Below are 57671 nucleotides of genomic sequence, written 5' to 3'. Positions count from 1 at the left end.
TCTTTTCATTCCCTGTTACGCTGCAATGGAAACCCGAACAAAAAAACATTCCTTACAAATTGCAAATCCGTATTAACAGAGATAGTATTGATACTATCATCCATAATCAAAACTCCTTTTTGTTGACGGAGCAGCTGTTTAAGACTGACAGCAGCGCTGCGTTGCTTGCATGGAATGCTGTTCCATCTGATAGTAAATCAACCATAAGGCCTTTTCTTGCAATACTTCCTGCAGCGAATGATAAAGAAATAATTGAACAGCAGTTGAAACAATTACGAACTGCTTACAGTAAAGACCCTTCAATGCTTCGTTTATTGGAAAAAGATCTGTTTGAACGATGGATGGAAGTGTATCAGCTACGTTAAACAGTTTTTATTTTTTCAGTAAAAACAGTAATGGAATACTCAAACGCCTGCGCCAGGCATTTTCAGAATGATCTTCTCCGGTAAATTCTTTGCTCAACCAATTTGTAGCTGTGTAGCCCTTCACCTGCATGACTGCATCGGCTTGCAGTTGAAATGGTTTGTACAATGAATCAAGCCCAGCCGTTCCGTAGTCAAAGTAAATTTTGTGTGAAGATGGGTCAGGTAAATGTTTTTGAAGATAGCTGATGAAAGCACCAGGTATCGGGTTATTCGCTGTTTCAAATATTCCCGGCCAATGTGTACTTAAACAGGCAGCTCCGCCAAACACATCGGGATATTCGCAGATAGCATACATTGAAATCAATCCACCCATACTGGAACCTGCAATGAATGTATTGGCCCGATCAGTTTTTACAGAAAAATTTTTATCAATGAACGGCTTCAGTTCTGTAACAAGAAATTTAAGATAAGCATCCGATTGCACGGGTGCTGCAAACAAAACATAACCCTCCCCTCGGGTTGCTTTGTAAATCGAATCCTGTTGAGCTGTTGGTAAAGACAAAAAAGGTTTTTGCGGAAAATAATCCGCATGGCGCATAACACCTGTATTCCAAACTCCAACTACAATACAGTTTTTGATTTTTTTCCGTTTGAGTAAATTGGTCATGGTCTCATCCACACCCCATTCCTGTTTGTTCCATGTAACAGTTGAGTCGTAGAGCATTTGCCCATCGTGCATGTACAATACAGCATATTTTGTTTTTGGAGAATAACCAGGTGGCAGCCAAACATCCACATTTCTTGGCGCTACAAACGAAGAAGTGAAGCCAGTAATACGCTTTAATTCTCCGCTATTTACGGTTGGTTGCTGAGCATATGAACCAATGCATATGAGCAATAAAAGTAAAAGAGACGTTGCTTTTGCCATGAATAAATGTAAAAATTCCTGAGCAAAAACAGGCGGCGGGACAGGGAACTTAATAGGCTTAATTTGACTGGGCCAGCATTTCTGTGAGAATGCTCGAAATTTTCTCAAAATCGGCACTCTTATCCAGGAAATGTTCGGCTCCAAGATCCATGCATTTTTTCCGGTAGCTTTCAAACGCATGGTTGGTGATCATGATCACCCGGCAATCGCTGTTACTTTGTTTAATAAAATTGAGGATGTCGATCCCGCTTTTGCCTGGCAGATTGATATCCAACATCGCAATTTGCGGATTTAACTCGTTAATAAGAGCAGTTGCATCTTCATAATTAGTAGCTGTATGAAACGCTGCGGCATTAAAATCCTCCGAAAGGATGGAGAGCATCCGTTCAACATAGCTAACATTATCGTCAACAATGAGAATCAATGGTTTCAATGGCTATTAATTAAACAGCAATTTAACGAGGATAAAATGACGGGACTATAGGAGATTTCACTGTCCGACTGTAGAATTTCAACCTGTATCAGGTAGTATAACGACTACATCAATCAAATCAGCTTTTTCTCCAGCGCATACCTTGTGAGATCTGCATTTGATTTCATGCCCATTTTTTCGAGTACCCTTGAGCGGTAGGTACTAACTGTGGTTACACTCAATGCAAACTGGTTGGCAATTTCGCTAACAGCTTTGCCACTTGCCAGCATTTTAAATACATCAAATTCCCGGTCAGATAGTTTTTCGTGGAGTTGATCAGTGGTATCAACTTCAAAAGCTTTCGCCAGTTTCTCAGCTATAGTGGGAGTAATAAATTTTTTACCCAGCTGCACTGTCTGTATTGCCTTCACAATATCATCATGTATGGTTTCTTTCCCAAGATAACCGGCCGCACCTGCTTTTAATACACGCAAGGCATACTGATCTTCGGGATACATACTCATGATGAGCACCGGTAGTTTGGGGGCGATCTGTTTGATCTGCGAGAGCGCATCAAGCCCGCTGCGACCAGGCATACTGATGTCGCATATCACTACGTCCCATTCCTGCTGAATAATTTTATTCACAAGCGTTTCTGCATCGCCTGCCTCTCCAATTTCAGCCGAAGGATATTCTTCCAGCAGCAAAAGTCTGAGTCCTCTTCTTACTATAGCATGATCGTCTGCAATTAAAATTTTTTTCATAACGCCGTTTCGGGGTATTTAGGTTGCAATTAACTTAATGGCACCCGGACTTCCAATTTTGTTCCTTTAAGAGGCTGACTGTTGATGGTAAAAACGCCCTGCATCATAGCAGACCGTTCTTTCATCCCCAGCAAACCGAGCGTTTTTTTCCCGGTAACCGTTTTCATGTCGAAACCGTTGCCATTATCCTCAATGTACAAAATAAATTCATTGTTCTGATTTTTCAAATGTATATCTACCTGAGTTGCAGAAGCATGACGAATGATATTGGTGAGCGACTCCTGTAAAATACGGAACAAACCGGTTACATATTCATTTGGTAGAACAATTGGTGAATCAGGTTTCGACAGATTCACTTTTATTCCCGTTCGCTTTGTAAACATATCAACCTCCCATTCGATTGCTGCAATAAGCCCTATATCATCAAGCAAACTTGGCCGCAAATCTGTTGCAATTCGACGAACAGAAGAAACGGTTCCATCTAATATTTCCTGAAGTTCATCCATTTTTGTTGGCACAGCATCAATATCACCATTTTTAATTTTTTTCTTCATCCACGATATATCCATTTTCATGACTGTGAGCTGCTGTCCCAATTCATCATGAATTTCACGGGCAATATGTGCCCGTTCATCTTCACGCACTTTTTGCAGATAAGCTGTTAATCTTCGTATCTGTTGATATGATTCATTCAGATCTTCTTCTGCACGCTTCCGTTCAGTAATATCACGAATGATCGTGTTTGTTTGTTCTTCGCCGGAAGCATTTTTGAATTTCACGGATGTGATCTCGGCTAAAAATGTTGAGCCATCTTTCCTGAAATGACGCAACTCACCTTGTGCCTTACCGTAACGATTCCGGGCATCAAAGAACCTGGGCCAGTTCGGGTCAGTTTCATCCAGTATGGCGGTTCTGCCTCCGCTGCATATTTCTTCTTCTGTCATTCCGAAAATTTCAGTAGCTGCTTTATTGGCTGAAAAGATTTGTCCCTTCCCGTCCGTAAGTAAAATACCATCCATACTGTTTTCGAAAAAGAGGCGATACTTTTCTTCACTTGCATTTAACTCCAGCAATGCCTTTTTCCTGATTGTGATATCCCTGATATAAATCGAGAGACCTGAGTTTGATGGGTAGATGTTCAACTCAAACCATTTTTGAAACTGTGCCAGCCATGTTTCAAGATAAACATACTCTCTTGAAATAAACGTTTCTTTGATTGCTCTTTCAACTTCTCCTTCAGAGGTTGAAAAAAGATTGTACACAGAAGTATTCGTTAGCTTAGCAGAACTGATATTAAATAATAATTCAGCCCTTTTGTTTACATATACAACATTGTAATAATTGTCAATCCCAATGAACGCATCTGATATACGTTCAAAAACATCCCGCAACTCAGCTGTTTTTTCTTTTACCTGTATCTCCAGTTGACTGTTAAATTCCTTGAGTTGTTTTTCCAGCTGCTTACGTTCTGAAATATCCCGGTGTACAGCAACATAGCCTGTAATTTCCTGTTGCTGATTTTTTAGTACAGTAACAGATGCCTGAACGCTAATTGGCTGTTGCTGTTTGTTGAAAAAAACATACTCGGCATTATAGTAACCCCTGGTATTAAGATCAGCTAAAAGTTTTTCAGAAGTTTCGGGGTCGAATGTACTTTTCAGGAATGATCCTAAAGGTTTACCCATCACCTCTTCTTTTTTATAACCATATATCTCTTCTGCTCCTTTATTCCAGCTCATAATGTTGAGGTAGGAATCAGTTGACAAAATAGCATCGCTTGTTTGTTCCACAAGAGCAGCCAGGTAATTTTTCTCAGCAATAATTTCTTCCTGGCTTTGTTCACGCCGGTTCAGCAACAGCGTATTCACCCAAATAAGAGAGAGAAAAAAAAGAATCATGCTTGTAACAAACAATGCAGAACCGAATTCCAGATTGTACAACCCTGAACGTTGCCCCCATAAACGAAACAACCCGATCATCACAGGCAGAATAATTGCCGGTACAAACAATTTCCATGCAATATAACTGCCGCTGTATTTACTTGTTAACTGCTGCATAATTCCCGTACCCGGATATGCGAATAATGTTGCAATTGAAAGCAGAAAAAAACAAATACCTGAATTAAGTGCCATGGGTATAAAATTCTGCACTTCGTAAAACTCTTTTGCACCGAATATGTAACCAAGTATGGAAAAGAGTGCAACCATTAAAGTAAGAACAGTTGCGGCTTGCGCTGCAACCTGGAACACATGCCCGGGCTTATTAACAAGTAAAATACCGGCAGCCAATAAACTGAAGCCCAAAGCAGTGTTTGGTGCCATGGTGTTTACAAATCCATCAACGGTATCGTTACTTGTTTCGTTTACAAACAACAACTGATCGAGCGAGTAATCCCATCCGGCAAAAATTGCCACAAGCTTTGAAAAAGTAATCAGGAAAACGAATACAGTGACAGCATCGGCTAATTGCAGTTTATGTTTTTGATCTTTATGTTTTAACTTAAACCGAAGAGCTGTTACCAATGCTATAAAACATAGAGATGTTAGTGGGTTCATGGCTACCAATCCACTAATCGGATGTTTGAGCCACTCAACGGAAAACATCCAGCCGGCAAATGAAAGCAGGCTGATGACAAATATTACCGTTAACATGATCATTGATCTTTTGACCAGCCTTTGCTGCAAGTCAAGATCGGGTGCAAATCGACTCATTTACCTTTCTGTTTTCGTTTAACCATCTCCCCTCGTATTATTCAAACAGGTTTTATCAAAAATCAAGTACTTCATCCTGCAAAACAGGCACATGTACTTCTACTTTCATCCCCTTCGCAGGGTTGCGTTTAATTCTGAACGTACCTCCCATCATAACCGTACGCTCCTGCATACCTAATACACCTAATGTTTTCTTTCGGCCAATACTGGTTACATCAAATCCTTTCCCGTTATCAGAAATCGCCATTGTAACTACTTTATCTTCCACAAACAACTCAACCATCACTTCTGTTGCTTCTGAGTGCCGGGCTATATTGGTAATGCTTTCCTGGTAAATTCTGAAAAGACCCGTAGCAATTGCACGGGGAATTTCAATAGCTGACTCAAGTGTAAAGAATTCAGTTTTTATACCTGAACGTTTCCCAAACTCCATGAGATGCCATTCGATTGCAGCAGCCAAACCCAGATCATCAAGTAAAACGGGCCGCAGGTCAGATGAAATACGACGCACTGTATTTACTGTATCGTTCAGCATCTGTACAATCTCTGTCGCCTTCTCATTCAACTGTTGATTTTCGAGCTGCTTTATTTTTTTATTCAACCATGATACATCCATTTTTAAAACGGTCAACTGTTGCCCCAACTCGTCATGTATTTCACGGGCGATATGCGTACGTTCTTCTTCCCTTGCATTTTGCAGGTGTGATGTTAGTTTTCTGATAGCTTTGTATGAACTGTTCAATTCATCTTCTGCTTTCTTACGTTCAGTGATATCCCGAATGAATGCAAGGAATCTGCCATCAGACAAAAATTTTGCATTGATTTCAATATCCAGGATTGAACCATCTTTACGTTTTAGTTTACGTTCACTTCTTGCACCCTGTTCGCTTTTCATTTCTTCGAACCTGAACGGGTTTGTTTTGATCTCTTCAGGATCAGCAAGATCATAGATAGTGAGATTAGCTAATTCCTCCTCAGTGTATTTTGATAATTTAACAGCAGCTGAATTAACGATTACAAATTTGCCGGTATGGTCAGCAATAAATATTCCATCAGTTGCCTGCTCAACCAGCGTACGATATTTCTCTTCACTTTGCAACAACGCATCTTCAACTTTTTTACGCTCCGTAATATCCATCATGCTACCCATCATGCGCACGGGTTTACCTTCCTTATTCCGAACAATATAGGTACGGTCATAAATAGTAACTATTTCGCCTGAAGATTTCAGGAACCTGTATTCGGTGATCCATGTATTATCTGTTGATGCCAGCGCTTCATGTAAACTTTTCACCACCCAATCCCTGTCATCGGGATGCAAATGCATTTCCCAATCTTCAAAATTTGGAATTTCATTTTCCAGTGTGAGGCCATACATCATCTGGTGCATTTCATTTCCCCATGATACACCGGTTTCAAGATCGGTTTCCCATACAGCATCGTTTGTTGTTTTAGCAATAAGTTCAAAGCGCTCATTTGAATGAATGATTTTTTCCTCTGCAAGCTTACGCTCGGTAATATCCATCATACTGCCTGTCATAAGTATGGGTTCACCTTCTGTATTTCGGTTAATATAACAGCGATCAAAAATGTATCTGTAACCAATTCCCTTCCCTGCACGAAAACGATATTCAGATATAAACACGTTGGTATCAGATGCCAATGCATCATCCTGCATCTTAAGTATCCGGAAGCGGTCTTCGGGATGTATACGTGAAACCCATTCTGCTTTTACGGGTACAGGATCTTCCATTGTTAACCCGTATAATTGCTGATGCATCTCATTGCACCAAAGCGTATTGTTTTCAAGGTTCCATTCCCAAACAGCATCGTTGGTTGTACTCGTGATGCGTTGAAACCTACTGTTCGATTGCTTTAATTCTTTTTCTGCCTGAATGCGTTCTGTAACATCTCTCACATACGTACACAAAAAATAATCATCACCATTCTTAATTTCCCTGATCACAAGTTCAGCAATAAACTCATCGCCATTTGAACGCACTGCCGGCAAGATCATTATTTTATTTAGTACCGGGCTTTTGCCGGTTGCCTGGTAATTAGCAAAACCATTATGATGTTTGGAATGATAACGTTTGTGAATGACCAGTGATGAAAGTTTTTTGCCGATTGCTTCCTGCTCTTTCCAGCCAAAAATTTCCTCAGCCTGGGGATTCCAGGTAAAGATCACCTCATTCCTGTCTACACAAATAATAGCATCAAGTGCCGAGTCCATTATAAGCTTGCGGATATCTTCACTGCTGCGTAATTCTTCTTCCTTCTTTTTCCTTACAGTTACATCACGTGTTACACCTAATGCATGAATGATCTTTCCTTCTGCATTCAGGTATGGAACAATATTGATCTCGCACCAACGTCTTCTTCCTTTTAGTGTGATCATTTCAAACTCCATTAAGCCGGATTTACCTTCAAATGCATCTGCCACCATTTTTGCAGCCTGTGCCTGGTATGAAGTCTCCACAACAGCAAGTATTGATTTGCCTTTCACAGTTTCAAAGTCATCGATCTCAATCATTTCCATTCCGGCCTTATTAATTTCATACAACTCGCAATTACGGCCCATGAGTTTAATACATTCGGGATCGGTATTAAGAATAGTGCGTAAACGGTTTTCACTTTCAATAACAGCAAGTTCATTTTTCTTTCGCTCAATACTGTATTGAATACTGCGGTTAAGCATAGTATCATCAAACTCACCCTTTACCAGGTAATCCTGAGCACCTTTTTGCAATGCGTCCAACGCAAGTTGCAGATCGCTCAGGCCGCTGATAATGATAACAGGAGATGCAGGAAAAAGTTCTTTGATCTCAGCCAGTGCAGGCAAGCCGTAACTATCGGGCATAACAAGATCAAGAAAAATAAGTGAGGGTGATAATGAGGCTGCTTTCTCACGCAACTGTTCGAAGTTAGAAACGTTGATGATCTCGCCTACTTTTAAATCACCCGACTCAAGCACTTCTTTTAGTAAAAAGAAATCGCCCTCGTTATCCTCGATCACTAATATGGATTGTACCATCTGCATAACTTCAACATTCATGGCAACTCCAGGCATTTCTGGTTTAGCATTAAATTGGCGGGTGTTTATTGTTTAATTAATTAAAGCTCTCACTGCAACATGTATGTTTATTAAACCCATCCAGGAAAACAGCGTGAACACCACATTAAGAGCTTTAGCTTATGTTCATAGGAGGATGGTTTATTATGAAGAGATAACGGGGTTTTATTTATATCGATCGTTATTACCTCGCTCTTCTTTGTACAAAATAGTAATTTTCTATCCGTAATGGCTTTTTTGAAGTAAAAAAAACAACATCATCTGCTATTTCACGGAAATAGCTAATGGTTTTCACTAATGCCTGTTAAAGCAATTCAGCAAACAGGTTAAACACTTGAAGAAAAAATTAGCTATGTAGTCATTACTCTACAACACGACTGCATGATTTATTACCCTAAGATGGGGTTGCATTCTATTGCAGGTGGCAGGCAAAAACCGTCTCTTTGTACGATCAAAGCAATTAAAAGATTATTGAAAAACCTGAACAATAAATCGTGGCCAAAGGAAAATTTATTTTCCTGACGCCTCTGACACTACAACGGATCCAAACCTATGGAGTTTCGAAAGTTTTGATGATGATTAAGAATGATGATTGATGGTCCTTACCCCTGAAAACAAAGATTCCTGTTGCAAGGAAACGAACAAGCCCGGCTTTTGCTCTCATCAGCAGCCGGGTTTTTTTATTGGCACGATAAGTTAAACTCAACAAACAGCTCGCATCCTTTGCCGGGAGAGGTAATCATTTTTACTTCGCCCTTTTGCAACGCTGCCCTTGTGCGAATATTCATTAAACCAACTCCTTCCGTTTTTTGCTCAGGATCAAAACCAATTCCGTTATCCTTTACCCGCAACAAAATTTTATTATTACACTGCAGCAACTGAATTTCCATGGTTGATGCTTTGGCGTATTTTAAAATATTATTTACCTGCTCCTGTAATATGCGATAGATGGTTAATTTCAATTGCTCCGACATTACACTCTTATCAATAACACAAACTTCTTTCGATACAATAATTCCACTCCCTTCCTGCACAATATTGATGAGTGAGTTGATGGATTTTTCAAGATCTGCGTCCTGCATGGCAGGTGGTATTAACGCATGAGAAAGATGCCTGATTTCCTGTATGGCACTATGGATAAGTACATCCGATTCCTCGATAAATGATCTATACTCTGAACCTTTATCTTTTACCAGGCCAAGGTATAGTCTTGAACTTGCTAATATCTGGTTCACATTATCATGCAGTTCACGACCTATTTCTTCTCTTTCTTTTTCCTGTGCAATGATAACGGCCCTTGTAATTTCCTGCTCCATTCTTTGCCTTTCTTCTTCAAGCTTGCGTTCCAGTTTTATTTTCTCTGTTACGTTTGAGGCAATAGCCATAATAGCAGAGCGATTATTATACTCAATTTTGTTTGAAACGATCTGCATATACATTTCTTCACCATCCTTATTAATATGCTTCCATAACCTGCTTGTAGAAGTAAAAGACTCATTTTTGGCTTCGTTTGCAAACCTTGCAAAGTTCTTACGGTCCTCAGGTTTTCTAACATCCTGCATACTCATGTTTAAAAACTCGTTACGTGAGTAACCATAATTTTCAGAAGCGGTTTCATTTACTTCAAGAATACTAAAATCATCAAGGCACCAGATAAATATACTGGCAGGAATACTGTTGAAGAACAACCTGTATTTCTCTTCTGACTCTCTTAGCTGTGCCTCTGCCTTCTTACTTTCAGTAATGTCCTGTAGTGAACCAATTACCCTTATTACTTCACCCTGTTCATTTCGTACAGCATACCCTTTATCAACCACATAAATATATTCACCATCGCCCCGCAGAAAACGATACTCTTCTTCAAAATGAGTAGCAGATTTATCTTTTTCAAGTCTGCCAAGAATTTTCTCTTTCAGATCGCCCTCTTCGGGATGAATACGTGAATTCCAGAATACGTTGTCTTCGTTTCTCAATTCTGCCGGCAGTTTCAGTATTTTCACAAACTGTTCTTCATTACGATATACTTTGTTATTCAAAATATCCCAATCCCATACCATGTCATTGGTGGCCTTACTCACAAATTCGTAACGTTCATTGCTGAATCTTAACTCCAGTAATGTTTTTTTACGTTCAATACTGTAGAGGATCGTTTTCTCAAGAAGCTTTTCGTTAAACTCTCCTTTCATTAAAAAATCCTGTGCTCCCAATGAAATGGCATCTGTAGCAGTATTAAGATCATTAAGTCCTGATAAAATAACAACTGGTATGTTTTTAGCATATTTGTTTACCTGCAAAAAAGTATCTATGCCTTGTGAATCTGGTAAGGAAAGGTCAAGTAAAACAATATCAACCGGCTTCTGCTTCAATATTGTAATTGCATCTTTAACAGAAACTGCCTTTTCAGTTGCAGATATCTGCAAATATGTTTCAGCCAATAACTCGGAAATAAGAAATTGATCACCAGGATTATCATCCACCACAAGCACATGCAAACCGTTATATTTCATTGGTACCTGATTTTAAACTGTTCAACCAAAAATTCTGAATATTTCGTATCGCATCAAAGTAACTGCTGAGTTCTACCGGTTTCTGTAAATAATGATCGGCATTTGACTCTGCAATTTCCTGCAGATCACCTTCGTAACAGGAAGATGTGAAAATAACAACCGGCAGGTGTTTTAATTCGTCAGATGATTTGATAAACTTCAACACTTCCTTCCCATCAATTTTAGGAAGATTGATATCCAGTATCACAAGGTCGGGCATAACAACTTCGCTATAGGGTTGTTGACGGTTAAGGTAGCGTATAGCCTCTTCCCCATCAATAAGCGTAACAATATTATTCCTGATCTTCCAGTTTATAAACGCCTCCCTTGTGAGGAGAACATCCCCCTGGTTATCTTCCACCAACAGCACTTCTACTTCTTTCATAGGTTCGTTTTATTGTTCAGGCACCAGTTGTTTCTTAATTGTAAACCAAAAAGTACTTCCCTCACCAGGCACCGACTCAGCATAAATTTTTCCTCCATGCCTGTCAATGATCTTTTTGCAAATAGCCAGGCCTATACCTGTTCCTGAATACTCTGTCTTGTTATGCAACCGCTGGAAGATCACAAAGATTTTGTCGGCAAATTTTTCATCAAAGCCAATACCATTGTCTTTCACTGAAAATAACCACTCATCGTTCTGCTCTTTTGCTTTTATTTCGATTTCAGGTTGTTTAGCGCCTGAATACTTTAAAGCATTGGCAACAAGGTTTTGTAACAACTGCACCATTTGTGTTTTATCTGCCGCAGGCAAGAGTGGTAACACATCTGTTTTTATTACTGCATTTTTTTCTGCAACCTGTAAACTGAGATTTTGTAATACATCACCGATCACAAGCTCCATATTTACCGGCTCCAGCTGTTGTTTGCGTGTGGTAACACGTGAATAATCGAGCAGATCGTTAATAAGACGTTTCATACGCAATGAACCATCAACTGCAAAACGGATATACTCACGGCCTTTTTCATCAATTGAATCCTGGTATTTCTTTTCTAACAGTTGTAGAAAACTGCTTACCATTCTTAATGGCTCCTGCAGGTCATGCGAAGCAATGTATGCGAACCGTTCAAGTTCTGTGTTTGAAAGTTGTAATTGCGAAGCCCTTTCTTCAAGCTTACCATACAATTCTTTTAACTGCAGTTCTGATAGCTTTTGTTCGGTGATATCTTTTGTGGCACCAATCATACGAACAGGTTTACCATCCCTGTCTCTGAAAATATATCCTCTGTCGTAGATAAACGCAAACTCACCATTGCTTTTAAGAAACCGATATTCATCTTCCCAGAAATCCTGCTTCGGGTCACTAAATACCAATTTTCGTTTTTGTAAAACCTGTTCCAGATCATCCGGATGAACTTTTTTCATCCAGAACGAATCATCACTGTTAGCTTCTTTTTCATTATAGCCAAACATGATGTAAAATCCACTGCCGGCTCTTACCACTTTGTCAGTTTTAAGATCCCAGTCCCAAATCACATCATTGGTGGCCTTAGTTGCATATTCATAACGTTCATTACTAAGTTCGAGTTGAGCCAATGCCAGCTGCTCACTGGTAACATCCTTGGCAATACCATATACACCTGTTATTTCGCCATCAACAACTATTGGCATGTTGGTAATAAAGAGATGTTTTTGATGTCCTTTAAATGTAATTGCCCTTACTTCATAGGTTTGAGCCTCACCTTGCTGCACTTTTAAAAAATGACCCATTGTTTTTTCCAGATCATCGGGATGACAGAACGGAACAAATGTGGCAGCATGAATAATATCCTCACGTTTGCACTCCAATAATTTTTCCAGACCAGGATTGAAACTGGTAAAGTTGCCTTGCAGATCAAGCGAATAAACGGCATCCGGGTTTTGATCAAAGAGAGATTTATATTCCTGGCGGCTGATGGCAAGAGATTTTTCAATTTCTTTCAGATCAGTAATATCATTTACCGATCCCACAAGACGTATGCAAATTCCCTGGCTATCGTATATGGGCGTAACAGTTACAATACCTGTTTTAGTACCGGTTGGGTAAGCTGTTTCTTCAAGCCAAACCACCTGCTTTCCCGATTGTACCGCTTCTTTATATTTACTCAATACTAATGAAAGTGACGGTTCTGGAATTACTTCATGCACAGGTTTATTAAACAAGTCTTGCTGGTTTAACCCAATTGTACTAAGTCCAGCATTGTTCATTGATATAAAACGGAAGGCTTCGCCATTGTTCTCAACACCAAGCAGAAAAATAATACCTGCGGTTGAATTATAAATAAGATTCAGTTGCTCTTCGTTTACTTTTAGTGCGAGTGCTGCATTTTTTGAATCGGTTATGTCCTTTAATATACCAAACACACCGGTAATTTCTCCTTCAATTACAATAGGCATAAGACTGGCAGCAAGTGTTTTTCGCTTACCTGTTGCAGTTACTATTACAGTTTGAAAGCGTTGCGGGTTCCCTTTTTTTACTTCTCTAAAATATTCACGAACTGTGTCAATCTCTGCAACATCAATTAAACTGTCGAATGTTTCATTTAATAATTTCTCTCTTGATGTTTCTGCCAGTACTGTTGCAGCATCATTAACGCTTATGAATTTACCTAACAGGTCAAATGAAAGCACCGCATCCGGATTTTGATCGAACAACGATTTATATTCCTGCTGGCTCATGGTAAGCTCACGTTGCATCAGCTTCTGTTCTGTTATATCATGAAACACACCAACCAAACGAGTAACATTAGCTTCTTTGTCAAGTATAACTTTCGCTTTTGATTCAATAAACCGGATGCTTCCATCGGGTCTTACAAATCTTTTTTCTGCTGTATAATTGCTTTTATCAGCAATTGCCCGTTGCATTTCTTCAATTGAAGATGCCTGATCGTCAGGATGTATTACACCTAACCCTCTTTCAAATGTCACTTCAAATGCTTTCGGCTCATAGCCACACATGTGGAATACCTCATCAGACCAATACAACTTATTCGTAACAAGATCCAACTCCCAGCTACCTACATGTGCAATTGATTCTGCCTGTTGCAGTAATTGTTGATTACGGATAATTTCACTTAATGCATTTTCTTCAACTGTAATATCTCTTACAGTTACCATAAAACGATTACAAACTCCATCCCCATCAAATACAGGTGAATAGGTGAGTTGGTATATTTCCGTTCCTCTTCCTCTGTCAACTGTATGTTTGTAACGAATTGTTTCGCCATTCAATACTTTGTTGTACACGGGGATTATAAACGCATAGCGTTCAGGCGCCGCAAGCGAAAGCAGGCTATCGCCGATGTTTAAGTCTTTTCCTAATATCGAATTCGCTCTTTCCTTTGTGGCCTTGTTATAATTAATAATCCTGTATTCATTATCAATGATCATGAACATCTCTTCTGTATTATTCAGGATCGATGCCATTTCTTCCTGCGATTTTTGAAGCTCCCTTTGCTGCCTCTTTCGCTCAGAAATATCATAGAGCATGGTACTTGTACGCAACTCACCGTTACGTTCGCTGAAGACAAAAGAAGAAAACTCCAGGGGAAATCGTTCTCCGTTTTTGCGTATACCCGTTATTTCACCAACAGAAAAACCTTTCTCCTGGCGCTCCTTCAATTTTTCTGCAAGACGGGGATCAGTATCATCAATAATCACTTTACGACCCAGCCTGCACAACTCCTCAACTGAATAACCAAATATCTTTTCCGCAGCTTTATTCGCTTCGAGTATTGAACCATCTGGTTTTGTAAGAAAAAAAGCGAGCAGGGAATTATCGATGATAGACTGGTATTGCAGTTGTGAGAGTTCTATTCCCTGTTTATTATACTTTTCAGCCGATACATCCCTTGCTGTTTGTATAAGGAAACGCTCGCCGTTTTCATTCACAAACAGATCGCCAGTAAATAACAGATCAATGAGCGTTCCGTTTTTTGTTTTTACCTGCCATTCTTTTTTATAACAGATCTGCCCACTTTCAAAAAATGAATGTTGAAATGCTGATATCTCTTGCTTAATCTCGCTTGGGAAAATAATGGAAAATGGCTTTTGCTCAAGCTCAACCTGAGAATAGCCCAGCATGCTGCAAAACATTTCGTTTACTTCAACAAAAAAGCCTTGCTCATTGATCACAGCAAGTCCTACAGAAGCTTTATTAAATGCCGCAGCAAGTATATAGTCGTTACTTAGCTTTTTTTCCATTTATGAGTTTCAGTTACTGTTACGTTCATTTAAATTTTCAACTGATAGTTTCATTTTAACGCAATGCTATACGACTAAAATAACCGTGTTTCTGATTCAGACTTGCCTGAAACATCATAGCGAAAGCTTCAAAATCCAACGACTAAAAAGGTATCCTGAGGCTACTTGGTAGTTATGAGTGTAACCAATTGCAGCGGCTTGATAAAATAATGTAGAGTAAATAAACCGGCATCAGTTTTACCATAGGAACGACCTGAATAAATGTGGATTTTGAGTTCTCATTACTCCGGAATAAATTTAACCTGATATCCAGGTTAAATTATTTAAAAACAGAATGTGCTTCCATACCCATCATAATGCTCCTACAAATATCCACAGAAACACTTAGGGGATATATAGTCTGCCAACCCTAATACTTGTAGTATGTATTCTACGTTACAGGAAAAAATATAAAAAAGGAGGTAATTACCGGCCGAATCATCTTTCCAATTTACCGGCAATTTGAGTCTATTCAACAGATCAGTTTGCGGAGGCTTTAATCATGGTATCAGCAAGTGTGGTATAACATTTTGTCCATGCTTCTTTTACTTCAGGTGTAAAGTCTTTTCCAAGCCCTTGTTCCAATGTCCATAAAAGCGCTTCCCCTACTTTTTTATACTGTGCCGGTTTTACGCCGTAAGCTACATGACGCTGGGCCATGGCTGCAATATCGCTTGATAACTCATCCAGGTTATCGAGTCGTCCCACAACAATACTCAGCATATCAATCAGCTTTTGATACTGTTGGTTCATTTCCTTGGGAAACATCTTACGTACCGAGGGGTTATCAAGAAAAAGTTTAGAGTAGAATGTGTCACCAACTACAGCGGGATTAATTTCCCTGAAAAGCTTCCACGTACGTTTGATTAATATGATTTCTTCCTTTGTCATCGCTGTTCATTTTCTTCAACGGTAAAATTGCAGGAAAGCAAAAACCGGGCAAAATATAATTGAGCGAAGTGTAGCAAAAACTGATTAAAGTGTAAAAGCCCCCGATTTGTATCAGGGGCATTATTAAACCTTATATCCAAGAGAACCAACTATGCACGTTGAGGTGCTTCAGCAGTAGCCTGAAGCATTGCAGAAGAAAGCAGCCCATAACAGTTAGCCCATGCCTGTTTAACTTCATTTGTCCAGAGAGCTGCAAGTGCCTGTTCCAATGTCCATATCAATGCTGCGCCCACCAGTTCGTAATGCTCTTCCTGTACACCATATTTTACATGTCGCCTCGCCAATTGCTTGATGTCTTCCAGAATCGTATCGAGCTTATCAAGCCTGTTGATCACATACCCGATCATGGCCATCAGTTTTTTTGATTGCACCGGAATAGATTCGCTGAACATGGGTTTGAGATAAGGCGCAGTTTCAAACAGACGCTTGTAAAATATACCACCTGCCACAACAGGATCAATACGCTCCACAACCGACCATGAATACTTTACGAGGTGAATTTCGTTAGCTGTCATTTTTTTTATTTTAAAGTGATCATTAAACAATTAATATTCTTGAAAGATCATCGGGGCAATACCTGATGTGAACCATGTCTCCAACAACAGGTTTCTGTTCTTTACTCAAAAGCGTTTGTGTATGCCTGTATGTAACCACGCCTTTTATTTTTAACATCACCCACATACGTAGTTGCACATAACCAAGCAATTGATTATTCTCTTCCACCATATCAAGAATATGTGCAGTTGCAGGAACACCGGTTCTCAACAGAAAGCGCTGCCATTGCAGTTGCTCGTATATCAAGCGCCTGTTGTTTTTCTGAAGTAAACGATTGAACCATTGTAGCAACATATCCTTTGTTTTGCTTACAAATATTCAATCAGAACTTGGGTGATTAAAAATTTATCCAGCTGAAGCGTATCGAAATTAAACTGAAGTGTTGAGTTATTGAAAAACAAATTATTTATCAACCCATTTTTTAAATACCGGTGCTTTTTCCCGACTCATATCAATTTCAAATTTATGATTGGGTTCTTTCAGGCGGATAGTGAGCTTTGAATTCTCCATTGGCTTCACTGTTTGAATAGCATCGATGTTAATGATGTATTGGCGATTGGCCCTGTAAAACTGATCTGGGTTAAGCACCTCCTCAACATCATCCAGTGTAGAAAAATCAAGCATATAGCGATCGCCATTAAACAGGTACACATAGTTAAGCGCTTCTTTGGCAAAGCAGGCAATATCACTTGTAGCAATGGGCATCCACTGGTTGCGGATGTTTACCAGGAATCTTTCCTTGTACTTATTCATCGACTGTTGCGGATTGGCCAATGCTTTCATTAACTCAGTGAAATCAGTAGCAACCGGATTCTTTCGTTCAATAATAGCTTTGCATTTATTAATCGCTCTTGTTAACTCCTCTTCATCAACCGGTTTCAATAAATAATCAACTCCGTTCACTTTAAAAGCACGAATGGCATACTCATCATATGCTGTGGTGAATACAATGGGGCAATTGAGTTTAAAATGCTCAAGCAGTTCGAAACTTACACCATCGCTCAATTGAATATCCATAAATAAGATATCAGGCTCGGCATTATTGAGAAACCATTTCTTTGCCACTTTCAAACTGGGGATGATTTCAACTACATCAATGGAAGGATCAACATTTTTGATCTTGCCTTGCAATACACGTGCAATGATGTCTTCATCTTCAATAATAACTGCTTTCATATAGTTGTTTTAAAATGTGATCAGATCAACGGAATACGGATAATGAATTCATTTTTTGTTTCTTCAATCAACACCGGTCTTCTGCTCAGGTATTGATAAAGTGATTGTAAGCTGGCAAGTCCCTGCTTGTTGGATGTTTCCACCATGTTCTTTTTCTGCAGGTTATTCTTTACCAGCAAGTAGCCATCTTCACTTGTTATTTCAATGACCAATGGCGTATCAAGATCAATAATGTTATGCTTCATGGCATTCTCTACTAAGTTCTGCAACGTAACAGGTGCAATTTTTTTATGCAATTCATCTTCGCTTACATTCATCTTTACCTGCAAGCCTTCTTTAAATCTTGTTTTCTGCAGATTGATATACACCTGCACAAATGCGAGTTCTTCTTTTAAACTTACCAGTTCACTATCCCTGTTCTTTAAAATGTAGCGATAGATCTTCGACATCTGCTCAAGGAAATTACCTGCCATCTTCTGATCGGTTTGAATTAATCCTGATAAAGATGTTAATGAATTAAACAGGAAATGGGGATTGAGCTGTTGTTTAAGGCTTTCATACATCACCATCACTTTTTCCTTTTCCAACAACTGAGCCTTGCCTTGCAGCTCCAGCAACTTCTGCTGCTGACGAATACGATAACGATAGAATAAGTACACGAGAAAGATAAACAGCACGGCGATCAGCAACCGAAACCACCATGCTTTATAGAATACTGTAGCAATATAAATGTCAATCGTTTGCTCAGGACCATTCCACTCTGCACGATCAACAGAAGCTTTCACACGAAACGTATAGTTTCCACCGGGAAGTTTTGTGTAATTGGCAAAACGGTTTTGTGTGTACTTCCAGTCTTCATCTACACCATCAAGCTTATATGCATACCATGTACCTCCGGCATTGTCATAATTAATTGCTGCAAACCCGATGGTGAAAAAATTTTCATCGTAATGCAGTTTAATTTTACTTGCCGATAATAGTTGATCCTGATGATCCAATACTGTAAGCGTTGTAAGAAAAGGGATAAGCAGCTTATTTTCTTTTTTAAATTCATTGGGTGAAAAACGGATAAAACCATTTTGCGTACCCATCATGATGTCGCCGTTTGGCAACACAGATGCAGCATGTTCCGGAAATTCGATAGAAGGTAATCCGTGCTGCAATCCAAACGTTGTAAAATAAGAGCGATTGCTGTCGAGCATCATTAAACCACTACCGGTTCCAAGCCATAAACGATTCTGCTCATCAACTGCCAATCCGCTTACACTGTTATTGATAAGTCCGTTCGTATGATTATAATTACGGGTTTTGAACATTACCGGATCAATAGCCGTTAAACCCGTAAATGAACTGATCCATACAATTCCCTTTTTATCTTCTGTTATATCAACAATAAAATCACCTGAGATATTGTTTGTTGCTTTATCAGTTGTTTTCCAATGATAATGCTTGCCGGTTGAAGGATCGAACATTCCCAACCCCTCGCCATTAAAGCCAAGCCAATATCTTCCTTTACTATCGTGAAATAATTTACGTCCACCAAACCCTGCAAATACTTGCAGACCTTTGAATGAACGTATACTATGAAATTTTTTTTCAACCAGATTGTAATAATAAAATCCGTCATAATCCCTTGTTGAAAACCAAAAATTGCCATTACGATCCTTATCGGCTGAAAAATAAAAAGAGGTTGGAATAGAGTCGGCCATTGAATAAAAAATCATCCTGTTTTCCTTCTGCAGGTATTTATTGATCCCCTTTCCTGTTGCTATCCAGATATTGTTTTCATCATCACACAATAAACCACGTATGGAATTATAATGCAAAGCAGCTGCTTTGTTTTCTCTGTTATTCCACTCTTTGTATTCATTGGCCAATGGGTCAAATCTTACAATACCATCAATACTGCCAAACCAGAGTTTACCATTTTTATCCTCTACAGCAATTCTTGCCACACGCCGGTTACGGATATCTTCATCTTTATTAAATGTTGGAATAATACGAAACAGATTTTTATCGGGATTAAAATAATTGACACCATTATTTCCCCCGATCCAAATGGTTCCTTCCCGATCACAAAAAACAGAACCATGCAGATTAGTGTTGGGAGTCCATCGCTTTAAAGGATCGTGTAAGAATTGATCAAAACTGTTATTTTTTTCATTGTACAGCAGCAACCCGTCAATTTGTGTTGTGATCCATAATCTTCCTTTCAAATCGGTGAGCATTGAAACGAAGTTCTTAATCGTCTTATTATCTGATTCGAAATACTGATTGTATGTTTCGTAACGTCGAAAATCGGCTGAAAATTTTATGAGTGTATTTTTGCCATAGGAAGCTACCCATACATTTTCATTTTTATCGATTGCAATCGCTGCAATTCTTTGGCCTGCAAGAAGAGGCAGTTCAATTTTTTTCAGCTGTTCAGTTACTATGTTAAACTGAAATAAGCCATTATTCGATGCCAGGAAAAAAACATCTTTTTTACGTTCAATATCATTGAACCGGGTTTTAAAAATACTATCCTTGCTGTTTGTATAAAACAGTGCAGCCTTGGTAACCGGGTTGTACCTGACCAAGCCTTTACTTGTTGCCAGGTAAACAGATGTTTTGTTAACAGGAACAATTTCTGTAACCCATATATTCTGTAATGCTTTTACCGGAGTAAACCGATCGGTTCTGCTATTATATTCCAACATTCCATTTTCAAGCCCTACAAGAAAGCCACCGCTACTATCTGCCGACATGGTGCGTGAAAGCGAAGTTGGAATTGAGCTGCTATCACCGGCTATATGGCTATAATTTTTAACTGAGTAGCCATCGTATCGGTTGAGCCCTGACCTTGATGAAAACCACATGAAACCTTTGTTATCCTGGGCAACGGCCATTATACCGCCATCATTTAAGCCATCTGCTACGGTAAGCTTCTTAAAAAAGTACCGGCTCTGTTGTGCAGATGTATCTGTCAACAGAAACAAATTGAGCAGTATGGCAATGAGGATTTTCACGCTTCCTCAAATTTATTATTCCTGAGTTGATATGAAAATTTATAGTTGAAAAACTGCAGAATGGGAGTTGAAGTGTAGGAAAAACAGGTTGAAACGTAAAAGCCCGGCTTAACCGGGCTTTGATCTCTGTATTCTTTCAAATCCAATATTGGCAATTTCAATAACTGTAACTGTATGTACCGGATGCGTTATTGATCTGATCATTTTCAGTAATTTTCACGATACGGCCAAGTGCATCGTATTGCTGTACAAATTTATAGTGACTGCTGAGTGTACCGTTGGCGTTGAATAATTTGTTTTCTGTGTACGGATTCCTTACTGTCTTTCCAAATAAAGTGTAAGACGGCCAGCGATAAAAGGGTGTTTCAGGAACACTGCTCAGCTTTGTAACATCGTATTGCACCTCATAATTATAAACATGCGCTCCTTTATACCAATACTTTCCCGAAACAACATTTCCATTTGACCATGAATATTCACGATCGTACACATTTCCGTTAAGCGGATATTCGTCTTTCATTTTCGTCATATAGCCTTCTGAACTATAGGTAAATGTGAGAATTTCTGAAACCTTACCATCGGGTAGTATCATTTTCATAGAAGTAACAGCACCGGCATTATTCAACACTGCCTCAAAGGTTGATTTTAACACACCTGTTGTTTTATCTTTTCTTTTCACCAACATAGAATTGCTTGAAGGATATGTAAACTCGTCCATTTCGTTATTAAATGCAAACACACTAATTCTTCCCTTATCATCGTACGCAATGGTGCGCATACTTGAATAATTCGGCTCCTGGTATTCGATCTTTGTGATCTTTTGATTGGCTGGTTGTTGCGCAGGAGAATCTACACTCTTCTTACAAGATGAGATAATAAGCAAAACTGAACATGCGAAAAAAATCTTTTTCATAATTTTTGTTTTTAGATGTTTTTTAATTAGGATGTAAAAGTGCATTCGAAAACATCCGTTAAAAAAAATATGAAAGCAATCCGGAAAAATATGCAGTTAAGATGTAGAAGAAATTCGTTTATCCGTAAGAGGCATGTAAGAATGGATGAAGAATAATACAAATAAAAAAGCCCGGTTGAAACCGGGCTGCCGTACCAAGAGAACTGAACTATTGAAAAATGAAATTGTATTTTTTTAAGGTTTCGTTATTGGTTTCAATCTCCATTGATTTAACGTAACCATTTACATCTGTCCTGTAGAAATATTGAAAGGAAAAACCTGTTTGCCCATCGGTACTAATTGCTTTTAAGCTTTTTACCAGATTCTTCGATTGATTGCCAAACTGTGCATCCGTTACAAACCCGATCTGTTTGAAATCCAAGAGATCAATACCAACAGTATTAAAACGATTATCGTAGTACTCCAGCAACATTGTTGATGTTAAAGCAGCATTTACATACTCCTCAATCTTCACCAGGTTGCCTGCATCATAGGTATAAATAAACTCCTGAACTAAACCTTCATCGATTACTTTTCTTTTACTCAAATATCCACTGACATTATAAGTGAATTCTATTGTACTTTCAGGGATATCCTGTTTGAATTTTTCCAGTTTCATTATTCTGTTATAAGCATCACGTTGTGCATGCTTGTAAGAGAACTTTTCGTTGCTCTCTTTCAGTAATAAGGTAAGCAAATGATCATTCCCTGGTTTATAGTAATGAACAGCATCAGCAGCAGTATGAACAAGTAACTGTCCATGTTCATCATAAAGAAAATGGAAGCTTTCTCCGTTTTCGGCTACCACTGTAGCCGGTTGTTTTATAAGTGCAGTTCTTGCATCGGCCCCGGGTGTTATTCTGCTTTTTCTGCAATTCAACAGCAGCAAGGCCGCTGCAAGAGAAACAATAACCAATTTCATAGATTGTGCTTTTGGACTGTAAAAATGCATCGCTTGCCGTTCAGATGAAAATAGAAGTGAGTCAACGGTCAGTTTTGTTTATTCAAAGGTGGTAAAAGCCAAATAAAGTGTGGCCGCTAACCTTTACAATCTGCTCAAACTATTCAACTGCATTTTCCTACAATTCAACAACGAACTCACACATCAACAAAGGATAAATTTTCAACAGGCATAAGTATTTTTCATTTTTGACTTATCAAAAAAATCATCAACAAAACATCTATTTATGAAACAGTTTCTCACTTCAATTTTTTTACTATTATTTACAGCAATAGTTTGGGCACAGGCGCCAAAGATCATTAATTATCAAGGGGTGGCACGAAATGCAAGCGGAGTGGCTTATGCAGGTCAACAGATTAGTGTACGTTTAAGTATTCATACCGGTACTCCCGAAGGTATTATTGAGTATAGTGAAACACGCAATGTAACTACCAACCAGTTTGGGTTATTTAATGTGGGTATTGGTAGTGCCGGAGCATCTAATATGCAGGGAAGCATTACCGGCATCAACTGGAGTGCTGGAAATAAATTTCTTACAACAGAAATCAGTATTAACGGACAGCCATATGCTAATCTCGGAACTACACAAATGATGAGTGTACCGTTTGCAATGCACAGCAAAGAGGCGAAAGAACTTGTTCTTCCGTTTACACAAGCCGGCTCATCTGCTACCGACCTGTTGAGCCTTACAAATAGTGATAATACCACAACATCATCAACAATTAAAGCTACAGCATCAGCAGGCAAAGCGTTCTATGGAAGTTCAAACACTGGCACATCGGGATATTTTGTTTCAAACAGCGGAACAGGCGTATTTGGTTACGCTCCGAATGGTACTGGTATAATTGGAATGACAAATACAGCAGGGGAGATCGGGATTTCTGCAATTAATAATGCCAACGGATTGGCTCTTTCTGTTAAAGGTGGATTACGCATCAATGGAGGCAACACAAATCCCGGCGCAGGAAAAGTTCTTACCAGTGATGCGCAAGGAAATGCAACATGGCAAACACCTGAATCATCAACAACCACTGTCGGTTTTATTGTGAACGGAGTGGCACAAGGAGGACTTCAAAATCATCCACACAATACTTTTTATAAACTACACGCTGCAAAAGAAGATTATGATGGTAATAATAATTACACACTATATAACCAAACACCTTCCAGTACATTTACTGTGCCTGTTAGTGGATTGTATCGTTTTCAGAGCAATATACAAATGGGAACTAATTCTATAAGTACCGATATCGAATACTGTGATATATCACTTGTAGTTAAACGCAATGGTATAGAAACTGATAGACGGATGACGGGAGCGTGGCAGCCAGGAACTCCCTATGCTTTTATGGATTTTGACACAGTAATGTACTTAACTGCCGGCGACCAAATTTGGTTGAAAGCAAAAACATCAACCGAAGACGGCTCGAATCCGATATTAGAAAGTTTTAACTTCATTGGTTACCTCATTAAATAATTATAAGATTCCATTATGAAACTATTATTTTTTCTTGTTACACTTCTTTTGTGTTTCTTTTTGTCAAGGGCACAAATACTTTCCCCCCTGGTAACAAACAGCAGCGGTTCATCGGGCACAGTTAACAATATTTACTTTGAATTTAATCTCGGTGAAAGCTTTACAACAACCATCGGCAATGGAACTTTTATTACACAAGGTTTATTACAACCCATTACACTTGCACAAGGCCCTCTTCCCGTTCTTGGCCTCGAGTTCAATGCCAAACGTATCAACAACAGTAAGGTGCAACTCGATTGGAAAACAGTGCAGGAAATCGACAACAAAGGTTTTTATGTGGAGCGTAAAAAAGAAAACGAAATCAACTTTACCCAACTCCACTTTGTAAAATCGGCAGCGCCCAGTGGTAATTCATCGTTACCACTTAACTATTCGCATATTGATGCAAACGACTTCAGCGGCAAAACCTATTATCGTTTGAAGCAGGAAGATATTGATGGTAAGTTTATGTATTCAATTGTGCGACTGGTAAACGGAAACAACGGAAAAGTGATTTCCATGAAAGCATGGCCCATTCCCTCCACAGGTCCCGTAAACATCAGTGCAGAAGGAATAGAAAACGATGTATTACTTGTGTTTGATAATAATGGAAGGTTGATGAAACAGCTTACTATTACGGCACAAACACCCGTTCAACTCACAGGGCTTGCAGCAGGCACTTACATTGTAAAACTTGGTTCGCAAAAAGAACTATATCAAAAGATCATTGTGCAATAACATCAGGTTACGTTATTTCGAATAGGTAAAGTGAAATCCTGTAAGCAGAGCAAACTCCGCTTGCAGGATTTGTTTTTTATGAGCGGATTAATGTCGCATCAGTTTGAAAAAATCCAGACACTCATACAGTTTAAATAAAATTTATATCCGTAACTTAGTCATGAATCAGTGAATGCGCCCAAAAACCGTCAAAAGTCTGGCAAGACAAAAACCAATATCACCGCTTACACAGCTATTGTTGTGTGCAACTGCCTGCATTGCTCTTCTAAGTGTCTCTGCTCAGACCAATTCTGTGCGCCTGCATTTAAAATGGTGGCACCAGTTTCAATTTGCCGGTTATTATGCTGCACAACTCAAAGGTTATTACAAAGCCGAAGGTTTAAACGTAAGAATCACTCCTGCCGATAAAGATCATCCACCGGTTAAAGCAGTATTGAAAGGTGATGCTGATTTTGCAATAACTGGTTCCGACCTTATATTAAATCATGCAAAGGGCGATAAGTTAATGGTTGTGGGCCCTGTATTTCAACACTCTGCTTATACTGTTATTTCGCTCAACACATCAGGCATTAATACTCCGGCCGACCTTGTTGGTAAACGTATTATGGCATCTGAAGACCAGGGGTGGGTGCAGTTGCAGGCATTATTTTTAAAAGAGGGTATCCCGCTTGATTCATTAAAAGTAATTCCACATAGCTGGAACAATATGGACCTCATCAACGGACTGTCAGATGCAATGACCGGTTATATTTCTGTGGAGCCTTATCAATTAGAAAAAGCAGGTATGCATGTGCATACGATCTTACCGGTGAATTATGGAATTGATTTTTATGGCGATCTTTTATTCACATCAACATCGCTTGTAAAAAACAACCCCACCCTCGTTGAAAAATTTAAGCGTGCCAGTTTTAAAGGTTGGGAATATGCAATGAAAAATCCTGATGAGTTGGCTGACTATATTCTTACACTTCCCGGAGTTAAAGAACGTAATGTTACAAAAGAAGCATTGTTGTATGAAGCTGAACAAATGCAACACTTGATATTACCCGGTCTTGTTGAGATTGGTCATATGAACGACGGAAGATGGCAGCATATACTTGAGGTACATCAATCACTTGGACTTATTGACAAATCAGTTACGTTAAATGGTTTCCTGTATGATCCGGAGAAAACAGCGTCGAACCGATTGCTGAATATTATTTTATACAGCGGCATTGCTGCTGCACTTATTATTGCGGTATTTGTAGTGTACAATCTTTCTTTACGCAGAGCAGTTCGCAAACGCACCCGTGAATTGGAAACAGAAGTAAAAGCAAGAACAAAAACACAGGAGCAACTGGAGCTAAATAAAGAAAGGCTGAAGCTCGCCATACAAGCTGCCGGTATTGGTATTTGGGATTGGGATATTGAAAACGATTCTGTTGTTTTAGGTGATTCCGCAGCAACTAATCTTGGATATGAGCCCACTGAATTGTTAGCCAATCGTGATTATCTCCGTTCAAAAGTTCATCCGGATGATTTGCAACCGCTGATCAGTTATGTTCAATCACAAATCACTTTAGAGTCAGATGAGCCGGGAATTATTATCCGTCTCAAAACAAAATCAGGTGACTGGAAGTGGTGCCTCTTTGTAAGTAAAGCAGCTAAACGTGATCATAACAATAAAGCCTTGCATCTTTCAGGTATTTTTCTCAATGTGAATGAACTGAAGTCGAAAGAAATTGAGTTGAGTGAACTATCGTCAACTTTACTTAAAAGAAATAAAGAACTGCAGCAGTTTGCTTATATCACGTCCCACAATCTTCGCTCACCCGTAGCGAACCTCTTAAGTCTTTCACGTTTATTTAAAAAAGAAGAACTGGGCAGTCATAATAAAATTTATTTTGAGAAGATCCAGGAATGTATTGCTATACTAAACGAAACGTTGAATGACGTTAATGAAATTCTTTCGTTCAGATCAGTTGCTGCCGAAAAAATGAGCAATGTGCAGTTAGAGCCGGAGTTACAGACAGTTCTTACCTCCATCAGCGAACAGATCAAAACAACAGAAGCAAGTATCGTTTGCAATTTTTCGGTTAGCGAAATATGGTTTTCAAAAAGAATTATCCGCAGCATTTTTCAAAATCTTATAACCAATGCAATTAAATATCGTAGGAAAGAAGTGAGCCCTGTTATTCATATTACTTCATCTGAAGATAGAGAGTATTATATGCTTACACTTGAAGATAATGGCCTGGGAATTGATCTTGAGCAATATGGCGATAAAGTGTTTACATTATTTCAACGATTTCATACAGGCATTGACGGAAAAGGCATGGGACTTTATATCATTAAAACACAGCTTGAAACACTTAACGGAAAAATTACGTTAAGCAGTAAAGTCAACAGTGGTTCAACTTTTACAGTTTATATTCCTAAAATACAATTGCAATCATGACAGAGCTAGTGAAACATATATTACTGATTGACGATGATGACATCAATAATTTCCTGAGCAGGGAAATTATATCGATGCATTTACCTAATGCCGTTATTGATGCTTTTACAAATCCACAGGAAGCACTCACTTATATTGACAGCAAGTTGAATCAGAAACAATCATTACCTGATATTATTTTACTGGATATTAATATGCCTTTGATGGATGGATGGGAGTTTCTGAAAAAAATTGATCAGCTTGAGCAACGCAATCACTTTCATACAAATGTTTATCTCTATACTTCTTCCGTTTATCATGAGGACAAGGTAAAAGCGAAAAATTTTTCCATAGTGAAAAAAGTATTTGTCAAACCTCTCACAAAAGAAGCCATCCAGGAAATGCTGGCCGTTTAGCCTTTCATTTCAATCTTATTTTTCTACGCTTCACCTGCCAAAAACTGCCATTCAATCTCTTAAATTTTTACTTCTTTTTTCTTTGTTACACTTTTACAGTGTTGATTTAACAAAGAAAAACACCTTATGTATTTGCAGGACAGAAACAATAAATACAAATGCCTTAACGGGCATATGCTGCTGAAAAACACCCTTCGGATCTTATCATGCACGATGAACTGGCCGGTAAAATTTTTACCGGCGGCATCCTGCTTCGCTCTTTCTATGTTATTCGTTTCATGTAGTGCCAAAAAAACAGCTGGTGTTACAAAAGATTTCAACACGGGTTTAACTGCACAGTATATCAACATGCAACCAAAATCGGTTTTCCTGGTAATGAATAGTGAGGTGCTGGGCCATACAGATATTCCACTTGGTGAAAGTTTTGTGCTTGTGAATGATGAAATTGAAGGAATGATTGAAAAGAACGGCCACGTTTCAGCAGGTTGTTCATTGCGCATCAGCGATGAAAATGGAAAAATTCTGTTGGAAGAAAAAGATCTGTTTGCAGGCAATGATGTTTTCAAAAAAGATTCAGCAACCAGATTAAAATGTACCATTAACACCGGTAAGCCGATGGAATGGGAAAAGAACTATAATATACAAGTGGTCTTTTGGGATAAATATGGTACTGGTAAAATCATCAATGAATGTACGATCAGGAGTATCGACATTCCTTAATCTTCTCATGCAGTTGTTTTGGTTTCGGCGTTGCTTTTTCCAGGCGACGCTTTTTTTATTTGCCGATACAGAACTTACTAAAGATATAATCCAACCGGTCTTCATTGGTAATCTCACCTGTTATCTCACCAAGAAAATGAAGACACCTGCGAATATCCAATGCCAGCAGATCGCCGGGCAATTGATTATCTAATCCTGCTTTAATATCGTTCAATGATTTTTCCACTTCCTGCAACGCTGTATAATGCCGTGCATTGGTAACAATGGTGCTTTCTGTTTGTATAGTTCCCTGCACTACTTTATCAACCAGGCGCTCTTTCAATACATCAATATGTTTGTTTGATTTGGCGGCAATAAAAAAAACGCCGTCACCTGGATATTTTTGTTGCGCTGCATCTTCACCCAGTACATCCACTTTGTTACCAATAAGCAGGTAACTTTTGTTTTGTTCCTGCACTTGCAGTAATGCTGTTTCCAGATCAGCTTTTGATTCGGTGTTTACATCAAAGAGATAAAGCACAAGATCGGCCTGCTGCATTTTCTCCATGCTTTTTTCTACACCAATTACTTCAATCGCATCGGTGCTTTTGCGTATACCTGCTGTATCGATCAAACGAAAAAGAATACCATTGATGTTGATCACTTCCTCAATGGTGTCTCTTGTTGTACCTGCAATTTCACTTACAATTGCCCTATTCTCATTCAAGAGCGTATTCAGTAATGTTGATTTACCTGCATTGGGTTTACCAACAATGGCTACACTTACACCGTTCTTGATCACATTCCCTAATTGAAACGACTGCAACAGATCAGTAGTTACTTTTTGTGAGCGATGAATGAGCTCATAGAATTTCGTACGATCAGCAAACTCCACATCTTCCTGCGAAAAATCAAGTTCGAGTTCAATCAATGCGGAGAAAGTGATCAGTTGCTCTCTCAGTTCTTTTAATACAGTTGAAAACCCGCCACGTATGTTATGCAAGGCAGTTTTTTGTGATGCTTCTGTATTACTGGCAATAAGATCAGCCACTGCTTCTGCTTGTGTAAGATCAAGTTTGCCTTTCAAAAAAGCACGTTGTGTAAATTCACCGGGCTTTGCTAAACGTGCACCATACTTTACAATTGTATTGATCACCTGCTCCTGGATAAACGGAGAACCATGACAGGAAATTTCAATCACATCTTCACCTGTATAACTCTTAGGATTTTTAAACAACGATACAACCACTTCGTCCAGCACTTTATCGCCATCTTTCAAAAAACCAACATGAATGGTATGCGATGTTTGTTTTGAAAGATCCTTGGAAGGAAACAATTGATTAACGATTTCAATTGTCTTTGGTCCGCTTAAACGGATCACGCCAATAGCACCTACTCCATTTGGCGTTGCAAGTGCAACAATGGTATCGTCCCAACCAGATAATTTTCCGAGCATGCTGCAAATTTAACGGTTGCTGACATGCTGCACTACTTTTACTGCTTCCCGTCGAGCAAAACGTATTTGTTGATGTCAAGAATTTTCATTTCATCGAGCACATCAATTATTTCCTTGTAGGAGGTCTTTTTGGTTGGCTCAATAAGAACAACATAGTTTGAATCCGTACCAATCTTTTGAAGAATGCGGTTGCGTTTGTCAATTAAATGAGTTCGGACAGAATTGTGTGCGTAAAGAGCAAGTGTACCTTTCTGCAAAGGCTTTTGCTCAAACCCTTCGTAGTAGTCAACAATGCCGTCACCTTTCAGTTGTAAAGTGATGGTCGCTGATTCAGGTGTATTGGTGTGAATCTCCACCGGGCCGTCATCAGGCATATTGAGCTTAAACGCTTTTGCTTCTGTAAGTTTAGTGGTAAAAATAAAGAAGGTGATGAGCAGAAATCCAAGATCAACCATTGGAGCGAAATCAATTTTGAGTGACCTTTTGTTGGTTTGATTAATTGCATCCATAAGCATGTTTTTAATTGAGATGAAAGGCTCAATAAAATCCATATGAATGCACAATTTAAAATCCATGACTGTATAACGAGGGAAAACAAAAATCCCCATCGGAAATCCGATGGGGAACTTGCTTGTATATTCCTTCTTGAAAAGGTCTTAAGGTTGTTCGTCTGGAAGACGGAACGTAATTTTCTGACGACGCCATGCTTTTACCTGGCGACCGTTTTGAATAGCTGGTATCCATTTAGGTCCACGCTTGATAGCGTTTACCGCTACTTCTGCTAATTTAGAACCTTTCATTGATAATGCTTCCACATTACTTACGTTACCTTCTTTATCCACGATGAACTGAACTTCACATGTACCGGCTTGGCCATCATCAACGAGATCGTCAATGTTCTTTTCTACTTCACGTTGTACATATTGGTTCCATTTTCCTTCACCACCAGGGAACTGGGCTTCAACTTCCACTTTGGTAAATACCTGGTTGGGATCTTCTTTTGGAGCTTCCACTACTTTTGTTTCTTCTTCCACTTTTGGAGGATTCACAATTTCGGGATCCTTAATACCTTCCTGGTCAATTTTACCTACGTTGGTAATTTCTTCCACTTCTTTCACCTCTTGCTTCTCATCAAATTTTTCGTCTTCTACAATTTTAGGAGGCGTAAACTTGGTGATCTCAATTTTTGGTGGCTCCTGCTTTGGAGGCGGCGGCGGAGGCGGCTCAATTTTTTGCTGCTCCTCCGGTTTGATTTCCGCAAGTGTAACGTCCTGCACTTTTACTTTGTTCTTTTGACTGTCACCCACGCTACGACCAACAATTACCATCAGGAAAATCAGCAACGCTGCGCCAGCTGTTATCAACAAAGCGGTAGTTAACCTCTTCTGGTAGTTTTTGCGGAGTTCATAAGCCCCATATTCCTTGTTCCTTTCGTCGAAAAGGATATCAAGAAAATCGGCACTTAATATTTTATTTACTTCCATAATTAACAGTTGTGTTTAGAATTAGATGCTTGTTTGCTTTTTTTCCATAAACTAGTTTCCACCGGCCGGAGCAGCAGGAGGGCTGGATCCTTCAGTAGCGTTGATCAATTCAACTTCAGCTGGAAAAATATCAACAATTGCATATCGCTTAATGTCAGTGATCTGCATTTCGTCAAGCATATCTACCACATTCTTATAAACAGAATTGTCGTTTGGCTTAATAATAATTACCAGATCTTTTTCAGGCGTATTTGCTTTTTTCCTGAGTAATTCGGCTCTGATATCTTTAAAATTAGAAGACTTGAAATTGGATCCGTCTTCGGCCAATTGTCCTTCGTAATAATAAATGTGATTATCCTTACCTAACAACACAGTAAACGCACCTGACGCTTTCGCCTGATTTTGTTCCTCCTCTTTAGCACTATCGTCCGGAACATTGAGCTTAAAAGCCTTAGGCGTGCTCATTGTTGTAGTGAAGATAAAAAAGGTAATTAACAGGAACCCCAGATCCACCATCGGCGTCATATCCACCTTGGTATCCTTACGGGTTTGTTTCTTGACCCCGGGGCCTTTCTTATGCCCCCCACTATCCGGTGCTGATACATCTGCTCCCATAGCGTTTGTTATTAAAGTTAAAAATATTGTTTACTTACCTTCTCTTTGCTTTTTATAAAGAGGCGTTCCGCTTGGCACACCTTCTAATGCAGTGATGAGCTTAAAGGAAAAAATACCATTCTTTTTAAATGCAGCCAGTACATTTTTAAAATAAGGATACTCTGTTCCATTATCTCCATTCAGCATCACGTTCTCAGGCTTGCGGCCACCGGTACCTGTAATTAAGGCGTTTAAATAATCATTTAACTGATTGTTCAACGTGTCTTTAACAGGAATGCCTGGTTGAGAAAATTCTTTATACTGAGCATCGTTAAGCGCCAGGAAACTTTTTAATTGTGTTACCGGAACCCCAATACCTCCAACAGAAAAATTTACAAAGTTTGCAATTTCTGCAGGGGTGAGTCCTAACCCTTTCTGGCGGTTTAACACTTCTGCCGTCAACTGCGCTTTTTCCTTCCCTTCTTTATCGGGACTGAAGCTGATAAACACTTTGCCATCTTTATCAAACGAAACCTTAAACACGTCTTTTTCCGGTTGGTTTATTGATGACACTGAGTGAGGGTTTTGAATTTTAAGCACCTCAGGCGGCTTAAATTTCGTTGCCAACATGAAGAAAGTAAGGATCAGAAACGACAGATCCACAAAGGCTGTCATATCCACCCAGGTACTTTTTTTGGCAATTTTATTGAGTTTAGACATTTACTTACCAGTTTTGTAATGAAAGATTCAATAATTCAAAAAATCCATAAACACTCAATCAATTACTTGTACTGAGTTGCAAAACTTTGAGTTAATGTAAAGCTTGTTTCATCGATACCATAAGTGATACCATCGATCTTTGTTGTAAACACGTTGTACATGATCAATGCAAAAGATGATGTAGCGATACCCAAGGCTGTGTTATACAGGGCCTCAGAGATACCAATCGCCAACGCAGTTGCATCACCACCGCCACCTGCAGCACCCAAGGCACTGAATGAGCGGATCATACCTAATACCGTACCCAACAAGGCGATCAATGTACCCAGCGAGGTAATAGTAGATAAGAATACGAGGTTTTTAGAGAGCATGGGCAATTCCAAAGCTGTAGCTTCTTCCACTTCTTTCTGAATTGCCTGAATTTTCTGTTCATGATCCATTACAGATTCACTTGTCATTTCACGGTATTTTTTCAAACCCGCTTTCATAACATTACCAACAGAACCTTTTTGCTTATCGCACTCTGCAATTGCAGCGTCAATATTTTTGTTTGCGAGGTGATACTGAACTTTACGGATAAAGTCGGTAGCATTACCGGCACCCATTGCTTTGCGGATAGTGAGGTAACGCTCAATAGAGAATACGATTACCATTAAGAACAAGCCGATCAGGAAAGGAACGATGATACCGCCTTCATAGATCTTGTTCATTTCACCAATTGGAGTGTGGTGTTTTGGCCAGAACCATGCACCTGAAGTATCCGGCTCTTTAAACCCGCTTGCGTTACCTAAGATGAAACGCCAGATTAAATAACCTGCAATGATACACACGATTGGCGCTATCCAAGAGATAACGTTGCTGCTCTGCTTTGCTTGACCTGAAGTTGCAGCCTTTGCTGCCGTTGGTTTAGTTTCAGCCATGACAATTGATTTTTTGGTTTTTAATTAAGTAAGTTTTTATTCTTAAATAGTGGTACAATTCTATGAAATTTTCCTTTTCAAAAAATCAAACCATTCCCTTTGTACGGGTGGCACAAGTTAGGGAAATATTTATTTTTACCAACTTCCCGCCATTTTAATTTTTTAGTTTATTTCAGCAAACGATTGTGCCGTTTATCATATTTGTCCGTTCACACCTAACATTTTCCACTCCCATTTTGTATATCTGTGGTTTCGGGCATTCCATTTAATTTCAACCGATTTTTTAAACCAATTAAAGTATGATGAAAAATGTAACATTAGCATCGCTGCTGCTGGCAGGTAGCTTAACGGCAGGGCTGGCGCAAAACCGTCCCACCGTACCCGCTTCAGGAGGTGCTCCAACACAACTACCAACAGGTGCGCCACCAATGGCACAACGTGCAGCAATGCCCAAACCTTATAAAGAGGTAATAACAGACAAGGCCAAGACCGATGAAGGTTTGTTTAAAGTACACATGGTAGATGACAAATGGTATTTTGAATTACCCGACTCTTTGTTGAACAGAGAAATTCTTGTTGTAACACGCATTTCAAAATCAGCTGCGGGTCTAAGCAATGGTTTTTCCGGCTATGCAGGTGATATTGTAAATAACAATGTGATCCGTTTTGAAAAAGGGCCAAACAACAGGGTGTTTTTAAGAAGAGTATCATTTGACCAACGTGGTACTGATGAAAATGGTATGTATAAAGCAGTGGTGAATTCAAATATTCAACCCATTATGCAAACCTTCAGTATAAGTGCATTTGGCAGAGACTCTGTTACCAATACACGTTCTACTGTAATTGATATGACTGATTTTGTTGCAGGTGATAATGATGTATTATTTTTTAGCACTGGATCTAAATCAAGTTTGCAGTTGGGTGCTGTACAGGCAGATAAATCATATATCAATACCATCAAATCTTACCCAATCAATATTGAAGTAAAAACGGTTAAGACTTATGCCCGTGGTGCTGCTGCACCAGGCGCACAGGCAAATCCTTTTTCAGCACAGGGCAGAAGCGGCAACTTTACATTGGAACTTAACAGCTCTATGTTGTTGTTGCCAAAAGTGCCTGCTAAACCCCGTTACTTCGATCCACGTGTTGGTTTCTTTACACGTCGCTACACTGATTTTGATGCAAATCCACAAGGTGTAAAAGAAATTGAAATGGCTGTTCGCTGGAAGCTTGAACCAAAAGATGAGGATATTGAAAAATACAAGCGTGGCGAATTAGTTGAACCAAAAAACCCGATCATTTATTACATCGATCCGGCTACACCAAAGAAATGGGTTAACTATCTTATTCAGGGTGTGAACGATTGGCAAGTCGCTTTTGAAAAAGCCGGTTTTAAAAATGCAATCATGGGTAAGATGGCGCCAACGCCACAGGAAGACAGTACATGGAGTTTGGAAGATGCACGTTTCAGTGCTATCGTTTACAAACCAAGTGAAGTTGCCAATGCAAGTGGTCCTAACGTACATGATCCACGCAGCGGACAAATTCTGGAGAGCCACATCAACTGGTATCATAATGTAATGAGCCTGTTGCGCAACTGGTATTTTATTCAAACAGCTGCTGTTGATCCGGGTTCACGCACAATGGTATTTGATGATGCATTAATGGGCGAATTGATTCGCTTTGTATCATCACATGAAGTTGGTCATACATTGGGTCTTCGTCATAACTACGGTTCTTCTTCTACAGTTCCTGTTGACAGTCTCCGTAATAAAGCATGGGTTGAAGCAAATGGACATACACCATCTATTATGGACTATGCACGTTTTAACTACGTAGCACAACCGGAAGATAATATTTCACGTGCAGGATTATTTCCCCGTATTGGTGATTATGACAAGTGGGCTATTGAGTGGGGTTATCGCTGGATGCCGGAGTACAAAACTGCAGAAGCAGAAGTACCTGTATTGCAAAAAATCACCACTGAGCGTTTAAAGAACAAACGCAACTGGTTTGGTACTGAAACAAATCCTGATGATCCACGTTCACAAAACGAAGACTTAGGTAATGATGCCATGAAAGCAAGTGCTTATGGTATTAAAAACCTTCAACGTATTGTTCCTAACCTCATCAACTGGACAAAGCAGCCGAATGAAAGTTATGAAGGGTTAGATGAAATGTATAACCAGGTGCAAACACAGTTTGGCCGCTACATGGGTCATGTTGCGAAAAATATTGGTGGAATTTATGAAACACCTAAAATGAGTGATCAGAATGGTGCAGTGTATGAGTTTACACCAAAGTCAACACAGAAAGATGCAATGTCCTTCCTGAATCAACAACTGTTTACTACACCAACCTGGTTGATCAATAATGATATCTTCAGCCGTACAGGCATCAACCCGCAGGTTGTTATTGCAAACAGACAGGAATCGATCCTGAACCGCATTATCAGTTCTTCAACCATGACCAAATTGTTTGAAGCAGAAGCTGCCGTTGGCAACAATGCTTACAAAGCAACAGAAGTAATGGATGATCTGCGTCGTGCAATCTTCAGCGAAGTATATAATCGTAAAGCAACAGATGTATATCGCCGCAATCTCCAGAAAATGTTTGTAGAGCGTATCATCACATTGTTGCCTGGCGGTGCTGCACCTCTTTCACTTGGAAGTATTGGTATTACCTTCCAGGTGTCGCCATCACTCAATATCAAAAACACAGATGCGTATTCGATCCTGAAAGGAACATTACGTACACTGCGTAACGATATTAAAGCAGCACTTCCTTTAACAACAGACAATATGACGAAACTGCATTTGCAGGATCTGAGTGATCGTATCACTGATGTATTGGAAAATAAATAAGATCTATCAACTTCTTATAACAAGTGAGCCGCTTCAATTGAAGCGGCTCTTTTTATTTTGTTATACGATAAATAAATTACTCGTAACGTAAAGCTGTAATCGGATCAAGCTTTGATGCTTTGCTGGCGGGGTATAAACCTGCAAGTAATCCCGTAAAGAAACAAATGATGGCACCTAGTGCAGCCCAGCCCCAAGGAACAATAAATCCTGTTTTAAAGAAGATGGCAGCAAGATTCCCAACAAGAATTCCTAATACGATTCCAAAGAAAGCACCGAGTAAACTGATAAGAATACTTTCCCATAAAAACTGTGTGCGGATGCTGGCACCTTTTGCACCAATTGATTTAGCCAAGCCTATTTCCCTTGTGCGTTCGCTCACTGCCACCAACATGATATTGGTTAAACCAATGGCAGCACCAAGCAACGTGATGGCTCCAATAATGTATGCTGCATACTTTACAAAACGAAGTGTATTCTTCAGCGTTTCAACAATACTATCACTTCGATCGATATAAAAATTATCTGCTTCTTTGATGTTTAATTTACGAGCCTGGCGAAATACACCTGTTGCTTCACCAACAGCTGCATCCATCTGTTTAAAATCATTTGCCCTTATAGTAATATTGTAACTGCCGCCGCTATTAAAAACACGACGCACATTGTTGTAGGATACCAACGCCAGGTTATCGAGAGATAAAAATGAACTTGCCCCACGTTCTTTCATTACACCAATAATGCGGTAACGGTTAGATCCAATACGGATAAGTTTACCAATTGCGTAAGACCCTTTCCCTTTAAAAAGTTTGCGTACAAGATCACTGCCAATGATCACTACGTTTCTCCCTGTTTCTACATCCAGTTTATTAAAATCCCGGCCATACTCTAAAGTATAACCGCTGTTAAGCAAGTAATTTTCATCGCCACCAATAACTCTTACATTAGGATTGGTTTTCTCGTTTTCGTACAGTACTGTTGCATTACCACTGGCAAATTTTGAAATACTTACGGTGGCTGGGAATGCAAACTGATCTTTAAACCTCCTGGCTTCTTCAAACGAAATAAACCTGTCGAGATTTGAGTTGCGTTGTTTGTTGCCACCTTTCTTGGTTCTGGTGAGATCGCTTCTTGGCCCGCCGCCAAAACGGATATTCCGCTCTTTGAAACGTATGCTGAATGAGTTTGCACCAAGGATAGAGAAGTTCTCATACAAACTCTGGTTCATTGCTTCAATGGCGGTAATAATACCAATAAGTGCCATGATACCGAATGCAATGATAGAGACAGTAATGCCAGTACGTAATTTATTAGAACGTATGGTGCGCCATGCCAATGATAAGATGTCAGAGAATGTCATTGTTGAGATGTAAACAAAGCAGCTTCCGTTTGATTCCTGCTTTATTCATTTGTGAAGTTAAGAAAGCTGTGGGGAATTGCAAGTTGTTTCCATGAATGGCATTGCCACCCACCACCGCAGAGATCAACAACTAAAAAAATTGTATTAAAAGGACGATCAGAACAATGTAAGCCAGTTCAGCAGCAAGCTTGGGTAAACACCTAACAGGATCACCACAGCCGCCACAGTAACCAATAACGCTTTAAAAGGAGTTGTGATCACCATTTCCTGTCCCTCTCCTTCTTTGAAATACATTGCCTGGATCACACGGAAATAATAATACACACTTACAGCTGCCATTACAACTGCAAAGATCACCAACCACAGGTAGGTGCCAGTTTTAACCGCTGCTGCAAGAACAAAATATTTAGCGAAGAAACCGGCTGTTAAAGGAATACCGGCCAAAGAGAGCAAACAAACAGTTAATACCAATGCGACCAATGGTTGCTTTTTAGCAAGACCATTGAACCCATCGAACGTATAGTCTTTCATTTTCACCAACACGGCAAAGATGCCGATAGTAGCAAAACAATAAGCAGCTGCATACAATAACAAACCCTGCTTCGCCATATCGTTGATGGCAAATACAGCAAACATCATGAAGCCTGCCTGTGCAATACTTGAATAAGCCAGCATACGCTTCACGCTTTGCTGATAAACAGCGGTAATATTTCCAATGAACAACGTAAGAGCAGTTATAATAGCAACGGTCATTTGCCAGCTGCCGGTTTTATTGCCAAATGCATTTGCAAACAGGTTAACAAAACCAATGAACACCGCCGCTTTTACAATGGTTGCCATGAATGATGTGAACACAGTTGGTGCGCCATCGTACACATCGGGCGTCCAGAAATGAAACGGAGCGGCTGACACCTTAAAGGCAAGCGCCACCATGATCATTACAATTCCGATCAACATGAATATCTTATAATCTTCCTGCGGGTCCACGATCAACTGCTCTAATTGGAATGAACCTGTTGCTCCATAAAGAAACGCAATACCCATGAGCATGATACCAGTTGAGAATGATCCCATCAGGAAATATTTCAATGCAGCTTCATTACTCTTGAGGTTTCGCTTATCGGATCCGGTAAGAATGTATAGCGGAATAGAAATAATCTCAATACCGATAAACAGAATAAGCAGGTTGTTGAACAATGCTACTAAACCTGCACCACTCATGACAAAAAAGATCAACGCAAAATATTCGAACGGATGATTACCCACAGCTTCCACATCTTTGCCGCTGAGCAGGATGTACATGATAAGAGCAAGGACAAGAACAGTTAAGAACAACAAACCAAAGCGTTCGTATTGCAGCATACCATTAAAGTTGCTGTTGATGATCATTTTACCGGAGAGATCAAAAAAGTTACCAATCAGTAAAGCAATCGATCCAATCAATGCAACAGTTTTAGCAGACGATTTGTCTTTTAAAAACAAACCGCTGAACATCATCACAATACCCCAAATCGCCGAAATTAAAATCAGGTTCATCGTTCTTCGTTGAATAAATTATTTAAACACACCAAGTATCAAGGTTACCGTATCTGTTGTTAATTCAAATACCGGTTTGGGATAAACTCCCATTACAAAAATGGCCACTACAATTACAGCAAGGCTGGCTTTTTCAAACCATGTAATATCTTCTCCTTTCGCTGTTAATGTATTTTCGTTTCCGTAGAATACTTTCTGGATCATTCGTAATGTATAGATCGCACTCAGGATAATGCTCAATCCACCCACTGCTGCATACCACACATTGAATTTGAACAAACCGTTGAACATTAAGAATTCGCCAATGAATGCATTGGTTAATGGCAAAGCCACGTTTGCTAATGCCACAATCACCAATAGAATCGTTAAGCCCGGCGCTTTTTGTGCCAGTCCACCCAATTCACTCATCTTACGTGTGCCGAACCTGCGTTCGATCAATTCAATGACGATCCACATACCCAACACATTCACACCATGACTGAACAACTGAATCATTGCACCTTGCAAACCACTTTCGTTGTTTACAAACAATGCAGCAGCCATCAAACCAATATGTGCAATGGAAGAATAAGCGATCAAACGTTTAATATCATCCTGCTGCATGGCAAGAATGCTGGCGTAGATCATACCGATCACACTTAAACCAATCACAACATTATCGTATTGCACAGCAGCATCAGGGAACAAGGGCAACAACCAACGGATCACTGCAAACAAACCCATCTTCACCATCAATGCACTCAACACCATTGTTACGGCTGTTGGTGATTGTTCGTATGTATCGGGCTGCCATGTATGAAAAGGAAACACCGGCATCTTCACCGCAAATGCAATAAAGAATAACCAGAACAACCAGGATTGTTGGTCACCGGATAATTTCACTGCATACAATGATTGCATGGAGAATGATGCGTCAGCTGTTTGATAGTACATATACAACAAACCTACCAGCATCAATAATGAACCGATGAATGTATAAATGAAGAATTTGAATGTAACTGCAATTCGTTTTTCACCACCCCACTTGCTGCAGAGGAAGTAAACAGGTATCAATGCCAACTCCCAGAAGAAGTAGAACAACAATCCATCAGCTGCAAGAAATACGCCGGTGATGCCGGCTTGTGCCAGCAACATTAATCCATAAAAACTATTGGGCGATGCATAACTGCTTTTCCAAGTTGAAGCAAAAATAATAGGATAACAAAGTGCAGTTAAGAAACAAAGTAATGTGCTTACACCATCCATCTGCAAGGCAAATGATGAGCCGAGCATCGGTAACCATTCTGCCGTAAAGCTTCTGCCAGCTTCATCATGCATCAACAGGTTAACACTCATAGCTGCCAACGTAACCAACGATACCACAAAGCTCCACAGCTTTGCCTGGCTTTCCTGTTTCACAAAAAATGTAACAAGACCACCAATTAACGGAACCAATATCAACAATAATGCAGTCATAAACAGTTTTAACCCGATTTATTTAAGGATTGTAATTGTGATCACAAATAATATCAAAATACCCAACACCATCCAAAGCACATAGGAACCAACCTGTCCACTTTGCAGTAAACGCAACTGACGACCACCCCACTGTACACTCTTACCCACTCCGTTTACAATTCCATCAATGCCACTCTTCTCAATAAAACGATTAGCGAATACACCCAAACCATTCAATGGTTTTGTGATGATGTTGTTGTATAGTTCATCTACATACCATTTGTTGGCCAATACTTTTCCAAAACCTTCTGCTTCGCCGGTTTCAGGCTTTTTGCTGAAACGGTTCAATGCATAAAAAATGGAAAGAACAATGAGCGTTATACTTACAGCTAACAAAATATATTCGGTTGAATGCTCAACGTGATGTGCTTCTGCAATTTCAGTTGATGCTTTAAATACAGGTGCTAAATAATGTTCCAGCTTATGTGCATCGGCTGCAAACAATTCAGGAATACCAAGAAAACCTGCAACGATCGCTAATACAGCTAATACTACCAATGGCATGGTCATTTGCCAGGGGCTTTCATGCAAGTGATGTTCCAGTTCATGTGTACCACGGAATGTTCCACTAAACGTCATGGCGTATAAACGGAACATATAGAATGCAGTCATTAATGCACCTGCCAACCCAATTACATAATAAACAGGATTCGCAGCAAATGCATGCACCAAAATTTCATCTTTTGAGAAGAAACCACTAAACGGAGGAATACCGGCGATGGCAATACAACCGGCTAAGAATGTCCAATGTGTTGTGGGAAGTTTTTTTGCCAGGCCACCCATCTTGCGAATGTCTTGCTCATGATGCATGGCATGAATAACAGAACCGGCACCTAAGAACAACAATGCTTTGAAGAAGGCGTGTGTCATTACATGAAACACTGCACCGGTGTAAGCACCCACTCCTAAACCAAGAAACATATAACCTAACTGACTAACCGTTGAGTAAGCCAGTACTTTTTTAATATCGTTTTGCTTGATGGCAATGGTTGCAGCAAGAATAGCAGTTGCTAAACCAACCACCGCAACTACTGTTTGTGAAACAGGCGCAAGCGTATATAAAATATTGCTGCGTGCAATCATGTAGATACCTGCGGTAACCATCGTTGCAGCGTGGATGAGTGCAGATACGGGTGTTGGACCTGCCATCGCATCGGGTAACCAGGTATACAAAGGAATTTGTGCACTCTTACCGGTAGCACCAACAAACAATAACAAGGTGATCACCGTTAAAATAGCTGTATCTGTTCCTTGTGCATTTGCAAATACTTCACTGTATGTTAATGACCCAAACTGTTGAATGATGAAGAACAAGCCTAATAAAAATCCAAGATCACCAATCCTATTCATCACAAAGGCTTTGCGTGCTGCATTGCCATATTCATTATTCTTAAACCAATAACCGATGAGTAAATAAGAACAAAGACCAACACCTTCCCATCCAATAAACATGATGAGATAGTTAGCGCCCAACACCAGCAATAACATGCTGAACACAAACAAATTCAGGTAAGCGAAGTAGCGTGCAAAATGATGTGGTTCTTCTTCGTGCATGTAGGATGTTGAATATACATGAATGAGAAAGCCAACACCGGTGATGATCAGTAGGAACAAAGCAGACAACTGGTCAACCTGGAAAGCGAAAGGAATATTCAACCCCGCTACATTGATAAACTCAAACAGGTTTACTGTTGTTGCTGTAAACCCTTCTGCTCTTGTTTCGTTAAAGATCAACAGGCTCACAATAAACGACGCAAGAATTACTCCGCTGCCAATAATGCCGCTGAGCGATTTGCTGAGATTCTTCCTTCCTAATCCATTGATCAAAAAACCGATCAACGGAAACAACGGAACCAAATAAACCAGGTCGATAATACTGCTCATAATAGTCAAGTACGAACTACGAAGCTGGAAGTACGTACCTCGTACTTCTTACCTCATACTTCTGTATTAATGTTTAAGTCTGTTCAAAAAGTTTACATCCACGCTGTGAATATTCCTGTACATCATTACAATAATGGCCAGTCCCACACTTACCTCTGCTGCTGCCACCACCATAATAAAGAATACAAACAATTGTGCTTCTGTTCCTGCTACAGCAGAAGGACTAACAGCTACTGCATTGCCATAATGCATTTTTGAAAATGCAACCAGCAAAAGGTTCACCGCATTCAGCATTAATTCAATACACATAAAAATGATGATAGCATTGCGGCGTGTTAACACACCCGCTACTCCAATACTGAATAACGCAACTGCAAGAATGATATAATAATTGATCGGCATAACTCAATTTGAAAATTTCTCAATTTGAAAATTTGAAAATTGTCAATCAGTTCATCATTTTCAAATTCTCAAATTTTCTAATTACTAATTTCTTAATCTCCCTTCTTTCCTATTACCACTGCACCTATCATGGCGCTTAAGAACAACACACTGCTTATTTCAAATGGCAATACATAATCGGTAAACAATGTTTTACCTAATGTTTTAATCAAACCTGCTTCACCACCCATGTTCACTTGTTGCGCCTGCAAGGTTTCTGTTTGGCGCAATGCAGCTACAAACACCAGCATCAAACTGCCGCCTGCAACAGCACCTGCTATTTTCAACCATTTGTTTTTCTGTGGTTCGTTATCTGCATTCATGTTCATGAGCATGATCACGAAAAGGAACAACACCATGATCGCACCTGCATATACAATAATGTTCACTACAGCCAAAAACTGTGCGTTCAATAAAATATAATGACCGGAAATTGCAAAGAATACAACAACCAACCACAGTACACTGTATACCGGGTTTTTGCTGGTAACCATCATCAATGCTCCGCCGAGTGCCATTGCACTGAGGAACCAGAATAGAATTTCAGTAATGCTCATGTTATGCAGTCTGTTGATTGGCTTTCGCCTTTCGTTCGTCAATTAATCCTTTTGCTTTGGTAAACGCTTCCGGGTTTTCCTTTGGATGAGGAATCACGAGGTTGTCTTTACCATATATAAAACTTTGCCGGCTGTAATTCGCAGGCGCAAATGTTTCAGTCAAATAGATCGCATCTTTCGGACAAGCCTCTTCACACAAACCACAGAAAATGCAACGCAGCATATTGATCTCGTACTTCGCTGCATATTTTTCTTCACGATATAAATGTTCTTCGCCGGGCAAACGTTCTGCTGCATCCATCGTAATGGCTTCGGCCGGGCAAGCTACTGCACACAAACCACAAGCCGTACAATTTTCACGTCCTTCTTCATCACGGTTCAGGATATGCAAGCCACGAAACACAGGACTGAATGGTCTTGTTTGTTCGGGGTATTGAATCGTTACCTTCTTTTTAAAAATATGCGAAAACGTGATTCCCATTCCTTTGAAAATTGCAGGCAGATAAATCTTTTCTGCAACACTCATCGGTTTACGGTCTACCAGTTTTGCTTTGTTTGTTAATTGCATCAACGTTTTTTATAAAAGTTTGCAAATATATTTTTTGTCATCCACTTCAACTCTCTCTTCTTCTTTTGTTGCGTCGCACCCTTGTACTGTAGCAATTCTATTCATCACTCATCTTATCATTTCTTCAAAAACAAAATCACCGCCGCTGTCACCAACATGTTGAACAACGCTAAAGGAATCAATCCTTTCCAACCGAGGTTCATCAACTGATCGTAACGGAACCTTGGGATTGTCCAACGTACCCACATAAATATGAAAATGAACACAAGAATTTTAATAAATAAGGCAGCCGCTCCTAACAAGGCCATGATGTTGGCCGAGAAACCCCATGCACTTTCATCATAGAATGGAATAATGTCGTAACCTCCGAAATACAAAGTCGCCATGATGGCACTGCTGATGAACATATTGATGTATTCAGCAAACAAATAGAAACCCAACTTCAAACTTGAATACTCAGAGTGGTAACCACCGATCAATTCGTTCTCTGCTTCTGCAAGATCGAATGGTGTACGGTTACATTCAGCAAACGCACACACTAAGAAAATGAAGAAGCCGAGTGGCTGCACAAAAAAGTTCCACCAGCCATCTTGTTGTTGCTGCACCATTTCACCAAGACTCAACGTGCCGGTTACCATGATCAAAGCGATCAACGAAATACCCATCGCCAGTTCATACGAAATGATCTGTGACGCTGCACGCAAACCGCCCATCAACGAAAACTTGTTATTACTCGCCCATGCACCGATCATAATACCATAAACACCTAAACTTAAAATTCCGAATACATAGAGGATACCAATATTTACATCAGCAATCTGTAATGTAATAGTGCGTCCGAATAATTCTGCTTTATCGCCCCATGGAATGACAGCGCTGGTTAACATCGCTGTGATCATGGCCAATGACGGACCGAGAATAAATAAAATTTTATTGGAAGAAGTGGGGATGATCTCTTCTTTAAAAAACATCTTCAAACCATCGGCCAGCGGTTGTAAAATACCAAACGGACCTGCACGGTTGGGACCAACACGATCCTGAATCCATGCTGCTACTTTGCGTTCGCCGAACGTCATGTATAGCGCAACCACCAATGAAATAGTGATAATAACAGCAATGAAGATCGTTTTCTCCAGCACCATTGCCCAATCGACTGCTAATAAAGTCATATCCATTAATTTCCTTTCTTCAATTGTTTAAACGATTCCGACGTGGCCGCTCCTTTTATTTCACTCAACTCCACCTGGTTTACTTCACTTACATCTTTAATGTTCATGAGCAACTTCGGATCCCTTCCTCCCATTACCTTCTTAATTGTTTCATTTGGTTTTACTCCATTCTCATAATGTCCTTGTGAAATAACCGAATGACGATTGATCTGTGATGGTCCTTCAATGACCCAATCGCTTGCTTTCTTCCGTTCGAAGCGACAGGTATTACAAATCCATCCTGTTTCACCTTTCGTTGTATCTTTTACTTCACCCCACTCATCTTTACGTGCCGTTACACGAAGCACTTCATCACCACGCATCCAAAGTTGCACTTCACCACTACATTTATCACAGTTGCAATGTGCATCAACCGGCTTGGTAAACCACACACGGTTTTTGAAACGGAATGTTCTATCGGTTAATGCGCCTACAGGACAAACATCGATCACATTGCCAATAAAATCATTATCTAAACTCTTCTCGATATACGTTGCAATTTCAGAATGATCGCCACGCATTAAAATACCATGTTTGCGTTCATTCGTCACCTGATCAGCAGTGTACACACAACGATAACAAAGAATGCAACGTGTCATGTGCAGTTGAATGTATGGACCCAGATCATGCTTATCGAATGTTCTGCGTTTGAACTCGTAACGGCTGGCACCTTTGCCATGTTCGTAACTGAGATCCTGCAAATGACATTCACCTGCCTGGTCGCAGATCGGACAATCCAACGGATGATTGATCAATAAAAATTCAACCACACCATTTCTTGCATCAATTACACGATCGCTGGTAATATTTTTCACCACCATTCCGTCCATTACATTGGTACGGCAACTTGCCACCAACTTTGGCATTGGTCGTGGATCTGCCGCAGAACCTGCAGCAACTTCCACTAAGCAAGTACGACACTTACCACCACTATCTTTCAGCTTTGTGTAATAACACATCGCCGGCGGCGCTACATCACCACCTACTTTCCGTGCAGCCTGCAGAATAGTTGTTCCCGGCTCCACTTCAACGGTGATGTTGTCGATGGTTACTGTAAATAATTTCTTTTCGTCTGCCATATTAATAAATACGTTCTTTCAAATTTGTTATGCAGTTGGTGCCGCAATCTCTAATGGTTTCGCATAATTCGCCAAACCATAGTTCCTCTTCAATGCATCTGCCGGATTTGTTACATGCCATTCAAACTCATCACGGAAATGACGGATAGCTGCTGCCACCGGCCATGCTGCTGCATCACCTAACGGACAAATGGTATTTCCTTCGATCTTGCGTTGAATATCCCAAAGCAAATCGATATCATTCATCTTGCCTTTTCCGTTTTCAATGTTGAGCAGAATTTTTTCCATCCAACCGGTCCCTTCTCTGCAAGGCGAACATTGTCCGCAACTTTCATGACGATAGAAACGGGCTAAGGTATAAGTGTGTTTCACCACGCACTGATCTTCATCCATTGCAATAAAACCACCACTACCCATCATACTACCGGTTGCAAAACCACCATCACTCAAACTTTCATAGGTCATCATCCTAGTTTCGCCCTTTGCTGTTTTCAACAAAAGATTTGCAGGTAGAATCGGAACCGATGAACCACCGGGAATACATGCTTTCAATCTTTTATTATTAGCAATGCCTCCGCAGTACTCGTCACTGTAAATAAATTCTTCAACCGAAATATTCATTTCAATTTCATACACACCGGGCTTGTTTAAGTTACCGCATGCAGAAATCAATTTTGTTCCTGTTGATTTGCCAATACCAATCTTGGCATATTCATCACCACCATCGTTTACAATTGGCACAACTGCTGCAATGGTTTCCACATTGTTCACCACTGTTGGGCATCCCCACAACCCTTTTACCGCAGGAAACGGAGGCTTAATACGTGGATTACCACGCTTACCTTCCAAGCTTTCAATCAATGCGGTTTCTTCACCGCAGATATAAGCACCTGCACCTGGTTGCACAAAGATGTCGCAATCGAAACCGCTGCCTAAAATATTTTTTCCTAACCAACCTGCATTGCGTGCTTCCTGCACCGCTACTTCTAAAATTTCTTTCACCCACCAGTATTCACCACGGATGTAGATATAAGAAGTATTGCTGCCCAATGCGTACGATGCGGTGATCATTCCTTCAATCAACAGATGTGGAATAAATTCCATCAGGTAACGATCCTTGAATGTACCCGGCTCACTCTCATCTGCATTCACCACCAAATAACGGGGAACACCCTCAGGCTTTGCAAGGAAACTCCATTTCATGCCCGTAGGAAAACCTGCACCACCTCTGCCACGCAATCCACTTTTCTTTACTTCTTCTGTTACAGCTTCGGGAGCCATTGTCTTCAATGCTTTCTCCACGCTGCGGTAACCACCTTCACGGCGATACACATCATAATGCCTGATGCCTTCAATATGTGCTTTGTCTAAAAGTAATTTTCTTCCCATATACCTCTGTCTCCTAGAGGAGAATGTTTTTATTTTTTGTTATCAGCAATTTTACTCCTGTTTAGCTGCTGTTGCGTCGCACTCTTGTACGTTCTTAATTCTATTCAACATTATTGTCTTTAAACCATTCCGGTTTAAAACGAATCAGGTTTCTGAGAACTAATGATCCTAGTGCCAATCCTATTCCCACAAACATCATTGGGCGCATGGTTGCTTTATCCTTGCTCATCAGGAAAACGATGATAACAATCATCGCTGATGTTGAAAGTAAAAACCCAATAAACATGGCCGTTTTCTTTGTCATCTTTAATTGGCTTTAGCTTTCCCTTCTGCAATCAATGCGTCGATCTTTTCTTTGGTGAGGTGTTCACGATAATCAGGACCCAACTGCATCATAGGTGCATAACCACAGGCACCTAAACATTCCACCGTCTTCAATGTAAACAGTCCATCTGCTGTTGTTTGCCCGGGTTTGATGCCCAGCTTCTCGTAGATATAATCTACAATTCCATCACTTCCTCTCAACATGCAAGGACCGGTTTGACAAACTTCAAATATTGTTTTGCCTACAGGTTGTAAATTGTACATGCTGTAGAATGTAGCTACTTCATACACTTCAATCGGAGCGATCTTTAATAATTCCGCTGCATAGTCCATTGCTTCCGAACTTAACCATCCACCATTTTCCTTCTGCACAAAATGCAGCAATGGAAGCAACGCACTTTTTTGTTTGCCTTCCGGGTAATGAGAGATCATCTCTTCTACCTGCTTTAACTTATCTTCTGAAAACCGAATCATCTATTTTAGATTTTAGATTTGCGATTTTAGATTGCCTTTAAGTAAATCTGCAATCTAAAATCTGACATCTGCAATTTTTTATGCGTCTAATTCTCCCGCAATCAAATTCAAGCTACTCATTACCACAATGGCATCACTCAACATCCCACCTTTTACCAATTCCTCAAATGCCTGGTAATAAATAAAACATGGTCGACGGAAATGTAAACGATAAGGAGTTCTGCCACCATCACTGATAAAATAATAACCTAACTCACCGTTTGCACCTTCTACGCTGTTATATACTTCACCTTTTGGCATTTCAATTTCACCCATAATGATCTTGAAGTGCCAGATGAGCGCTTCCATACTGGTGTACACCTCTTTCTTTTCTGGCAAATAATACTCCGGCACATGCGCATGATACACTTCTGCATCGGCACCTTTGAAATCCTGTATCTTCTGATACGCCTGTTCAATAATGCTTAAGCTCTCCCACATTTCAACATTACGAACGAGATATCGATCGTATGTATCACCGGTTGTTCCAACAGGAACAATGAAATTGAAATCTTCGTAAGATGAATAAGGTGTATGAACACGTACATCATAATCCACACCGGCAGCACGCAGGTTTGGACCGGTAAAACCATAGTTCAATGCACGCTCTGCAGAAATAGGACCGCAACCAATGGTACGATCCATGAAAATGCGGTTACGGGTGAACAGGTTTTCAAATTCTTTTAATGCCTTTGGATATTCTTTGAGGAACTTCTCTAATTTTTCCCACGCAACCGGTGTAAAGTTTCGTTCGAAACCACCAATGCGACCAATATTGGTTGTTAAGCGGCTGCCGCAGATCTCTTCATAAATTTCATAGATCAATTCACGGAACTCCATCAGATAAACGAAACCTGAGAAGGCGCCTGTATCAACACCTAAAATTGAATTACAAATCAGGTGATCACTGATGCGTGCAAGCTCCATGAGAATGACACGCAGGTAATCAACACGCTTGGGCGTTTGAATACCTAATAATTTTTCGCAGGTAAGATGCCAGCCAATATTATTAATAGGGCTGCTGCAATAATTCAGACGATCAGTAATAGGTGTGATCTGATAAAGCGGACGACGTTCGGCCAGCTTTTCAAATGCACGGTGAATATAGCCTACTGTTGATTCAGAAGACATCACCCGCTCCCCGTCCATTTCCATGATGTTTTGAAACACACCATGTGTAGCAGGATGCGTAGGCCCTACATTGAGCGTGATCGTTTGCTTCTCAATGGAACCTTCCGGTAATAATATATTTTGAACGTCACTCATTATTCATTACGCATTATTCATTAATTAATACTTCCTCCTCTTCCAAACATCTCATCGTCTTTATCAATCCTTGTCTGATCTTCCAACGGAAATTCTTTGCGCATCGGGAAATAATCCATCTCATCTACATTCAGAATGCGTTTGAGATTCGGATGCCCAACGAAATTCACACCAAAAAAATCATAGGTTTCACGCTCCATCCAGTTGGCCGATGAGTACAATTGTGTTGCTGTAAACACATCGGGAGTATTGATATCAGTAAATACTTTAAAACGGATACGCACATTATCAACCAGGTTGTGCAAGTGATACACCACTGCTAATTCACGTCCTTTATCGGTTGGATAATGCACAGCCTGTAAATCAGTAAGGAAACGAAACTGCAATGTTTCGTCGTCAAATAAGAACTGGAGTACTTTTAAATTCAAATCTTTTGGCGCTTCAAATGTGAGCATGCCATACGGCTCGGAAAAAGCATATACTTGCTCTCCAAATTTCTCTACCAGTTTGTTTTGAATCTGTTCGTTGGTTAAACTCATAAACGCTTCACGCTTTTCGCTGCTTGCTGCACGCCAAAGCTTGAAGCTAGTAGCGTGAGGCTGGCAGCCTTATTGTATTCCGTAACTATCCAATAATTTTTGATAATGTTCACTGTTGCGGCGGCGGAGACTTTCCTGCCCCACTAACTCCTGCACTTTCATCAAACCATCCAGAATTGCTTCCGGACGTGGAGGACACCCTGGTACATATACATCTACCGGAACTACCTGATCAATACCCTGTAACACACTGTATGTATCGAAAATACCACCGCTGCTGGCACATGCACCCACAGCCATTACCCAACGGGGTTCGGCCATTTGCAGGTACACCTGTTTTACAACGGGTCCCATTTTCTTAGAAATTGTACCCATTACCATCATCAGATCGCACTGGCGGGGAGTAAAGGCCATCCGCTCAGAACCAAAACGACCAAGATCGTAATGAGCAGCAGCCGTTGCCATAAACTCGATACCGCAGCAGGATGTTGCAAAAGGTAATGGCCAAATAGAATTCTTACGGGCCAGCCCTACTACTTCGCTGAGCTTAGTAGCAAAGAACCCTTCACCCATATGACCATCGGGCATACCAACCATGCTGATATGACCTTTATAGTCGGTTGGTATTGGGTTGATATTAAATTGTACCGGACGTGACATAATATTTTTAGTTGAAGATTTGAAATGAAATGCTTTCTACCAGTCTCACAACAACTACTGCACCACAAAGTTTGCAAGGCAGCAAGTTTCACATTTCAAATCTGTGATTGTTCAGCTTAATCTTCCCAGTTCAACGCACCTTTCTTGATAATATAATAGAATCCGCAAAGAAAAAATCCTACAAACATCAATACAGCCATGAATCCGCTCCATCCCAACTCCCTGAAATTAACAGCGTAGGGATAGAAAAAGATCACTTCCACATCAAACAACACAAACAAAATGGCTACCAGGAAGTATTTTACCGCCATTGGCTGACGGGCATTACCATGAATTTCGATACCACTTTCAAAGTTTTCCAGCTTTTGAGCAGTTGGGCGTTTAGGACCAAGCAAATGTGTTACCACCATCATCACTGCTACGAAACCAACTGCAAACAATATCTGGATACCGATAGGGAAATAATTACCTGAATCATTCACCGATTGAACAACGGGTGCTGCGGGACTGGACTGTAAAAAGAAAAACCATTTCATGTAAATGCAGGTTTTGAATGCCGCAAAAATAAGGCAGGGTATTGGAAATTCCCTGTAATAAAAAAAAATCCCCCCGCTATTGCGGAGGGATCTATAAATAAAATGAAATCAAGATCAGTTAACTGTAAATGAAAGCCTGTCTTTCATTACGCCCCGTAACAGAATTACTGTTTACCCCACTCGTTGCTTTGCTGTTGTTACCGGTTGCCTGTGATTTACCGCCGGTGAGCTGACGCTTATATTCAGCGGCCTCTTTATCAGCCGGATCAATTGCCAGGATCTTATCGCAAAACTCGATGGCAACTTTATAATCTTTCTTCACAAAAATGTTATAGCCAATAAAATATTTATAAGCCAATTTAATCTGCGGACGGAATGAAACAGAGTCCTTGCTGGCAGAAGCAACCTGCACAAATTTTTCAAAATGCGGGTTGGCCATGCTGTTTACCATGCTGGTGTCGATGCTCCAGTTAGAGCGTGCACGCCAATAGTAACCATAAGCCTGATCAGGGTACTGCGTTGTGTAAATAGCAAATACGCTGTCTGCTTTACGGTAAAAGTTAAAATCTCCGGACGCAGAACCTGCATCAAAGAATGTACGACCTAAATTATACATGTCTACATTACTTGGCGATTTTTTAGCATTATATTGCTTCTCTTGCCAATAAGCCTTTGCAACCTTGTCATTCAGTTTATTTGCAAGAACAATTGCCTTGTCTAAATAGGAAGCTTTGTTCTCCTGCACCGTATCTACATTCATCGCTTTTTCATAATAAGCATATGCCTGCGATTCGCTGCCGGGTGTTCCAGACATGATATCTCCAAGCAACTCGTAATCTTTTGGAACAATTTCTTCCTGCTTTGATTTAGTCAGGTATACGTCAATATTCTTTTTTGCATTGGCGTATTCTGCAACCGCATTAACAGAATCCTTTTCTTTGGCCAGCTTTTCAGCCAATGACTTATGACTATAGGCCTTTAACACATAGATACGTGGCTTAATCACGTCCGCACCAACTCTTTTAATTAGATCATCGCTCTGAGTAATAGCCTCTTTAAATTGGCCTGAAGCGTATTTGAGATAAATCCGGAAATAATCATTTTGCGGATCGCTGTCGATCACAGCAATATATTTGTTTAAATAGTCTTCTGCTTTAGCAACATCTCTGAAATACCAGTATGCATACAAAGAATAGAAAGCAGGACCATAATTTGGATCCATAGAAACAGCCTCTTCAAAAGCTGGCAAAAAGAATTCCCTGTTCTTTTGACTCTCGTAAATCAATCCTTCTTTATGCTTTGCAGCTGCATATTTAGGATTAAGGGTGAGGGCGTTTTTGAATGCAAGCACTGCATTACCGCCATCCACCAATTTCCTGTATGCATCACCAATGGTTACAAAAACCGAAGGGTCGTTGAATTTCTTAGTTGTTGTGATCTTTTGCAGATGACCAATACCATAATTAGCATCACCCGCTTTTGTATAAGCATTTGCACGGCCTACCGCATGCAATACTTCATTATCTTTTGATTTGCTCGTGTTGATCGCCATATCAAAATGATTACGGGCATCAGTTGCTTTATTTTCAAGCAATTCAACATGTCCCATACCTGCGAGGAGGATAGGAGAAGTAGCATTGGCCTGCAAAGCTGTCTGGTAGGTTTGTTTTGCTTTGACTACATCTTCCAAACCAATGTATGCCTGACCCAACCAATAGGCTGCTTCCTCATTCTTGGGGTTTGCAGCTACGAGTTTCTCAAAAACATCTTTTGCGCTTTTGAACCGCTCATAGTACATGAACTTCTTTCCATCATCAATAGATTGTGCCAACAACTGCTGCACGAAAAAAACTGCCACAAATGCTAAACTGAGTGATCGTTTCATTTTTTCTTTCTTTGGTTTAAGTAATCGGTTGCTCAGGGTCGGTAAAAATATTAAAATTATTGCTTTACAGGCTTCACTAATTTCAGTTGAGTTTCTCTCATGATAAAAATCCTTCTTGCCGGTACCAGATATCCTCTTCTAAAGATCAGTTGTCCCCTGTCGCTGTTCATAAAATTCACGAATGCTTTTCCCAGGCCCACATGATTCTCTTTTAAGACGTAATAGATCTCCCTTGTGTAAGGATAACGTTTTGTTAAAATATCTTCCTGCCATGGTTTTGTATAAGTGTTTGCTTCTTCGCAACTATCGCAGGGAAGCCATGCAATCCGCACCTTCTTCAACAGCTCCAGTTGCTTGCTGTCTTCAGGATTACCGATCCAGCTAACTCCTACAAAACCAATATAACCCGGGTTTGCTGCAATATATTCTACCACCTCGCTGCTGCTTCTTGCAGCTGTAATGATCGATGTATTAAACAACTTTCCTTTCAATATACTATCGATGGCATAACGTACCGTACTGGTTGCATTTACCCCGTCAAAAACAAGTTTATAAGGCAACTTCTCCGTACCTAACAACATTCCTGCCACTTCTTCCTTGGTAAAAACGGAATCAGGAGCATTTCTGTTCACCACCAATGCAACGGCATCGCTTGCAAGCAGATCACTTTGGGGATATAAGCCAAGAGAATCGGCATAGTAGTTTGCCTCTTCGGAGGTGATTTTTTTGGTGACGATCACCATCCGGGTACTGTCGTTCAACAGATCGTTCCAGCAATCAGCTTCCGGCTTGTAATGAGCAATGATCTTCGTCTTAGGGTAAGCCGATTGAAAAACCTGTATCTGTTCTTCAATAATGGGTTTGAACGATTCATCTACACTGATATGTATGGTGCCATCAGTCGCCGAATCAGCAGGCTGCGCCTTTTTTCCCTTACAGGAAAAAAGAAACAGGCTTAAACAGCCAAACAGTACCATGCTCCATTTCTTCATGACTTATGATGGATTGTTATAGGTTTTTACACCCCTGAAAATGCGGAATGCCCCATATAAAAATGCGGCAATTCCGAATACGATCACTACATCGGGGGGTGGAAATGTAATTTCCAGTCCGAGATATTTTGATAAAGCAAGAACCGCCCCCATAACCAGGTAAATGATGCCCATGACAATGTCGAACACTGCCTTTACATTCACGGGTTTATTTTTTTTCCTGAAATCTTCCTGGATTGACATGTAAGCTTTTTAGGGAGCGGGCAAGTTAACTAATTTTTACTCTTCGGGCACGGTAAAGGTTACCGGTTGTGTAAAATAAGATGCCACTGGTTTTCCTCTTTGTTTCCCGGGTTTCCAATTGGGCATACGGCCAATTACACGCATCACTTCCTTATCAAACTCCTTTCCTCCACTCATGGTAATAACTGCATCTGTTACTTCTCCGTTGGCATTCACCACAAATTTTACCCTTACCGTTTTCCTGTCACCTGATTCTAATTCGTCGGGCACACGTAACATGCGTTGCAGGTAGCGGGACCAGGCTTCCATACCACCAGGAAATTCAGGATTTTCATCGGGATGTTCAAGAATAACAGGTTCCTCGGGTGCAGCAATCTGTGGTGGGTTTGGGGTGATGTTTGTTTCGCCGGGTTTTCCCTGAACAAATAGCTCTCCGCCTTCGCCGACTGCAGGTTTGTTTTCGCTTCCCGGAACATATTCTTCCGGATCAGTTCTGTCAATGGGGGGATTTTTAGTTATTTGATCATCTGGCACGATTACAATTTGCCTGTCAACTTTTGTTGGAGGCTGTGCTTCTACAGTTCGTTGTTGGGGTTTTTGTTCCTTTGGCTTATCAATCTCTTTAATATCCGCCAATTTATGATCTGGTTCCAGAACAATTGTAAATGCTCTTTGAGTTGGCTTCTTTGGCTTACTCATTACATACAATGAAACGGCGGTTACTAATAACAACATTATTCCCATAGCTTTTTTGAGATGCGATGGATAAGCTCTGCGGATGGAATAAGCACCGTAAGCTTTGTTACGGTTTTCAAATAAAATATCAAGCAGATCGGCAGTAAGAATTTGTTCGCTTTTCATGTGACAACGTTTTGGTGATGTGAAATAATTGATATATCTGTTTGCGTATGACAGATCATACACTCAAACAAATTTTCATTACACATTCGCCGGCCGGCTGCTGATGAAATGATAACGGTAATTAGATGCGCTGCTGAAAGAAATCCACAAGAAAAGAATAAGCAACAGACAATTTGCAAAAAGCAAATAAGAAGTAAAAAATGAATGATGTGGGATGTTTGGATTTTGGACATTGGCTTTTACTTCTTGTACCTTGTTTTTTGGATATTGGATTTTCATTCTTGCGTCTTGTGCCTTTTACCTTACACCTTATCTTTGCGCTCATGCGCATCTTAATGGTTTGTTTGGGCAATATTTGCAGAAGTCCTTTGGCTGAAGGTGTGCTGCAGCACAAAGCATGGAAAGCCGGTTTGCAATGGAGTGTTGAAAGTGCAGGCACAGGCGCATGGCATGCAGGTGAACCGCCGCATCATTTAAGTATTAAGGTTGCAAAGCATAATGGAGTTGACATCAGCAAACAACGGGCACGTCAATTTGTAAAAGAAGATTTTCTCAATTATGATTTCATTTATGTAATGGACAGCAGCAACTACATTGATGTAAAACAAATGAGTGGCAGGTTGTGGAAAGAAGATAAAGTGGATCTGCTGTTGAATGAATTATATCCCGGTGAGAACAGGGCTGTTCCCGATCCATGGTATGGAAAAGAAGATGGCTATCATACTGTGTATGAAATGATCGATATGGCATGTGATAAGATAATCGAAAAGTATAATGTGAGAAACACGAAAATGTCTGATGTTTGATTTATGATTTGGAATCGCAGGCATTAAAACTATAAACTACAAATTGAAGAATGGCGAAGGTTAATGTATCGTTACCGCAAGGCACAAGAGATTTTGGAGCAGATGTTGTTCGAAAACGCAATTATATATTCAATACCATTAAATCGGTCTTTGAATTATATGGCTTTGAACCACTGGAAACACCTGCCATGGAAAATCTTGATACATTGATGGGCAAGTATGGTGAAGAAGGAGATAAACTGATCTTCAAAATTCTCAACAACGGACTGGATAATCTTGCCAAACAACAAACGATCAAAGACGAATTTGAAAAAATACTCGCAGGAAAAAATACAAGCGCTATTACTGAACGAGCATTGAAGTATGATCTTACCATTCCCTTTGCACGTTATGTAGCGATGAATCACAATCAACTAACCATGCCATTCAAACGCTACCAGGTGCAGCCGGTGTGGAGAGCTGATCGTCCGCAGAAAGGTCGTTACCGTGAGTTTTACCAATGCGATGCAGATGTGGTGGGCAGCAAGTCATTGTTGAATGAAGTTGAGCTGACCAATATTTACTCTACGGTTTTTCAAAAACTCGGCGTTGATGTAGAAATAAAGATCAACAGCAGGAAAATACTTGCTGCATTAGCAGAGGTATGTGGTGGAAGCGAAAAGATGGTTGACATTACTGTTGCAATTGACAAGTTAGACAAGATCGGGTTAGAAAAAGTAAAAGAGGAATTGGTTCAGCGTGGATTAACAGCAGAACAAATTTCCATAATTGAAAAATATTTACTCATCGTTGGCAGCAACGAAGAAAAGCTGCAACAGATCAACTCATTACTTGGTGAATCTGAAACAGGCAGGCAAGGAATTGAAGAATTGGAAACAGTCTATCTGCAATCAGCAATCACTAATCTGCAATTCGACTTTACCTTGGCTCGTGGTCTTAATTATTACACCGGCATTATCTTCGAGGTAAAAGCGAAGAATGTACAGATGGGAAGCATTGGTGGCGGCGGTCGTTACGATGATCTTACCGGTTTGTTTGGTGTGCCAAATATTCCCGGTGTTGGAATTTCGTTTGGCGTTGATCGTA

At 40.0% G+C, this 57671-nt stretch carries 50 protein-coding genes (2 of these 50 cut by a window edge); 9 read left to right on the top strand and 41 right to left on the bottom strand.

The features are described 5' to 3' along the window. Window positions 1-365, top strand: partial view of a hypothetical protein gene (locus VK159_RS06400; protein ID WP_324229305.1) — the 3' portion only. Its footprint begins 427 nt before the window's first position; the window shows 365 of its 792 coding nt (coding positions 428-792); its start codon lies off the left edge, out of view; its stop codon occupies window positions 363-365. Between the two features lie 7 nt (window positions 366-372). Here the strand turns inward: VK159_RS06400 and VK159_RS06395 are convergent, their stop codons facing one another. The 15 genes from VK159_RS06395 to VK159_RS06325 all read right to left on the bottom strand — a co-directional run bounded on the left by VK159_RS06395 (window position 373) and on the right by VK159_RS06325 (window position 22585). Next, complete coding sequence (locus VK159_RS06395) at window positions 373-1293, bottom strand: alpha/beta hydrolase (protein ID WP_324229304.1); 921 nt, start codon at window positions 1291-1293, stop codon at window positions 373-375. Window positions 1294-1351: 58 nt separating this feature from the next. Then, a complete protein-coding gene (locus VK159_RS06390; protein WP_324229303.1) occupies window positions 1352-1726 on the bottom strand; it encodes a response regulator transcription factor in 375 nt (124 codons plus the stop codon). Window positions 1727-1839: 113 nt separating this feature from the next. Then, entirely contained in the window at window positions 1840-2469 is a 630-nt protein-coding gene (locus tag VK159_RS06385; protein ID WP_182804201.1) for a response regulator, read from the bottom strand. 29 nt (window positions 2470-2498) lie between these two features. Beyond that, window positions 2499-5180 (bottom strand): PAS domain S-box protein, encoded by a 2682-nt coding sequence (locus VK159_RS06380; RefSeq protein WP_324229302.1) that lies wholly within the window; start codon window positions 5178-5180, stop codon window positions 2499-2501. A 55-nt stretch (window positions 5181-5235) separates the two neighbouring features. Next, window positions 5236-8250 carry a PAS domain S-box protein gene (locus VK159_RS06375; RefSeq protein ID WP_324229301.1) on the bottom strand — a complete coding sequence of 1005 codons (3015 nt, stop codon included), beginning with the start codon at window positions 8248-8250 and terminating at the stop codon, window positions 5236-5238. Between the two features lie 683 nt (window positions 8251-8933). Then, window positions 8934-10760 carry a PAS domain S-box protein gene (locus VK159_RS06370; protein ID WP_324229300.1) on the bottom strand — a complete coding sequence of 609 codons (1827 nt, stop codon included), beginning with the start codon at window positions 10758-10760 and terminating at the stop codon, window positions 8934-8936. Next, on the bottom strand, window positions 10750-11184 hold the full coding sequence (locus tag VK159_RS06365; protein WP_324229299.1) for a response regulator: 435 nt from the start codon (window positions 11182-11184) through the stop codon (window positions 10750-10752). Before VK159_RS06365 ends, VK159_RS06370 begins: the two co-directional genes overlap by 11 nt. A gap of 9 nt (window positions 11185-11193) precedes the next feature. Beyond that, entirely contained in the window at window positions 11194-14982 is a 3789-nt protein-coding gene (locus VK159_RS06360; RefSeq protein ID WP_324229298.1) for a PAS domain S-box protein, read from the bottom strand. A gap of 519 nt (window positions 14983-15501) precedes the next feature. Then, entirely contained in the window at window positions 15502-15912 is a 411-nt protein-coding gene (locus tag VK159_RS06355) for a globin domain-containing protein (protein WP_324229297.1), read from the bottom strand. A gap of 149 nt (window positions 15913-16061) precedes the next feature. Then, window positions 16062-16487, bottom strand: a complete 426-nt coding sequence (locus VK159_RS06350) for a globin domain-containing protein (RefSeq protein ID WP_324229296.1) — start codon at window positions 16485-16487, stop codon at window positions 16062-16064. Between the two features lie 22 nt (window positions 16488-16509). Continuing rightward, window positions 16510-16821: a hypothetical protein gene (locus VK159_RS06345; protein ID WP_324229295.1), complete on the bottom strand. Its 312-nt coding sequence runs from the start codon at window positions 16819-16821 to the stop codon at window positions 16510-16512. A gap of 108 nt (window positions 16822-16929) precedes the next feature. Beyond that, window positions 16930-17703, bottom strand: a complete 774-nt coding sequence (locus tag VK159_RS06340) for a LytTR family DNA-binding domain-containing protein (protein WP_324229294.1) — start codon at window positions 17701-17703, stop codon at window positions 16930-16932. A gap of 20 nt (window positions 17704-17723) precedes the next feature. Then, a complete protein-coding gene (locus VK159_RS06335; protein WP_324229293.1) occupies window positions 17724-20711 on the bottom strand; it encodes a ligand-binding sensor domain-containing protein in 2988 nt (995 codons plus the stop codon). Between the two features lie 157 nt (window positions 20712-20868). Continuing rightward, window positions 20869-21624, bottom strand: coding sequence for a hypothetical protein (locus VK159_RS06330; RefSeq protein ID WP_324229292.1), 756 nt, complete (start codon window positions 21622-21624; stop codon window positions 20869-20871). 208 nt (window positions 21625-21832) lie between these two features. Continuing rightward, complete coding sequence (locus VK159_RS06325) at window positions 21833-22585, bottom strand: hypothetical protein (RefSeq protein WP_324229291.1); 753 nt, start codon at window positions 22583-22585, stop codon at window positions 21833-21835. Between the two features lie 265 nt (window positions 22586-22850). Between VK159_RS06325 and VK159_RS06320 the strand changes: the two genes are divergently transcribed. The 5 genes from VK159_RS06320 (at window position 22851) to VK159_RS06300 (ending at window position 28430) form a co-directional block, all read left to right on the top strand. Beyond that, window positions 22851-24101, top strand: a complete 1251-nt coding sequence (locus VK159_RS06320) for a hypothetical protein (RefSeq protein ID WP_324229290.1) — start codon at window positions 22851-22853, stop codon at window positions 24099-24101. 15 nt (window positions 24102-24116) lie between these two features. Beyond that, a complete protein-coding gene (locus VK159_RS06315; protein WP_324229289.1) occupies window positions 24117-24878 on the top strand; it encodes a T9SS type A sorting domain-containing protein in 762 nt (253 codons plus the stop codon). A gap of 292 nt (window positions 24879-25170) precedes the next feature. Beyond that, the gene (locus VK159_RS06310; RefSeq protein WP_324229288.1) at window positions 25171-27315 is read left to right on the top strand and encodes an ABC transporter substrate-binding protein; all 2145 of its coding nucleotides are present in this window, start codon (window positions 25171-25173) and stop codon (window positions 27313-27315) included. After that, window positions 27312-27710 (top strand): response regulator, encoded by a 399-nt coding sequence (locus tag VK159_RS06305; RefSeq protein WP_324229287.1) that lies wholly within the window; start codon window positions 27312-27314, stop codon window positions 27708-27710. Before VK159_RS06310 ends, VK159_RS06305 begins: the two co-directional genes overlap by 4 nt. Before the next feature lie 213 nt (window positions 27711-27923). Continuing rightward, entirely contained in the window at window positions 27924-28430 is a 507-nt protein-coding gene (locus VK159_RS06300) for a hypothetical protein (RefSeq protein WP_324229286.1), read from the top strand. A gap of 55 nt (window positions 28431-28485) precedes the next feature. Here the strand turns inward: VK159_RS06300 and mnmE are convergent, their stop codons facing one another. From mnmE to VK159_RS06270, 6 genes are all read right to left on the bottom strand, one after another. Next, the gene (gene mnmE / locus VK159_RS06295) at window positions 28486-29865 is read right to left on the bottom strand and encodes a tRNA uridine-5-carboxymethylaminomethyl(34) synthesis GTPase MnmE (protein WP_324229285.1); all 1380 of its coding nucleotides are present in this window, start codon (window positions 29863-29865) and stop codon (window positions 28486-28488) included. Window positions 29866-29903: 38 nt separating this feature from the next. Continuing rightward, window positions 29904-30374: a biopolymer transporter ExbD gene (locus VK159_RS06290; RefSeq protein ID WP_324229284.1), complete on the bottom strand. Its 471-nt coding sequence runs from the start codon at window positions 30372-30374 to the stop codon at window positions 29904-29906. A 147-nt stretch (window positions 30375-30521) separates the two neighbouring features. After that, a complete protein-coding gene (locus VK159_RS06285; RefSeq protein ID WP_324229283.1) occupies window positions 30522-31349 on the bottom strand; it encodes an energy transducer TonB in 828 nt (275 codons plus the stop codon). 51 nt (window positions 31350-31400) lie between these two features. Next, window positions 31401-31964 (bottom strand): biopolymer transporter ExbD, encoded by a 564-nt coding sequence (locus VK159_RS06280; protein ID WP_324229282.1) that lies wholly within the window; start codon window positions 31962-31964, stop codon window positions 31401-31403. Window positions 31965-31994: 30 nt separating this feature from the next. Beyond that, window positions 31995-32663: a biopolymer transporter ExbD gene (locus VK159_RS06275; RefSeq protein ID WP_324229281.1), complete on the bottom strand. Its 669-nt coding sequence runs from the start codon at window positions 32661-32663 to the stop codon at window positions 31995-31997. A 62-nt stretch (window positions 32664-32725) separates the two neighbouring features. Beyond that, the gene (locus VK159_RS06270) at window positions 32726-33583 is read right to left on the bottom strand and encodes a MotA/TolQ/ExbB proton channel family protein (RefSeq protein WP_324229280.1); all 858 of its coding nucleotides are present in this window, start codon (window positions 33581-33583) and stop codon (window positions 32726-32728) included. A 299-nt stretch (window positions 33584-33882) separates the two neighbouring features. On the opposite strand from VK159_RS06270, the gene VK159_RS06265 reads away from it, so the two are divergent. Beyond that, a complete protein-coding gene (locus VK159_RS06265; RefSeq protein WP_324229279.1) occupies window positions 33883-36447 on the top strand; it encodes a zinc-dependent metalloprotease in 2565 nt (854 codons plus the stop codon). A gap of 76 nt (window positions 36448-36523) precedes the next feature. Here the strand turns inward: VK159_RS06265 and VK159_RS06260 are convergent, their stop codons facing one another. From VK159_RS06260 to VK159_RS06165, 20 genes are all read right to left on the bottom strand, one after another. Beyond that, window positions 36524-37801 carry an ABC transporter permease gene (locus VK159_RS06260; RefSeq protein WP_324229278.1) on the bottom strand — a complete coding sequence of 426 codons (1278 nt, stop codon included), beginning with the start codon at window positions 37799-37801 and terminating at the stop codon, window positions 36524-36526. A gap of 156 nt (window positions 37802-37957) precedes the next feature. Further along, on the bottom strand, window positions 37958-39337 hold the full coding sequence (locus VK159_RS06255; RefSeq protein ID WP_324229277.1) for an NADH-quinone oxidoreductase subunit N: 1380 nt from the start codon (window positions 39335-39337) through the stop codon (window positions 37958-37960). Window positions 39338-39355: 18 nt separating this feature from the next. Beyond that, window positions 39356-40792, bottom strand: coding sequence for an NADH-quinone oxidoreductase subunit M (locus VK159_RS06250; protein ID WP_324229276.1), 1437 nt, complete (start codon window positions 40790-40792; stop codon window positions 39356-39358). A gap of 18 nt (window positions 40793-40810) precedes the next feature. Next, on the bottom strand, window positions 40811-42718 hold the full coding sequence (gene nuoL / locus VK159_RS06245) for an NADH-quinone oxidoreductase subunit L (RefSeq protein WP_324229275.1): 1908 nt from the start codon (window positions 42716-42718) through the stop codon (window positions 40811-40813). Window positions 42719-42784: 66 nt separating this feature from the next. After that, complete coding sequence (nuoK, locus tag VK159_RS06240; RefSeq protein ID WP_324229274.1) at window positions 42785-43120, bottom strand: NADH-quinone oxidoreductase subunit NuoK; 336 nt, start codon at window positions 43118-43120, stop codon at window positions 42785-42787. A gap of 92 nt (window positions 43121-43212) precedes the next feature. Then, on the bottom strand, window positions 43213-43716 hold the full coding sequence (locus VK159_RS06235) for an NADH-quinone oxidoreductase subunit J (protein WP_324229273.1): 504 nt from the start codon (window positions 43714-43716) through the stop codon (window positions 43213-43215). 1 nt (window position 43717) lies between these two features. Next, window positions 43718-44284, bottom strand: coding sequence for an NADH-quinone oxidoreductase subunit NuoI (nuoI, locus tag VK159_RS06230; RefSeq protein WP_324229272.1), 567 nt, complete (start codon window positions 44282-44284; stop codon window positions 43718-43720). A gap of 116 nt (window positions 44285-44400) precedes the next feature. Further along, window positions 44401-45453: an NADH-quinone oxidoreductase subunit NuoH gene (gene nuoH, locus VK159_RS06225; protein ID WP_324229271.1), complete on the bottom strand. Its 1053-nt coding sequence runs from the start codon at window positions 45451-45453 to the stop codon at window positions 44401-44403. Between the two features lie 5 nt (window positions 45454-45458). Beyond that, the gene (locus VK159_RS06220; protein WP_324229270.1) at window positions 45459-46571 is read right to left on the bottom strand and encodes a 2Fe-2S iron-sulfur cluster-binding protein; all 1113 of its coding nucleotides are present in this window, start codon (window positions 46569-46571) and stop codon (window positions 45459-45461) included. Between the two features lie 27 nt (window positions 46572-46598). After that, window positions 46599-47960, bottom strand: a complete 1362-nt coding sequence (gene nuoF / locus VK159_RS06215) for an NADH-quinone oxidoreductase subunit NuoF (RefSeq protein ID WP_324229269.1) — start codon at window positions 47958-47960, stop codon at window positions 46599-46601. Window positions 47961-48060: 100 nt separating this feature from the next. Beyond that, window positions 48061-48264: a hypothetical protein gene (locus tag VK159_RS06210; RefSeq protein WP_324229268.1), complete on the bottom strand. Its 204-nt coding sequence runs from the start codon at window positions 48262-48264 to the stop codon at window positions 48061-48063. A gap of 2 nt (window positions 48265-48266) precedes the next feature. After that, a complete protein-coding gene (gene nuoE / locus VK159_RS06205) occupies window positions 48267-48758 on the bottom strand; it encodes an NADH-quinone oxidoreductase subunit NuoE (protein WP_324229267.1) in 492 nt (163 codons plus the stop codon). 78 nt (window positions 48759-48836) lie between these two features. Then, complete coding sequence (locus tag VK159_RS06200; protein ID WP_324229266.1) at window positions 48837-50063, bottom strand: NADH-quinone oxidoreductase subunit D; 1227 nt, start codon at window positions 50061-50063, stop codon at window positions 48837-48839. Window positions 50064-50083: 20 nt separating this feature from the next. Then, complete coding sequence (locus tag VK159_RS06195) at window positions 50084-50602, bottom strand: NADH-quinone oxidoreductase subunit C (RefSeq protein WP_324229265.1); 519 nt, start codon at window positions 50600-50602, stop codon at window positions 50084-50086. Between the two features lie 69 nt (window positions 50603-50671). Continuing rightward, window positions 50672-51262, bottom strand: a complete 591-nt coding sequence (locus tag VK159_RS06190; RefSeq protein ID WP_324229264.1) for an NADH-quinone oxidoreductase subunit B — start codon at window positions 51260-51262, stop codon at window positions 50672-50674. Between the two features lie 116 nt (window positions 51263-51378). After that, window positions 51379-51798, bottom strand: a complete 420-nt coding sequence (locus VK159_RS06185) for an NADH-quinone oxidoreductase subunit A (RefSeq protein WP_324229263.1) — start codon at window positions 51796-51798, stop codon at window positions 51379-51381. 118 nt (window positions 51799-51916) lie between these two features. After that, entirely contained in the window at window positions 51917-53683 is a 1767-nt protein-coding gene (locus tag VK159_RS06180) for a tetratricopeptide repeat protein (protein WP_324229262.1), read from the bottom strand. Window positions 53684-53739: 56 nt separating this feature from the next. Beyond that, window positions 53740-54675 (bottom strand): substrate-binding domain-containing protein, encoded by a 936-nt coding sequence (locus VK159_RS06175; RefSeq protein ID WP_324229261.1) that lies wholly within the window; start codon window positions 54673-54675, stop codon window positions 53740-53742. 3 nt (window positions 54676-54678) lie between these two features. Then, window positions 54679-54918 carry a hypothetical protein gene (locus VK159_RS06170; RefSeq protein ID WP_324229260.1) on the bottom strand — a complete coding sequence of 80 codons (240 nt, stop codon included), beginning with the start codon at window positions 54916-54918 and terminating at the stop codon, window positions 54679-54681. Window positions 54919-54954: 36 nt separating this feature from the next. Next, window positions 54955-55779: a TonB family protein gene (locus VK159_RS06165; RefSeq protein WP_324229259.1), complete on the bottom strand. Its 825-nt coding sequence runs from the start codon at window positions 55777-55779 to the stop codon at window positions 54955-54957. A gap of 323 nt (window positions 55780-56102) precedes the next feature. On the opposite strand from VK159_RS06165, the gene VK159_RS06160 reads away from it, so the two are divergent. Both VK159_RS06160 and hisS read left to right on the top strand, forming a co-directional pair. Further along, complete coding sequence (locus VK159_RS06160) at window positions 56103-56585, top strand: low molecular weight protein-tyrosine-phosphatase (protein ID WP_324229258.1); 483 nt, start codon at window positions 56103-56105, stop codon at window positions 56583-56585. A 50-nt stretch (window positions 56586-56635) separates the two neighbouring features. Next, window positions 56636-57671: the 5' portion of a histidine--tRNA ligase gene (gene hisS, locus VK159_RS06155; protein WP_324229257.1), read on the top strand. It continues 329 nt past the right edge of the window; the window shows 1036 of its 1365 coding nt (coding positions 1-1036); the start codon lies at window positions 56636-56638; its stop codon lies beyond the right edge, outside the window.

It is taken from the genome of Lacibacter sp., from assembly GCF_035299325.1.
GTDB lineage: Bacteria > Bacteroidota > Bacteroidia > Chitinophagales > Chitinophagaceae > Lacibacter.
This window is presented reverse-complemented; position numbering and strand designations above follow the sequence as displayed.

Bases quoted from the DNA above. Each gene is read 5' to 3' on its own strand.
- nuoF (WP_324229269.1), bottom strand. From the start codon at position 47,960: ATGGGAAGAAAATTACTTTTAGACAAAGCACATATTGAAGGCATCAGG.
- nuoL (WP_324229275.1), bottom strand. From the start codon at position 42,718: ATGAGCAGTATTATCGACCTGGTTTATTTGGTTCCGTTGTTTCCGTTG.
- VK159_RS06195 (WP_324229265.1), bottom strand. From the start codon at position 50,602: ATGAGTTTAACCAACGAACAGATTCAAAACAAACTGGTAGAGAAATTT.
- VK159_RS06235 (WP_324229273.1), bottom strand. From the start codon at position 43,716: ATGAGCATTACTGAAATTCTATTCTGGTTCCTCAGTGCAATGGCACTC.
- VK159_RS06160 (WP_324229258.1), top strand. From the start codon at position 56,103: ATGCGCATCTTAATGGTTTGTTTGGGCAATATTTGCAGAAGTCCTTTG.
- VK159_RS06280 (WP_324229282.1), bottom strand. From the start codon at position 31,964: ATGGGAGCAGATGTATCAGCACCGGATAGTGGGGGGCATAAGAAAGGC.
- VK159_RS06165 (WP_324229259.1), bottom strand. From the start codon at position 55,779: ATGAAAAGCGAACAAATTCTTACTGCCGATCTGCTTGATATTTTATTT.
- VK159_RS06305 (WP_324229287.1), top strand. From the start codon at position 27,312: ATGACAGAGCTAGTGAAACATATATTACTGATTGACGATGATGACATC.
- VK159_RS06320 (WP_324229290.1), top strand. From the start codon at position 22,851: ATGAAACAGTTTCTCACTTCAATTTTTTTACTATTATTTACAGCAATA.
- VK159_RS06395 (WP_324229304.1), bottom strand. From the start codon at position 1,293: ATGGCAAAAGCAACGTCTCTTTTACTTTTATTGCTCATATGCATTGGT.
- VK159_RS06375 (WP_324229301.1), bottom strand. From the start codon at position 8,250: ATGCCTGGAGTTGCCATGAATGTTGAAGTTATGCAGATGGTACAATCC.
- VK159_RS06290 (WP_324229284.1), bottom strand. From the start codon at position 30,374: ATGGATGCAATTAATCAAACCAACAAAAGGTCACTCAAAATTGATTTC.
- VK159_RS06380 (WP_324229302.1), bottom strand. From the start codon at position 5,180: ATGAGTCGATTTGCACCCGATCTTGACTTGCAGCAAAGGCTGGTCAAA.
- VK159_RS06355 (WP_324229297.1), bottom strand. From the start codon at position 15,912: ATGACAAAGGAAGAAATCATATTAATCAAACGTACGTGGAAGCTTTTC.
- VK159_RS06365 (WP_324229299.1), bottom strand. From the start codon at position 11,184: ATGAAAGAAGTAGAAGTGCTGTTGGTGGAAGATAACCAGGGGGATGTT.
- nuoK (WP_324229274.1), bottom strand. From the start codon at position 43,120: ATGCCGATCAATTATTATATCATTCTTGCAGTTGCGTTATTCAGTATT.
- VK159_RS06350 (WP_324229296.1), bottom strand. From the start codon at position 16,487: ATGACAGCTAACGAAATTCACCTCGTAAAGTATTCATGGTCGGTTGTG.
- VK159_RS06250 (WP_324229276.1), bottom strand. From the start codon at position 40,792: ATGACTGCATTATTGTTGATATTGGTTCCGTTAATTGGTGGTCTTGTT.
- nuoH (WP_324229271.1), bottom strand. From the start codon at position 45,453: ATGACTTTATTAGCAGTCGATTGGGCAATGGTGCTGGAGAAAACGATC.
- VK159_RS06200 (WP_324229266.1), bottom strand. From the start codon at position 50,063: ATGAGTGACGTTCAAAATATATTATTACCGGAAGGTTCCATTGAGAAG.
- VK159_RS06220 (WP_324229270.1), bottom strand. From the start codon at position 46,571: ATGGCAGACGAAAAGAAATTATTTACAGTAACCATCGACAACATCACC.
- VK159_RS06285 (WP_324229283.1), bottom strand. From the start codon at position 31,349: ATGGAAGTAAATAAAATATTAAGTGCCGATTTTCTTGATATCCTTTTC.
- VK159_RS06330 (WP_324229292.1), bottom strand. From the start codon at position 21,624: ATGAAAAAGATTTTTTTCGCATGTTCAGTTTTGCTTATTATCTCATCT.
- nuoI (WP_324229272.1), bottom strand. From the start codon at position 44,284: ATGCAATTAACAAACAAAGCAAAACTGGTAGACCGTAAACCGATGAGT.
- VK159_RS06270 (WP_324229280.1), bottom strand. From the start codon at position 33,583: ATGGCTGAAACTAAACCAACGGCAGCAAAGGCTGCAACTTCAGGTCAA.
- VK159_RS06260 (WP_324229278.1), bottom strand. From the start codon at position 37,801: ATGACATTCTCTGACATCTTATCATTGGCATGGCGCACCATACGTTCT.
- VK159_RS06265 (WP_324229279.1), top strand. From the start codon at position 33,883: ATGATGAAAAATGTAACATTAGCATCGCTGCTGCTGGCAGGTAGCTTA.
- nuoE (WP_324229267.1), bottom strand. From the start codon at position 48,758: ATGATTCGGTTTTCAGAAGATAAGTTAAAGCAGGTAGAAGAGATGATC.
- VK159_RS06255 (WP_324229277.1), bottom strand. From the start codon at position 39,337: ATGAACCTGATTTTAATTTCGGCGATTTGGGGTATTGTGATGATGTTC.
- VK159_RS06370 (WP_324229300.1), bottom strand. From the start codon at position 10,760: ATGAAATATAACGGTTTGCATGTGCTTGTGGTGGATGATAATCCTGGT.
- VK159_RS06340 (WP_324229294.1), bottom strand. From the start codon at position 17,703: ATGAAAGCAGTTATTATTGAAGATGAAGACATCATTGCACGTGTATTG.
- VK159_RS06300 (WP_324229286.1), top strand. From the start codon at position 27,924: ATGAACTGGCCGGTAAAATTTTTACCGGCGGCATCCTGCTTCGCTCTT.
- VK159_RS06190 (WP_324229264.1), bottom strand. From the start codon at position 51,262: ATGTCACGTCCGGTACAATTTAATATCAACCCAATACCAACCGACTAT.
- VK159_RS06210 (WP_324229268.1), bottom strand. From the start codon at position 48,264: ATGACAAAGAAAACGGCCATGTTTATTGGGTTTTTACTTTCAACATCA.
- VK159_RS06325 (WP_324229291.1), bottom strand. From the start codon at position 22,585: ATGAAATTGGTTATTGTTTCTCTTGCAGCGGCCTTGCTGCTGTTGAAT.
- VK159_RS06360 (WP_324229298.1), bottom strand. From the start codon at position 14,982: ATGGAAAAAAAGCTAAGTAACGACTATATACTTGCTGCGGCATTTAAT.
- VK159_RS06175 (WP_324229261.1), bottom strand. From the start codon at position 54,675: ATGAAGAAATGGAGCATGGTACTGTTTGGCTGTTTAAGCCTGTTTCTT.
- VK159_RS06180 (WP_324229262.1), bottom strand. From the start codon at position 53,683: ATGAAACGATCACTCAGTTTAGCATTTGTGGCAGTTTTTTTCGTGCAG.
- VK159_RS06185 (WP_324229263.1), bottom strand. From the start codon at position 51,798: ATGAAATGGTTTTTCTTTTTACAGTCCAGTCCCGCAGCACCCGTTGTT.
- VK159_RS06170 (WP_324229260.1), bottom strand. From the start codon at position 54,918: ATGTCAATCCAGGAAGATTTCAGGAAAAAAAATAAACCCGTGAATGTA.
- mnmE (WP_324229285.1), bottom strand. From the start codon at position 29,865: ATGCTCGGAAAATTATCTGGTTGGGACGATACCATTGTTGCACTTGCA.
- VK159_RS06315 (WP_324229289.1), top strand. From the start codon at position 24,117: ATGAAACTATTATTTTTTCTTGTTACACTTCTTTTGTGTTTCTTTTTG.
- VK159_RS06345 (WP_324229295.1), bottom strand. From the start codon at position 16,821: ATGTTGCTACAATGGTTCAATCGTTTACTTCAGAAAAACAACAGGCGC.
- VK159_RS06275 (WP_324229281.1), bottom strand. From the start codon at position 32,663: ATGTCTAAACTCAATAAAATTGCCAAAAAAAGTACCTGGGTGGATATG.
- VK159_RS06385 (WP_182804201.1), bottom strand. From the start codon at position 2,469: ATGAAAAAAATTTTAATTGCAGACGATCATGCTATAGTAAGAAGAGGA.